General features: G+C 72.9%; 49 protein-coding genes and 1 tRNA gene (1 of these 50 only partly in view). 25 read left to right on the top strand and 25 right to left on the bottom strand.

Annotation, left to right across the window (positions count from 1 at the left end; translation table 11 throughout):
• Together ACFWEE_RS27420 and ACFWEE_RS27415 are read left to right on the top strand one after the other, a co-directional pair.
• Positions 1-252, top strand: partial view of a YbaK/EbsC family protein gene (locus ACFWEE_RS27420; RefSeq protein WP_386893041.1) — the 3' end only. Its footprint begins 303 nt before the window's first position; the window shows 252 of its 555 coding nt (coding positions 304-555); its start codon lies off the left edge, out of view; it ends in the stop codon at positions 250-252.
• The gene (locus ACFWEE_RS27415; protein WP_386893040.1) at positions 249-1,100 is read left to right on the top strand and encodes an EamA family transporter; all 852 of its coding nucleotides are present in this window, start codon (positions 249-251) and stop codon (positions 1,098-1,100) included. Before ACFWEE_RS27420 ends, ACFWEE_RS27415 begins: the two co-directional genes overlap by 4 nt.
• 102 nt (positions 1,101-1,202) lie before the next feature.
• On the opposite strand, the gene ACFWEE_RS27410 is transcribed toward ACFWEE_RS27415, so the two are convergent.
• The 5 genes from ACFWEE_RS27410 to ACFWEE_RS27390 form a co-directional block, all read right to left on the bottom strand.
• Entirely contained in the window at positions 1,203-1,997 is a 795-nt protein-coding gene (locus ACFWEE_RS27410; RefSeq protein WP_386893038.1) for an SDR family NAD(P)-dependent oxidoreductase, read from the bottom strand.
• A gap of 138 nt (positions 1,998-2,135) precedes the next feature.
• On the bottom strand, positions 2,136-3,296 hold the full coding sequence (locus ACFWEE_RS27405; protein ID WP_386893046.1) for a serine hydrolase domain-containing protein: 1,161 nt from the start codon (positions 3,294-3,296) through the stop codon (positions 2,136-2,138).
• Positions 3,297-3,362: 66 nt separating this feature from the next.
• Positions 3,363-4,154: an energy-coupling factor ABC transporter ATP-binding protein gene (locus tag ACFWEE_RS27400; RefSeq protein ID WP_386893037.1), complete on the bottom strand. Its 792-nt coding sequence runs from the start codon at positions 4,152-4,154 to the stop codon at positions 3,363-3,365.
• A gap of 76 nt (positions 4,155-4,230) precedes the next feature.
• Entirely contained in the window at positions 4,231-4,992 is a 762-nt protein-coding gene (gene cbiQ, locus ACFWEE_RS27395) for a cobalt ECF transporter T component CbiQ (RefSeq protein WP_386893035.1), read from the bottom strand.
• An 8-nt stretch (positions 4,993-5,000) separates the two neighbouring features.
• Positions 5,001-6,098 (bottom strand): energy-coupling factor ABC transporter permease, encoded by a 1,098-nt coding sequence (locus ACFWEE_RS27390; RefSeq protein WP_386893033.1) that lies wholly within the window; start codon positions 6,096-6,098, stop codon positions 5,001-5,003.
• 202 nt (positions 6,099-6,300) lie between these two features.
• Between ACFWEE_RS27390 and ACFWEE_RS27385 the strand changes: the two genes are divergently transcribed.
• A complete protein-coding gene (locus tag ACFWEE_RS27385; protein ID WP_386893032.1) occupies positions 6,301-6,654 on the top strand; it encodes an SsgA family sporulation/cell division regulator in 354 nt (117 codons plus the stop codon).
• 197 nt (positions 6,655-6,851) lie between these two features.
• Here the strand turns inward: ACFWEE_RS27385 and ACFWEE_RS27380 are convergent, their stop codons facing one another.
• Complete coding sequence (locus ACFWEE_RS27380; protein ID WP_386893030.1) at positions 6,852-9,077, bottom strand: MMPL family transporter; 2,226 nt, start codon at positions 9,075-9,077, stop codon at positions 6,852-6,854.
• Between the two features lie 122 nt (positions 9,078-9,199).
• Positions 9,200-9,772: a TetR/AcrR family transcriptional regulator gene (locus tag ACFWEE_RS27375; RefSeq protein WP_386893028.1), complete on the bottom strand. Its 573-nt coding sequence runs from the start codon at positions 9,770-9,772 to the stop codon at positions 9,200-9,202.
• A gap of 178 nt (positions 9,773-9,950) precedes the next feature.
• Here ACFWEE_RS27375 and ACFWEE_RS27370 point away from each other — a divergent pair, with 178 nt between their 5' ends.
• Entirely contained in the window at positions 9,951-13,538 is a 3,588-nt protein-coding gene (locus ACFWEE_RS27370; protein WP_386893026.1) for a S41 family peptidase, read from the top strand.
• 148 nt (positions 13,539-13,686) lie between these two features.
• On the opposite strand, the gene ACFWEE_RS27365 is transcribed toward ACFWEE_RS27370, so the two are convergent.
• From ACFWEE_RS27365 to ACFWEE_RS27350, 4 genes are all read right to left on the bottom strand, one after another.
• Positions 13,687-13,875 (bottom strand): hypothetical protein, encoded by a 189-nt coding sequence (locus ACFWEE_RS27365; protein WP_386893025.1) that lies wholly within the window; start codon positions 13,873-13,875, stop codon positions 13,687-13,689.
• Between the two features lie 134 nt (positions 13,876-14,009).
• Positions 14,010-14,894 carry an SDR family oxidoreductase gene (locus ACFWEE_RS27360; protein ID WP_386893023.1) on the bottom strand — a complete coding sequence of 295 codons (885 nt, stop codon included), beginning with the start codon at positions 14,892-14,894 and terminating at the stop codon, positions 14,010-14,012.
• Positions 14,891-15,829 (bottom strand): alpha/beta fold hydrolase, encoded by a 939-nt coding sequence (locus ACFWEE_RS27355; protein WP_386893021.1) that lies wholly within the window; start codon positions 15,827-15,829, stop codon positions 14,891-14,893. Before ACFWEE_RS27355 ends, ACFWEE_RS27360 begins: the two co-directional genes overlap by 4 nt.
• On the bottom strand, positions 15,826-17,454 hold the full coding sequence (locus ACFWEE_RS27350; protein ID WP_386893020.1) for a flavin-containing monooxygenase: 1,629 nt from the start codon (positions 17,452-17,454) through the stop codon (positions 15,826-15,828). Before ACFWEE_RS27350 ends, ACFWEE_RS27355 begins: the two co-directional genes overlap by 4 nt.
• 247 nt (positions 17,455-17,701) lie before the next feature.
• On the opposite strand from ACFWEE_RS27350, the gene ACFWEE_RS27345 reads away from it, so the two are divergent.
• The gene (locus ACFWEE_RS27345; RefSeq protein WP_386893044.1) at positions 17,702-18,367 is read left to right on the top strand and encodes a MerR family transcriptional regulator; all 666 of its coding nucleotides are present in this window, start codon (positions 17,702-17,704) and stop codon (positions 18,365-18,367) included.
• Positions 18,368-18,468: 101 nt separating this feature from the next.
• On the opposite strand, the gene ACFWEE_RS27340 is transcribed toward ACFWEE_RS27345, so the two are convergent.
• Positions 18,469-19,284 carry an exodeoxyribonuclease III gene (locus ACFWEE_RS27340; protein ID WP_386893018.1) on the bottom strand — a complete coding sequence of 272 codons (816 nt, stop codon included), beginning with the start codon at positions 19,282-19,284 and terminating at the stop codon, positions 18,469-18,471.
• 49 nt (positions 19,285-19,333) lie between these two features.
• Between ACFWEE_RS27340 and ACFWEE_RS27335 the strand changes: the two genes are divergently transcribed.
• Positions 19,334-19,819: a GNAT family N-acetyltransferase gene (locus ACFWEE_RS27335; protein ID WP_386893017.1), complete on the top strand. Its 486-nt coding sequence runs from the start codon at positions 19,334-19,336 to the stop codon at positions 19,817-19,819.
• 199 nt (positions 19,820-20,018) lie between these two features.
• Here the strand turns inward: ACFWEE_RS27335 and ACFWEE_RS27330 are convergent, their stop codons facing one another.
• The gene (locus ACFWEE_RS27330) at positions 20,019-20,963 is read right to left on the bottom strand and encodes a ScbA/BarX family gamma-butyrolactone biosynthesis protein (RefSeq protein WP_386893015.1); all 945 of its coding nucleotides are present in this window, start codon (positions 20,961-20,963) and stop codon (positions 20,019-20,021) included.
• A gap of 300 nt (positions 20,964-21,263) precedes the next feature.
• On the opposite strand from ACFWEE_RS27330, the gene ACFWEE_RS27325 reads away from it, so the two are divergent.
• The 4 genes from ACFWEE_RS27325 (at position 21,264) to ACFWEE_RS27310 (ending at position 25,169) form a co-directional block, all read left to right on the top strand.
• On the top strand, positions 21,264-21,866 hold the full coding sequence (locus ACFWEE_RS27325; protein ID WP_386893013.1) for a ScbR family autoregulator-binding transcription factor: 603 nt from the start codon (positions 21,264-21,266) through the stop codon (positions 21,864-21,866).
• Positions 21,867-21,937: 71 nt separating this feature from the next.
• On the top strand, positions 21,938-22,675 hold the full coding sequence (locus ACFWEE_RS27320; RefSeq protein WP_386893012.1) for an HAD family phosphatase: 738 nt from the start codon (positions 21,938-21,940) through the stop codon (positions 22,673-22,675).
• Between the two features lie 158 nt (positions 22,676-22,833).
• Positions 22,834-23,604, top strand: coding sequence for an SDR family NAD(P)-dependent oxidoreductase (locus ACFWEE_RS27315; protein WP_386893011.1), 771 nt, complete (start codon positions 22,834-22,836; stop codon positions 23,602-23,604).
• Positions 23,605-23,873: 269 nt separating this feature from the next.
• On the top strand, positions 23,874-25,169 hold the full coding sequence (locus ACFWEE_RS27310; RefSeq protein ID WP_386893009.1) for an MFS transporter: 1,296 nt from the start codon (positions 23,874-23,876) through the stop codon (positions 25,167-25,169).
• 121 nt (positions 25,170-25,290) lie between these two features.
• On the opposite strand, the gene ACFWEE_RS27305 is transcribed toward ACFWEE_RS27310, so the two are convergent.
• Genes ACFWEE_RS27305 through ACFWEE_RS27295 form a run of 3 tightly spaced genes read right to left on the bottom strand, consistent with a single transcriptional unit; the run spans position 25,291 to position 28,014 of the window.
• Positions 25,291-26,973, bottom strand: a complete 1,683-nt coding sequence (locus ACFWEE_RS27305; RefSeq protein WP_386893008.1) for an AMP-binding protein — start codon at positions 26,971-26,973, stop codon at positions 25,291-25,293.
• 55 nt (positions 26,974-27,028) lie between these two features.
• On the bottom strand, positions 27,029-27,481 hold the full coding sequence (locus ACFWEE_RS27300; RefSeq protein WP_386893006.1) for a nitroreductase/quinone reductase family protein: 453 nt from the start codon (positions 27,479-27,481) through the stop codon (positions 27,029-27,031).
• Positions 27,481-28,014, bottom strand: coding sequence for a VOC family protein (locus ACFWEE_RS27295; protein ID WP_386893005.1), 534 nt, complete (start codon positions 28,012-28,014; stop codon positions 27,481-27,483). The genes ACFWEE_RS27300 and ACFWEE_RS27295 overlap by 1 nt, the downstream gene beginning before the upstream one ends.
• A 310-nt stretch (positions 28,015-28,324) precedes the next feature.
• On the opposite strand from ACFWEE_RS27295, the gene ACFWEE_RS27290 reads away from it, so the two are divergent.
• The 12 genes from ACFWEE_RS27290 (at position 28,325) to ACFWEE_RS27235 (ending at position 43,178) form a co-directional block, all read left to right on the top strand.
• Positions 28,325-29,974, top strand: coding sequence for an FAD-binding oxidoreductase (locus ACFWEE_RS27290; RefSeq protein WP_386893004.1), 1,650 nt, complete (start codon positions 28,325-28,327; stop codon positions 29,972-29,974).
• Positions 29,975-30,104: 130 nt separating this feature from the next.
• Positions 30,105-31,055 (top strand): aldo/keto reductase, encoded by a 951-nt coding sequence (locus ACFWEE_RS27285; protein WP_386893002.1) that lies wholly within the window; start codon positions 30,105-30,107, stop codon positions 31,053-31,055.
• A gap of 133 nt (positions 31,056-31,188) precedes the next feature.
• On the top strand, positions 31,189-32,391 hold the full coding sequence (locus tag ACFWEE_RS27280) for a sedoheptulose 7-phosphate cyclase (protein ID WP_386893000.1): 1,203 nt from the start codon (positions 31,189-31,191) through the stop codon (positions 32,389-32,391).
• Positions 32,388-34,601, top strand: coding sequence for an ROK family protein (locus ACFWEE_RS27275; RefSeq protein ID WP_386892998.1), 2,214 nt, complete (start codon positions 32,388-32,390; stop codon positions 34,599-34,601). Before ACFWEE_RS27280 ends, ACFWEE_RS27275 begins: the two co-directional genes overlap by 4 nt.
• Positions 34,598-35,449 (top strand): sugar phosphate isomerase/epimerase family protein, encoded by an 852-nt coding sequence (locus ACFWEE_RS27270; protein ID WP_386892996.1) that lies wholly within the window; start codon positions 34,598-34,600, stop codon positions 35,447-35,449. Before ACFWEE_RS27275 ends, ACFWEE_RS27270 begins: the two co-directional genes overlap by 4 nt.
• On the top strand, positions 35,434-36,120 hold the full coding sequence (locus tag ACFWEE_RS27265; RefSeq protein WP_386892994.1) for an HAD-IA family hydrolase: 687 nt from the start codon (positions 35,434-35,436) through the stop codon (positions 36,118-36,120). The genes ACFWEE_RS27270 and ACFWEE_RS27265 overlap by 16 nt, the downstream gene beginning before the upstream one ends.
• A gap of 28 nt (positions 36,121-36,148) precedes the next feature.
• Positions 36,149-37,351, top strand: coding sequence for a serine hydrolase domain-containing protein (locus tag ACFWEE_RS27260; RefSeq protein WP_386892992.1), 1,203 nt, complete (start codon positions 36,149-36,151; stop codon positions 37,349-37,351).
• On the top strand, positions 37,348-38,415 hold the full coding sequence (gene pdhA / locus ACFWEE_RS27255) for a pyruvate dehydrogenase (acetyl-transferring) E1 component subunit alpha (RefSeq protein WP_386892990.1): 1,068 nt from the start codon (positions 37,348-37,350) through the stop codon (positions 38,413-38,415). Before ACFWEE_RS27260 ends, pdhA begins: the two co-directional genes overlap by 4 nt.
• Before the next feature lies 1 nt (position 38,416).
• Entirely contained in the window at positions 38,417-39,412 is a 996-nt protein-coding gene (locus tag ACFWEE_RS27250; protein ID WP_386892988.1) for an alpha-ketoacid dehydrogenase subunit beta, read from the top strand.
• A gap of 10 nt (positions 39,413-39,422) precedes the next feature.
• A complete protein-coding gene (locus ACFWEE_RS27245) occupies positions 39,423-40,808 on the top strand; it encodes a dihydrolipoamide acetyltransferase family protein (protein WP_386892986.1) in 1,386 nt (461 codons plus the stop codon).
• A 61-nt stretch (positions 40,809-40,869) separates the two neighbouring features.
• Entirely contained in the window at positions 40,870-41,865 is a 996-nt protein-coding gene (locus ACFWEE_RS27240; RefSeq protein ID WP_386892984.1) for a transaldolase family protein, read from the top strand.
• Positions 41,862-43,178, top strand: coding sequence for an MFS transporter (locus ACFWEE_RS27235; protein ID WP_386892982.1), 1,317 nt, complete (start codon positions 41,862-41,864; stop codon positions 43,176-43,178). The genes ACFWEE_RS27240 and ACFWEE_RS27235 overlap by 4 nt, the downstream gene beginning before the upstream one ends.
• 145 nt (positions 43,179-43,323) lie before the next feature.
• Here ACFWEE_RS27235 and ACFWEE_RS27230 read toward each other — a convergent pair whose 3' ends face one another.
• Positions 43,324-43,959 (bottom strand): TetR family transcriptional regulator, encoded by a 636-nt coding sequence (locus ACFWEE_RS27230; RefSeq protein ID WP_386892980.1) that lies wholly within the window; start codon positions 43,957-43,959, stop codon positions 43,324-43,326.
• A gap of 172 nt (positions 43,960-44,131) precedes the next feature.
• Between ACFWEE_RS27230 and ACFWEE_RS27225 the strand changes: the two genes are divergently transcribed.
• The gene (locus tag ACFWEE_RS27225; protein WP_386892979.1) at positions 44,132-45,418 is read left to right on the top strand and encodes an IS701 family transposase; all 1,287 of its coding nucleotides are present in this window, start codon (positions 44,132-44,134) and stop codon (positions 45,416-45,418) included.
• A 271-nt stretch (positions 45,419-45,689) separates the two neighbouring features.
• On the opposite strand, the gene ACFWEE_RS27220 is transcribed toward ACFWEE_RS27225, so the two are convergent.
• The 7 genes from ACFWEE_RS27220 to galU form a co-directional block, all read right to left on the bottom strand.
• Positions 45,690-45,763, bottom strand: a tRNA-Ala gene (locus ACFWEE_RS27220).
• A gap of 130 nt (positions 45,764-45,893) precedes the next feature.
• Positions 45,894-47,144 (bottom strand): gephyrin-like molybdotransferase receptor GlpR, encoded by a 1,251-nt coding sequence (glpR, locus tag ACFWEE_RS27215; RefSeq protein WP_386892977.1) that lies wholly within the window; start codon positions 47,142-47,144, stop codon positions 45,894-45,896.
• A 132-nt stretch (positions 47,145-47,276) separates the two neighbouring features.
• Entirely contained in the window at positions 47,277-47,888 is a 612-nt protein-coding gene (locus ACFWEE_RS27210) for a GNAT family N-acetyltransferase (RefSeq protein ID WP_386892975.1), read from the bottom strand.
• 17 nt (positions 47,889-47,905) lie between these two features.
• The gene (locus tag ACFWEE_RS27205) at positions 47,906-48,487 is read right to left on the bottom strand and encodes a molybdenum cofactor biosynthesis protein B (RefSeq protein ID WP_386892974.1); all 582 of its coding nucleotides are present in this window, start codon (positions 48,485-48,487) and stop codon (positions 47,906-47,908) included.
• On the bottom strand, positions 48,484-48,984 hold the full coding sequence (gene moaC, locus ACFWEE_RS27200; protein ID WP_386892972.1) for a cyclic pyranopterin monophosphate synthase MoaC: 501 nt from the start codon (positions 48,982-48,984) through the stop codon (positions 48,484-48,486). The genes ACFWEE_RS27205 and moaC overlap by 4 nt, the downstream gene beginning before the upstream one ends.
• A 123-nt stretch (positions 48,985-49,107) precedes the next feature.
• A complete protein-coding gene (gene glp / locus ACFWEE_RS27195) occupies positions 49,108-50,418 on the bottom strand; it encodes a gephyrin-like molybdotransferase Glp (protein WP_386892970.1) in 1,311 nt (436 codons plus the stop codon).
• Positions 50,419-50,422: 4 nt separating this feature from the next.
• A complete protein-coding gene (gene galU / locus ACFWEE_RS27190) occupies positions 50,423-51,325 on the bottom strand; it encodes a UTP--glucose-1-phosphate uridylyltransferase GalU (RefSeq protein WP_386892968.1) in 903 nt (300 codons plus the stop codon).
• Between the two features lie 118 nt (positions 51,326-51,443).
• Here galU and ACFWEE_RS27185 point away from each other — a divergent pair, with 118 nt between their 5' ends.
• Positions 51,444-52,085: a 5-formyltetrahydrofolate cyclo-ligase gene (locus ACFWEE_RS27185; RefSeq protein WP_386892967.1), complete on the top strand. Its 642-nt coding sequence runs from the start codon at positions 51,444-51,446 to the stop codon at positions 52,083-52,085.
• Positions 52,086-52,112: 27 nt separating this feature from the next.
• Here the strand turns inward: ACFWEE_RS27185 and ACFWEE_RS27180 are convergent, their stop codons facing one another.
• Complete coding sequence (locus tag ACFWEE_RS27180) at positions 52,113-54,869, bottom strand: penicillin acylase family protein (RefSeq protein ID WP_386892965.1); 2,757 nt, start codon at positions 54,867-54,869, stop codon at positions 52,113-52,115.
• 278 nt (positions 54,870-55,147) lie between these two features.
• On the opposite strand from ACFWEE_RS27180, the gene ACFWEE_RS27175 reads away from it, so the two are divergent.
• Positions 55,148-56,718, top strand: a 1,571-nt coding sequence (locus ACFWEE_RS27175; RefSeq protein WP_386892963.1) for a potassium/proton antiporter, incomplete at its 3' end; no start/stop codon positions are given.

Below are 56,718 nucleotides of genomic sequence, written 5' to 3'. Positions count from 1 at the left end.
GTGCTGGGCGCGGCGAAGGTGAAGCGCGCGGGGGCCGACGTGGTCCGCGAGGCGACCGGGTACGCGATCGGGGGCGTACCGCCCTTCGGGCACGTGACGAGGACCCGGGTGCTGGCCGATCGGGGGTTGCTGGACCATCCGGTCGTGTGGGCGGCGGCCGGGACCCCGCACACGGTGTTCCCGCTCGACCCGAAGAGCCTGATCGCCCACGCGGGCGGCACGGTGGTGGACGTGCGCGAGCGGACCGCGTGACCCCGCTGGTCGCCTGCGCGGTGCTGCTGGCGGCCTTCACCCACGCCGGGTGGAACGCCCTGGCCCACTCCCTCAAGGACCAGTTGCTCTCCTTCACCCTGATCTCCGGCGGCGGTCTGCTGATCGGTGCGCTCGCCGCGCCCTTCGTGCCGTTCCCGGACGCGGGGGCGTGGCCGTACCTGGGCGTCTCGGCGGTGCTGCACCTCGTGTACATGCTGCTGCTGATGCGGTCGTTCACGCTGGGCGACTTCGGTCAGATGTATCCGATCGCCCGGGGTACGGCCCCGCTCGTGGTGACGCTCCTCGCGGCGGTGTTCGTCGGCGAGCGGCCCGGTGCCTGGGCCACGACGGGTGTGGCGGTGGCCTCGGCCGGGCTGGTCGGCCTCGCCCTGTGGGGCATCCGGGGCTCCGGCCGCCGCCCGGACTGGCCGGCCCTGCTGGCGGCGCTCGGGACGGGCCTCGCCATCGCCGGGTACACCACGGTGGACGGCGTCGGGGTGCGCGCCTCGGGCAGCTCACTGGGGTACGTCGCCTGGCTGATGATCGCGGAGGGGCTGGCCGTACCGGCATACGCCCTGTACGTCCGGCGCGGCGAACTGGGCGCCCAGCTCGCCCCGTTGGCGGTGCGCGGGCTGCTCGGGGCGGCCCTCTCGGTGGTGGCCTACGGGCTGGTGCTGTGGGCCCAGACCCGCGCGGCGCTCGCCCCGGTCGCGGCGCTGCGCGAGTCCTCGATCATCGTGGGCGCGGCGCTGGGCGCGCTGCTCTTCAAGGAGCGGTTCGGCGCACCGAGGATCGCGGCGGCGGGGCTGATGGTGGTCGGCATCGGGCTGATGCTGCACGCGGGTTGAGCGCCGCGCCGCGGCCCGCGCACTCGACCGCCGGCCGCCCGCTCGAAGGCCGTGCGCCCGCTCACATCCCCGCCACCGCCCGCTCGAAGGCCGTGCGCCCGGTCACTCCCCCGCCACCGCCCGCTTGAAGCCGGTGTGGACGGCGAGGAGTCCGCCGTCGACCCTCAGGGTGGTGCCGGTGATCCACGACGCGTCGCGGGAGGCGAGGAAGGCGACGGCGGCGGCGATGTCGTCGGGTTCGCCGATGCGGCCGAGCGGGTAGAGCGCGGCGGCCCGGTCGAGGTCGGCCTCGCGGCCCGCCCAGGCGTCGGTGCGCAGGGTGCCGGGGGCGATGAGGTTGACGCGCACCCCGCGGGGTCCGGCGTGGCCGGCGAGGGTACGGGTCAGGCTGGCCAGGCCCGCTTTCGCGGCGCTGTAGGCGTGGCCGCCGAAGTCCTGTTCGCCGTTGACCGAGCCGATGTTGACGATCGCGCCCCGGCCGGAGGCGGCGAGATGCGGGAGGGCGGCGCGGGAGCAGCGGAAGGCACCGCCGAGGCAGATGTCGAGATCGCGCTGCCAGGTCTCGTCGCTCTCGTCCTCGAAGAGTTCGGCGTCCGGACCGGCCGCGTAGGCGTTGTTCACCAGGACGTCGAGCCGGCCGAAGGCGGTGACCGCGTACGCCACCGCCGCCTCCACGGCCGCCCGGTCGCCGACGTCGCAGGCGAGGGAGTCGGCGGCCCCTCCCTCGTCCCGTATCCGGGCGGCGGTGGCGGCGGCCCGGTCGGGGTCCCGGTCGGTGACGAGGACCGACGCGCCCTCGGTGGCGAGCCGGCGGGCGGTGGCCGCGCCGACCCCCTGTCCCGCTCCGGTGATGAGGACGCCGTGGCCGTCGAAACGCGCGAGCGCGTGGGGTGTCATGGGGGCGACCGTACTGCGGGGGGCGGGGTGCGGTCACGGGGGATGCGCGCCGAAGTGCGCGCCCCGGACCGGCGGATGGCGGCGATCAACGCCCCGGTCGTCCTGCCGTGAAGTGCCGTGCGGGCCGGTCGGCCCGTCTCAGAGCGCCGAGCGCACCGCCCGGACCAGGGCCTGGGCGCGCGGGTCGGCGGTGACGCCCTTCTGGAGGCCGTTGGTGACGTAGCCGAGGGCGATGCCGGACTCCGGATCGGCGAAGCCGAGGGAGCCGCCGCGTCCGGGGTGGCCGAAGGAGCCGGGGCCGAGCAGCGGGGCGGCGGGGCCGTGGAGCATGTACCCCAGTCCGAAACGGGTGTTGACGACGAGGACCCGGTCCGGTCCGGCGGACTCCTCGGTGCGGGCCAGGGTGAGGGTGGCGGGGGCGAAGAGACGGTGGCCGTCGACGTCGCCGATCATCGCGGCGTAGCAGCGGGCGAGGGCGCGGGCGGTGGCGATGCCGTTGGAGGCGGGGAGTTCGGCGGTGCGGTAGGCGGGGTCGTTCTCGTCCGGGTTCGGGTCGATCGCGCCGAAGGCGCGGCGGGTGAGCGAGTGCGGGTCGGCGTACGCCTCGGTGACGGCGCGCTTGGGCCGCATCCGCAGGGCGCCGGGGTCGCCGGTGGCGGGCGGTTCGACGGGGCCGACGCGGCCGATGCGGTGGGCCTCGTCGGCGGGGAGCCCGAACCAGAAGTCGAGGCCGAGGGGGCGGCCGATCTCCTCGGCGATCCAGCGGCCGATGGTGCGGCCGGTGGCCCGGCGGACGAGTTCGCCGATGAGCCAGCTGTAGGTCTGGGCGTGGTAGCCGTGGTCGGTGCCGGGTTCCCACTGGGGCCGCTGGGCGGCGACGGCGGCCGGTCCGGTGTGGCCGTCGGCGGCCTCGGCGGGGGTGAGCGGGCGGTCCAGGGCGGGGACTGCGGCGCGGTGGGCGAGGAGGTCGCGCACGAGGACGCGTTCCTTGCCGTTCGCCTTGAACTCGGGCCAGTACGTGCCGACGGGGGCGTCGAGGTCGACCTGGCCGCGCTGGTGGAGCATGAGGGGGACGGCGGCGGCGATGCCCTTGCCCGCCGAGCGGACGATCTGGACGGTGTCGACCGCCCAGGGTTCGGTGCCGTCCACGTCTCTGGTCCCGGCCCAGAGGTCCACGACCTTGCGCCCGTCGCGGTAGACGGCGACGGCCGCGCCGCGCTCACCGCGCTGTTCGAAGTTCCTCACGAAGGCGTCCCGGACCGCTTCGAATCCGGGTGCCACCGTGCCCCGTACGTCCACGCCTGCTTCCGCGCTCCCGCTCATCCCCCCATCCTGCACGGCGGCGCAGGTCCGGTGGGGGGCGGGTCACCTGCTGTTTACCGTCACGGAACCGGGATCGAAGCCGAAGGGCAGCTCCAGCCGGTGGGCGCGCATGAGTTCCTCGTCGAGGAGGAGGTCCTGCGTACGGTCGTCGGCGGCGATGACGCCGTCGCTGAGGATGACCGAACGGGGGCAGAGCTCCAGGGCGTACGGGAGGTCGTGGGTGACCATCAGGACGGTGACGTCCAGGGAGCGGAGGATGTCGGCGAGTTCGCGGCGGGAGGCCGGGTCCAGGTTGGAGGACGGCTCGTCGAGGACGAGGATCTCCGGCTCCATGGCGAGGACGGTGGCGACGGCGACGCGGCGGCGCTGCCCGAAGGAGAGGTGGTGCGGCGGGCGGTCCGCGTACTCGGCCATGCCGACCCGGCCGAGGGCGGTGGCGACGCGGGCCTCCAGTTCGGCTCCGCGCAGCCCGGAGGCGGCGGGGCCGAAGGCGACGTCCTCGCGGACGGTCGGCATGAAGAGCTGGTCGTCGGGGTCCTGGAAGACGATGCCGACGCGGCGGCGGATCTCCGCGAGGTTCCGCTTGCCGACCGGGAGCCCGGCGACGCGGACGGTTCCGGCGCCCGCGTCGAGGATGCCGTTGAGGTGGAGGACGAGGGTGGTCTTCCCGGCGCCGTTGGGGCCGAGCAGCGCGACGCGCTCGCCCCGGGCGACGGTCAGGTCCACGCCGAAGAGCGCCTGGTGCCCGTCCGGGTAGGCGTAGGCGAGGCCGCTGACTTCGAGGGACGGCGGCACGGGGGCGGGGGCCGGGCCTGTGGCGATCGGGCTGTTCATGGGTTCATCCCAGCAGAGGTACGAGAAGGGGAGGTGCGGGGGCCCTCGGGGCGGCGGGGGCGCTTTCGTCCCGGGGTCACAGGGCCCAGCCGAGGAGGCACACCGCGAGGGCGGGCAGCGGGAGCGCCGCCGCGTACGCCCACTGGGCGCGGGAGGCCGTCACCTGGTCGATGACCGGCATGGTGCCCGCGTACCCCCGGCTGACCATCGCCAGGTGGACCCTCTCGCCGCGTTCGTAGGAGCGGATGAAGAGGGCGCCCGCCGACTTGGCGAGGACGCCCCACTGGCGTACGCCGCGCGCCTCGAAGCCCCGGGAGCGGCGGGCGACCGACATCCGGCGCATCTCGTCGGTGATGACGTCCCCGTACCGGATCATGAACGAGGCGATCTGGACGAGGAGCGGCGGCAGCCTGAGCTGCTGGAGACCCAGCAGCAGGGCGCGGAGTTCGGTGGTGGAGGCGAGGATCACCGAGGCGGCGACGCCGAGGGTGCCCTTGGCGAGAACGTTCCAGGCGCCCCAGAGACCGGCCACGCTGAGGTGGACACCGAGGAGTTCGGTCCGCTCCCCCGGTACGACGAACGGCATGAGCAGCGCGAACGCCACGAACGGGACCTCGACGACCAGCCGCTTCAGCAGGTACCCGGCGGGGATCCGGGCCACCGCCGCGACGGCGGCGAGCAGCACCGCGTAGAGCGCGAAGGCCCACACCGCCTCGCGCGGGGTGGAGACCACGACGAGGACGAAGCAGAAGACGGCGGCGAGCTTGCAGTGCGGGGGCAGCCGGTGGACGGGCGAGTGCCCGTGCCGGAAGAGCCGGTGCGCGTGGCCGGAGCCCATCGGGCGCCTCAGACCTTCTCGGTGAGCGGTGCGGCGGCGGGTCCGGCCGTCAGGTCCCGGCCGTCGTCGCGGCGGCGGCGGATCGCCCAGAACACCGTGCCGCCCACGACGACGGTGACGCCGACGCCGATGACCCCGGCGAGGCCGCCGGAGAGGCGGGCGTCGTCCACGTCCTTCACGCCGTAGTCGGCGAGCGGGGAGTCCGCGGAGGCGTGCTCCTTGGCGTTCCGGTCGATGCCCTTGTCGGCCGCGACCTTCTCCAGTCCGTCGGGGCTGGAGGAGGCGTAGTACGAGACGAAACCGGCCAGCACGAGGGCGGTGAGCAGCCCGGCGGCCAGCAGACCGCGGGCGGAGCGGGACGCGACGGCGACGGCGGGCTTCGGGGCCTTGGCGGGCTTCGCGGGTGCGGCCGGGGCGGCGTCGATCAGCCGGCCGTCCACCCGGAGCTTGAGCGGGTTGGTGAAGCCCTTGGCGCCGTGCACCAGGTCGGGGCGGACCGCGAGGACGGCGCCGACCGTGGCGGCGGTGATGACGGCCTCGCCGATGCCGATGAGGACGTGGACGCCGACCATCGCGGTGAAGACCTTGCCGATGGAGATGTCGGTGGTGCCGCCGATCCAGTAGATCAGCGTGAAGACGACGGCGGCGGCGGGTACGGAGACCAGCGCGGCGACGAAGGAGGCGACGGTGACGGTGGACCGGCGGCGCGGCAGGGCCCGCATCAGCAGGCGGAAGACCACGTACGCGACGACGGTGGTGGTCACGCCCATGTCCAGGACGTTGACGCCGAGGGCGGTGAGGCCGCCGTCCGCGAAGAGGATGCCCTGCATCAGCAGCACCACGGTGACGCAGAGGACCCCGGTGTAGGGCCCGACGAGTATCGCGGCCAGCGCCCCGCCGAGGAGATGCCCGCTGGTGCCGGCGGCGACCGGGAAGTTCAGCATCTGCACGGCGAAGATGAAGGCCGCCATCAGCCCGGCGAGCGGGGCGGTGCGCTCGTCCAGTTCACGGCGGGCGCCGCGCAGGCTGACCGCGACGGCTCCTGCGGCGGCGACTCCGGCGGCCACGGAGACGGGTGCGTTGATGAAACCGTCGGGTACATGCATGGGAAGGCTCCGCTTCTGCGGGGTCGGCGGGAACAGGGTGCGGGCAGGGGTCTGCGACCCGGCACGAACCGGAACCCGCCAATCATAGGGCGTTCTTGCGAACCATGCGCAAGAGCGCATGTCCTACATTTACGCACCGCGCACGCGCCGTGAAATATGGGACATTGGACTGCAAAGCGGTAATAACAGGAGGAGTCGGCCGATGTCCCCCGTGATCGAAGAACACACCCGGGCCCGTCTCATCACCGACGGTCCGCTCACGCGCCCGGTCCCGGTCGACCTGCGCTACGACGCCGAGGGCGACCCCGGCACCGTCCACCTCGTCTTCGACGGCGGCGCCGACTGGGCGCTCCGCCGCGACCTGCTGGAGGACGGCATGAACACGCCGGTCGAGAGCGGCGAGGTGCGCCTCTGGCCCGCCGGGCGGGCGCAGTTGATGCTGGAGCTGCACTCGACCGGCGGAGTCGAGGTCTTCCAGATCGAGAACGCCGCGCTCCAGCGCTTCCTGGGCCGCACGCACACCGAGACCGCCCCGCCCGCCGCCGCCGGGCGCTGAGCCCTTCGCGGGAAACCCGCCGCCCGCGCCCGCGTACGTACGACGAAAGCCCCCGTGCCGCTCGCACGGGGGCTTCCTGTCGCACCGGCACCCGTCCCCACAGATGTCGGCGCACCCGGCGCCGCGCCCCGCTCAGGCGCGGCACCGGAGTCCGGTGGAACCGGTCGGACCGGGCGGCCCGGCCGGCTCCCTGGGCGTCAGACCCGGCTCAGCTCGCGTTCGCCGCCGGCCGGACCCTCGCCGCCGCCCGCCTCGGCGGGGAGGTGCTCGGCCAGCCCCTCACCCTCGACGTCGACGTTCGGCAGGGCGCGGTCGAGCCAGCGCGGGAGCCACCAGGCGCGCTTGCCCAGCAGGGCGAGCACGGCGGGGACGATCGCCATACGGACCACGAAGGCGTCGAAGAAGACGGCGATGGCGAGACCGAAGCCGATCATCTTGATCATCGCCTCGGTGGAGCCGATGAAGCCGCCGAAGACCGCGATCATGATGACGGCCGCCGCCGTGACCACCCGGGCCCCGTGCTTGAAGCCGGTCTCGATCGCCTGGTGCGGGGTCTCGCCGTGGACGTACGCCTCCCGCATGCGGGTGACGAGGAAGACCTCGTAGTCCATGGCCAGGCCGAAGACCACACCGACCATGAAGATCGGCATCATCGACATGATCGGGCCGGTCTGCTCCACGCCCAGCAGGGAGGCGAGCCAGCCCCACTGGAAGACCGCGACGACCGCGCCGAGCGCCGCGACGACCGACAGCAGGAAGCCGAGGGCCGCCTTCAGCGGGACGAGGATCGAGCGGAAGACCACCATCAGCAGCAGGAACGCCAGGCCGACGACCAGCCCCAGGTAGGGCAGGAGCGCGTCGTTCATCTTCTGCGAGAAGTCGACGTTCATCGCGGTGGCGCCGGTGACCAGCACCTCGGCTCCGGTGTCGCTCTTGATGTGCGAGCCGGCGTCGCGGATCTGGTGCACCAGCTCCTCGGTACCGGCCGAGCTGGGCCGGTCCTTCGGGACGACCGTGATCGTCGCGGTGTCACCGGCCTTGTTGAAGACGGCCGGGGTCACCGCCTTGACGTGCCCGAGCGACTCGATCTCGTCGGAGACCTGGTTGACGGCGGTCTTGCCGTCCGCGCTGTGCTGGGTGTCGACGACGATCATCAGCGGCCCATTGAAGCCGGGGCCGAAACCGTCCGACAGCATGTCGTACGCCTGGCGCTGCGTGGTGCTCTTGGGCTGGGAGCCGTCGTCCGGCAGGCCCATCTCCAGCGAGGCGGCCGGCAGCGCGACGGCGCCGAGGCCGAGCACGCCGACGACCAGCACCCAGACCGGGCGGCGCAGCACGAACCTGGCCCAGCGGGTGCCCGCGTTCGGCTTCGCGTCGGGGCGTTCCGCCGCGGCGGCGGCCTTGCGCGCCTTGCGGCCCATGATCCGCCGGCCCGCGAAGCCCATCATGGCCGGGACCAGGGTGAGGGCGATGAGGACGGCGATGACGACCGTACCGGCGGCGGCGAAGCCCATCTTGGAGAGCATCGGGATGTTGACGACGGCGAGGCCCACCAGGGCGATGACGACGGTCAGTCCGGCGAACACGACGGCGGAGCCGGCCGTGCCGACCGCCCGCCCGGCGGCTTCCTCGGGTTTCCGGCCCTCGGCGAGTTCGGCGCGGTAGCGGGAGACGATGAAGAGCGCGTAGTCGATGCCGACCGCGAGGCCGATCATCATCGCCAGGGTGGAGGTGGTGGTGCCGAGGTCCAGCACGTTCGCGAGTGCGGTGATCGACGTGACGCCGATGCCGACGCCGATGAGCGCGGTCAGCAGCGGGAGTCCGGCGGCGACCAGCGAACCGAAGGTGATGACGAGCACCACGCCCGCGATGACGATGCCGATGACCTCGGTGGCACCGGTCTCCGGCATCGCTTCGAGCGCGTCACCGCCGATGGCCACGGTCATCCCGCTCGCCTCGGCGTGCTTGCCCGCCTTCTCCAGCGCGTTCTTCGTGCCGTCGGTCAGGTTGGCCGACGCCTCGTCGTAGGAGACCGAGATGTACGCGGTCGAGCCGTCCTTGCTGACGGCGTTCGCCGTGAACGGGTCGGTCACCGAGGCGACCTGGCCGGAGCCGGACTTCAGCTCAGTGGCGATCTTCTCGACGTCGGCCTTGTGGGCCGGGTCGGTCACCTTCTCCCCGTCCGGGGCCTGGAAGACGACCCGGGCTGTGGCGCCCTCGGCGTTGGAAGCGGGGAAGCGCTGCTCCAGCAGGTCGAAGGCCTTCTGCGCCTCGGTGCCGGGGATCGAGAAGGAACTGGAGGCGGCGGGCGTCGCGGTGGCGGCGCCGAATATGCCGAGCCCCAGCAGGACAACCCAGATCAGGGCGACGTAGCCCCGCTTGCGGAACGCGAAGCGTCCGACTTTGTAAAGGAATGTGGCCACGGAGGGAGACTCCCGGTCAGGTCGTGTGCGGGAAATTGGGCATGAGGAACCAGCCCGACGACGAGAGCGGCGTGTCAGGTGGAGCGGTGGGGAGCGGACCGCTTGGGGAGCGGCCGGGGACGTCAGACGCCGAGGGCTTGGAGGACCACGGAGTCGACATATTCGAGGAGGAAGGCCTGGTCGACGGGGCGGCCGTCGACCAGTTGCCGGGCGGCGAACGCGCCGATCAGCATGTGGGGTACGTATTTGAGCGCCGGGTTGTCCGGATTCAGCTCGCCCCGCTCCACACCCCTGCGCAACAGCAGGGCGAGACCGGAGAGCTCCGGTTCGACCAGCAGTTCCCGCAGGGCCTGGTGCAGATCGGGGTTGTCGTGGACGGCACGGCTCAGGCCCCGCATCAGCGCGGAGTCCTGTTCCATGCGACAGTCGTCGGTACGGGTCACGACGGCGAGGAAGTCTCCCCGCACCGAGCCCGTGTCGATGTCGGCCAGCCGCACCGGCTTGTTGTGGCGCATCGCTGTCACCACCAGCTCGGGCTTGCTCCCCCACTGGCGGTAGAGGGTCGCTTTGCTGGAGTGGGTGCGGGCGGCGACGGCGTCCATCGTCAGGGCGTCGTAGCCGACCTCGCGGAGCAGGTCGAGGACGGCCGCGAACAGCTCGCTCTCGCGCTCAGGCGTGAGCCTGGTGCGTGCCATGGCGCCGACCTCCCTCCGTACTCAGGTCCACGGCTCGCTCACAGGAACGAAACCGTTTCGTACAGCTGAGCCTACGCCCGGCTCCAAGCGAAACGAGACCGTTTCGCTTGTGGGTTGTGCCACATGTTCTCCGCGTCACAAGTTGCCCCCGGACCCGCCCACCGAAAGCATGGGTGGGGTGAGTGACGACGTCGCGTATCTCCGTTTCCCCCACCTCCACCAGGACTTGCTCTGCTTCGCGGCCGAGGACGACCTCTGGGTCGCCCCTCTCGCCGCGGCCGGGCACCGGCCGGGCCGCGCGTGGCGGCTGACCGCCGACCGCACCCGGGTCGGTCACCCGCGCTTCTCCCCCGACGGGAGCCGCATCGCCTACACGACCTGGCGGACCCTCGACCCCGAGATCCACCTCGCCCCGGTCGACGGCGGACCGGCCCGGCGCCTCACCTACTGGGGTTCGACCGACGCCCGGGTCTGCGGCTGGACCCCCGACACCGGCGAGGGCGCGCAGATCCTGGCCGTCTCCTCCCACCGGCAGCCGTTCTCGTACTTCTCCTGGGCCTACAGCGTGCCCACCGACGGCTCCCCCGGCGGTCGCCTGCCCTGGGGCCCGGTCTCCGACATCGCCGTCGCCGACATCGACGGCGAGCGCCGCACCCTGCTGCTCACCGGGACTCCGCCGCACGAACCGGCCGCCTGGAAGCGGTACCGGGGCGGCGCCACGGGGCGGCTCTGGCTGCACGGGCAGCGGCTGCTGCCGGACATCGGGGGCCATCTCGACGCACCCATGTTCGTCGGCCGCCGGATCGCGTTCCTCTCCGACCACGAGGGCGTCGGCAACCTCTACTCCTGCCTGATGGACGGCACCGACCTGCGCCGCCACACCGACCACGACGCCTTCTACGCCCGCCACGCCACCAGCGACGGCACCCGGGTCGTGTACCAGTGCGCCGGGGAGCTCTGGCTGGCCGAGGACCTGGAGGACCCGGCCGCCACCCCCCGGAAGCTGGAGGTGCGGCTCGGCGGCCCGCGCACCGGCCGCCGCACCTACCAGGTCCCGGCCGCCAGCCACGTCCGGTCGCTCTCGGTGGACGAGACGGGCCGGGCGAGCGCGGTCAACGTGCGCGGCTCGCTGTACTGGCTCACCCACCGCGACGGCCCCGCCCGCACCATCACCGACACCCCGGGGGTACGGGTCCGGCTGCCGGAGATGCTGGGCAGCGGCGGGCAGGTCGCGTACGTCACCGACGCGGACGGCGACGACGCGGTGGAGATCGCCGCCCTGCCCCGCGCCACCGGCGACCGCCCCACCCGGCGGCTCGCCTCCGGGCAGCTGGGCCGGGTGCTGGAGATGGTCTCCGACCCGGAGGGCGAGCGCCTCGCCATCGCCTCGGACGACGGACGGCTGCTGCTCCTGGACACCGAGGACCCGGCCGAGGCGGACGCCACGGCGGCGGCGGGCGCCTCGGGACCGGACGCCCCGGCGGCCGGTACCCCCGCCGGTACGGAGCCGCCGGGGTCGGGGCCGGGCGGGTCCACCCGGGCGGACGTGTTCCGGGCGCGGGCGGCCGGGGTGGTCGCGGGCGCCGAGCGGGCCGAGGCGGTCGAGGCGACGGCGGTGGCCGCACTCGCCGAGACCTCGGGGGCCGACGGGGCCGACGGGGCCGACGGGGCCGACGGGCCGGTCAAGACGCCGGAGGCCGCCGGCGAGGCACCCCCGCCCCCGCCGCCACCGCCCCCCGCCCAGGTCACCGAGCTCATCCGCTCGGTCAACGGCCCCGTCCGCGACCTGGCCTTCTCGCCGGACGGCGCCTGGCTCACCTGGTCCCACCCGGGCATCGGCCGTTCGCTGCGCCAGATCAAGCTGGCCCGGATCTCCGGACCGGGCGCGCCGGTGATCGTCGACGTCACCAACGGCCGTTTCGAGGACGAGAATCCGGTGTTCACTGAGGACGGCCGGTACCTCGCGTTCCTCTCCTGGCGGGGCTTCGACCCGGTGTACGACGTGCACACCGGCGACCTCTCGTTCCCGCTGGGCTGCCGCCCGTACCTGGTGCCGCTCTCCTCCGCCACCCCGTCGCCGTTCGCGCTCTCGCCGGACGGCCGCCCCGCGGCGGGCGGGCTCGACCCGCTGGACCTCCCCGAGACCGGTACGGGCGAGGGCACCGCGCCGGTCACCGTCGAGTTCGAGGGCCTGGAGAACCGGGTGGCGCCGTTCCCGGTCTCCGCGTCGAAGTACTCCGCGCTGCGCCCGGTCAGCGGAGGCGGGCTGGTCTGGCTGCGGTGGCCGATCTCCGGGGCGCTCGGCGAGACCTTCGCCAACCCGTCGGACATGTCGGGCCGACCGACGCTGGAACACTTCAACATCGCGAAGGCCCGCAAGACCGAACTCGTGGACCACCTCGACTGGTTCGCGGTGAGCGGCGACGCGACCCGGCTGGTCGTCATGGACGACGGGGAGCTGCGGGCCGTCCCGTCCAACGAGTCCGGCGACAGCGACTCCACCACCTATCTCGACCTGCGCCGCATCCTGCACGAGGTGGACCCGGCGGCCGAGTGGCGGCAGGCGTACGACGAGGCGGGGCGCATCATCCGCTCGTACTTCTGGGAGCCGGACATGTGCGGGATCGACTGGTCGGGGGTGCTCGACCAGTACCGCCCGCTCCTCGAACGCGTCTCCTCCCCCGACGAGTTCGCCGATCTGCTCCGCGAGGTCCTGGGCGAGCTGGGCACCTCGCACGCGTACGTCTCCCCCGCCCGGCGCAACGAGGGACCCCCGCACTACCAGCGGGCGATCGGGCTGCTCGGCGCCAACCTCGTCCGCCGGGACGGGGCTTGGACCATCCGGCGGGTCCTGCCCGGCGACTCCTCCGACTCCAAGGCCCGTTCCCCGCTCGCCGGTACGGGCATCCGGGAGGGCGCGGTCCTCACCCACGTGGACGGCCGCCCGGTCGACCCGGTCACCGGCCCGTACCCGCTGCTGACGGCGGCGGGCGGCACGACGGTCGAGCTGACCTTCCTCCCGCCGGGCGGACAGGGCCGGCCACGCCGCGTGGCGATCATGCCGCTGGTGGACGAACGCCCGCTGCGCTACCAGGACTGGGTGGCCAAACGCCGCGAGGTGGTACGGGAGCTGAGCGGCGGGAAGTGCGGCTACCTGCACATCCCGGACCTCGGCGGCTCCGGCTGGGCGCAGTTCAACCGCGATCTGCGCATGGAGGTGTCCCGGCCCGCGCTCATCGTGGACGTACGCGGCAACGCGGGCGGCCACATCAGCGAGCTGGTGGTGGAGAAGCTGACCCGCAAGATCCTCGGCTGGGACCTGACCCGCAACGCGCAGGCCGTCTCGTACGCCTCGAACGCGCCGCGCGGTCCCGTGGTGGCGCTCGCGGACGAGGCCACCTCCTCCGACGGCGACATGATCACCGCCGCGTTCCGGCTGCTGAAGCTGGGCCCGGTGGTCGGTCAGCGCACCTGGGGCGGGGTGGTCGGCATGACCGGGCGCCACCGGCTGGGCGACGGCACGGTGATCACGGTGCCGATGAACGCCGCCTGGTTCGACACGTACGGCTGGTCGGTCGAGAACCACGGGGTCGAGCCGGACGTCGAGGCGCTGCGCACCCCGCTCGACTGGGCGGAGGGCCGGCACGCGGTACTGGACGACGCGGTGCGGCTCGCGCTGGAGTTGCTGGAGGAGCGGCCCGCGGCGACCCCTCCGACGTACGACGCGGTACCGGACCTGCGCAGGCCGCCGCTGCCGCCGCGGTGACGGGGCCCGCGCGGTGACGGGGCCCCCGTCACCGCGCGCCCGTCACCGCGCGCACGGCAGGTGGGTGCGCACGCGGAAGAGGCGCATCCGGTCGTCCGGATGCGCCTCTTCGTACGCGTCGGCCGGGGCCGGCCGACACCTCAGGCCGTCAACGGTCAAAGCGCTCGCGGGCCTTGTCGGCCGCGTCGTCGGCGCGGTCCTTCAGGCCCTGCGTCCTGTCGCGGTCGCCGGCGTCCTCGGCCCGGTCGCGCGCGGCGTCCTTGCCCTGGTCGGCCTTCTGCTTGCCCTGGTCGGCGAGCTTCCGCGCCTTGTCCTTGAACTGGTCTGCGATATCCATGCCGTTCACTCCTGTGGGGTGCGTGGGGTCCGGGGATTCCGCCCCGTGAGGGGCGGCCTCGCTCAGCCTCGCACGCCTGGGCATACCACGCATTTCGATCAATGACGCAGCGTGCCGACTTCTGTTTCCGCCGGTCAGGGCCGGGGCGCGCGTACCTCCGTGTCCGCCGCCCCACCCGCTCCCAGCAGCCCCGTGGGGATGGCGTCGAGCCGCGAGGCGAACCGTTTCATCTCGCGCGCCCCGACCGTGCCGATGAGCGTGGGCAGGTAACCGCGCACCGACTGCATACCGCGCAGCCACCACTGGGCGTAGACGTGCGAGGAACGCCGCTCGATACCGGCCACGAGCCGGTCGACCGCCGGACCCAGCGGGTAGGTCCGGTTGGCGGGCCAGGGCAGCCGGCCCCGCAGCTCCCGCATGACCTCGTCCTGGTCGGCGCCGCGCACCATGTCGGTGTCGGTCCAGGAGAGGTAGCCGACGCCCACCCGCACGCCCCGGTAGCCGACCTCGGCCCGCAGGCTGTGCGCGAACGCCTCGACGCCCGACTTCGAGGCGCAGTACGCGCTCATCATCGGCGCCGGGGTCATCGCGGCGAGCGACGCTATCTGCAGGAAGTAGCCGCGGCTCTCCATCAGTACGGGCAGGAACGCCCGGCCGGTCACCGCGCCGCCGATCAGGTTGACCTCGATGACCCGGCGCCAGGCCACCGGGTCGGAGCCGACGAACGGCCCCCCGGTGGCGACCCCGGCGTTGGCGACGACCACGTCCACCTTGCCGAAGCGCGCCTTCACCTCCTGGGCCACCTGCTCCATCGCCTCGTGGTCGGTGACGTCCGCGTACCAGTGGGCGCTCTCGCCGTACAGCCGCTCCGAGACCCGCTTCAGCTCCTCCGGCTCCAGGCCGACCAGGGCGAGCGTGGCGCCGCGCGCCGACAGCTTGCGGGCGAGCAGTTCGCCCACGCCGCGGGCCGCGCCGGTGACGACGACGACCTGTCCTTCGAGGCTCCGTCCGGCGCTCATGCGACGTCCTCCTTCTCGTTCGTGGCGGTACCGGTGAGGTGTCCGGCGACAAGTTCGCGAATCTTCGCGGTGACGGCTTCCGGTGCTTCGAGCGGCGTCATGTGCCCCATGCCGGGCAGCTCGGTGAGGCCGAGGCACTCCGGCAGGGCCGCCGCGAGCGCGCGGGCGTGCACGGGCGGGGTCATCCGGTCCTCCAGGCCCACCAGCACCGCGGCCGGTACCCGCAACTCGGGCACGTTCGGGCCGAGATCGAGTTCCGAGAGCACGCGCCCCCAGGCGGCACGGGCCCGCCGGGGGCAGGCCTGCACGATGCGCGCACAGGTGTCCACCCGCTCGGGCGGCGAACCGGGGCCCATCGTGGCGTACTTGAGGAGGCTCCGGGTGACGGGCGTGACCGGCCCGAGCGGCAGGGCCGCCAGCAGGAGGGCCCGGGTCCCGCCGGTGCGCGCGACCCCTGGCAGCGGGAACACCCGGGCCTCCTCCGCCAGCCGCCCGCTGCCGGTGCTGCACAGCAGGACGGCGGCGGCGTGCTCCCGGAACCGGGGACGGCGGGCGGCGGCCATCAGGGTCATTCCGCCCATGGAGTGGCCCGCGAGCACCGCCTTGCGGCCGGGCGCCAGGGTGGCGGCGAGCACCGCTTCCAGGTCGTCGGCGAGGGCGTCCGTGCTGTGGCCGCCGGGGCCGACGTCGGGGCTGCCGCCGTGCCCGCGCTGGTCGTAGGCGATGACCCGGTGGTCGGCGGCGAGGCCGGCGATCTGGGCGGCCCAGAACCGGGTGCTGCACGTCCAGCCGTGCGCGAGGACGACGGCGGGCGCCTCCTCGGGGCCGTACAGCTCGACGTGGACGCGGGAGCCGTCGGCGGAGACGGCGAAGAGCGTCCGCTCGGGTACGGGGACGAGGTCCCCGGAACGCTGTCGTGAGCGTCGTGCGCTCATCGGGCCGCCTCCTTGGTCACGGGCCGGTCCGGACCGGCGGGCTTCGTGTTCTGCGCTGCCTGCTGTGCTGTCTTCGGTGCGTTCGGCCCCCGGGAGGGCTTCTGGGACCCGCCGGACCTCTGGGCGACCACCGTAGGCGGCCGTACGGTCGCGGGGGCGCGGATCACGTCGTACTCCGCCAGATCGACTGACCTGGTGGCGCGGCGGAAGTCCGCCGTGGTACCGGGCCAGACGGTGGTGTTGCGGCCGTTCTCGTCCAGGTACCAGCTGGTGCAGCCGCCCGTGTTCCACACGGTGCGCTCCATCCGCCGCTGCACGCGGTCGTTCCACCCGTCGACCGCGGCGGGGCGCGCGGCGAGCGCGGTTCCGGCGCCGAGCACCTTCAGCTGCCGCAGGTAGTCGGCCATGTAGTTCAGCTGCGACTCGATCATCAGGATCATCGAGGAGTTACCGAGCCCGGTGTTCGGGCCGATGATGGTCATCCAGTTGGGGAACCCGGCGACGGTGGCGCCGCGCAGCGAACGCATGCCGGTCTTCCAGCTCTCGGCGAGGGTGATGCCCTCCTCCCCGACGACCCGTTCGGCGATCGGCATGTCGGTGACGTGGAAGCCGGTGCCGAAGATGATCGCGTCGGCCTCGGTCTCCGTACCGTCCGAGGCGACGAGCGTCGACCCGCGCACCTCGGCGAGGCCGGAGGCCACCACGTCGACGTTGGGGCGGGCGAGCGCCGGGTAGTAGGTGCTGGAGAGCAGGATGCGCTTGCAGCCGATGCGGTACGACGGGGTGAGCTTGGCGCGCAGCGCCGGGTCCTTGATGGCCCGCGCCATGCCCGCCTTCGCCAGGGACTCGATCAGGCCGAGTCCGTCCGGGTGTTTCGTGAAGGCGCTGACCTGCAACTCCCTTATCCCCCACAGCAGTCCGCGCCGCGCGGTGCCGGTGGCGGGGATGGTGCGGTGCAGCCACCGCTCGGCTTTTCCGATGGCCCGGTCGACACGCGGCATCACCCAGGGAGGTGTCCGCTGGAAGAGCGTCAGGCGTCCCACTTTCGGCTGGATGGCGGGGACTATCTGGATGGCGGAGGCGCCGGTGCCGATCATCGCGACGCGCTTGCCGCTCAGGTCGTAGTCGTGGTTCCAGCGGGCGGAGTGGAAGACCTCGCCCGGGAAGGTGCCGAGCCCGGGGACGTCCGGCACCTTCGGGTCGGAGAGCGGCCCGGTCGCGGAGACGACGACGTCCGCGACGATCGTCCTCCCGTTGGCCGACTCGATCACCCAGTTGAGCGCCTCGGTGTCCCAACGCATCACCGTGACCTCGTGGTTGAGCCTGAGGTGCGGCCTGATGCCGAAGGTGTCGGCCACCCGCTCCAGGTAGGCGCGTATGTGCTCCTGGCCGGAGAAGGTGCGCGGCCACTCGGAGTTGGGGGCGAAGGAGAAGGAGTACAGGTGCGAGGGCACGTCGCAGGCGCACCCGGGGTAGGTGTTGTCGCGCCAGGTGCCCCCCACGGAGCCGGCCCGCTCCAGGACGACGAAATCGGTGATGCCTTCGCGGCGCAGCCGGACCGCGGCCCCGAGGCCCCCGAATCCGGATCCGATCACCGCCACCCGTACGTGCTCGTGCTGGGCCATGCTGCCGCCTCCCGCGGTACGTCACACGACGCTGCCAGCAATCACTGGCACCTTTCGGAGAGTAGAGCAGGCCCGTACTGATGGGTAGAGGGCAGAGCAAGGAAGTTACCGGCGGTACAACAAGGCGCCGGGGCGCGCGCCCGCGCCCGGGGCGCCACCGGAGGGCACCGGGAGCCCCGTTCACCATCCGGTGCGAAGTCGTAAGGTTCGCTCTGTGGCCGAAGGACATGAGCAACGCGAATACCGCATGGAGGAACTGGCCGAGGAGGCCGGCATCACCGTGCGGACCCTGCGCTTCTACCGCGAGCGCGGTCTCATCCCGCCGCCCCGTCGCGAGGGGCGCATCACCTGGTACGACAGCCACCACCTGGCACGACTGCGCACCATCACCGGCCTGTTGGAGCGCGGCCACACCCTCAACGGCATCGCCGACCTCGCCGCCACCTTCGAGAGCGGTCGCGACGTCGCCGAGGTGCTGGGCCTGGGCGAGCCCACCGAGGAGACCCCGGTCCGGCTGACACCGGAGCAGCTCGCCGACTACTTCGAGGGCGAGGTCACCCCGGAGAACCTGGCCACCGCCCTCGATCTCGGCTATCTCGCCACCGACGGGGACGAGATCGTCCACATCAGCCGTCGCCTGTTGGAGGTATCGGCCGAACTGGTGCGCGAGGGAGTTCCGTTGGCCACCGTGCTCTCCACCGGCCGCCGCATCCGCGAGCACGCCGAAGCGCTCGCCGAGATCTTCGTCCGCGTCATCCAGGTGCACGCGGCGGACAGCCCCATCGACAAACTCCGCCCGCTGGCCCGCGCGGTCGTGGACGCGGAGCTCTCGATGGCCCTGGACCGGCGGCTGCGCGAGACCGAGGAGACCGAGGAGGACGAGCGGGCCGGCGGCCACCGGCAGGGCCGCTGAACCAGCCCGCTGCACGCCGGAGTTGACCGGCGACCGCTCGACCCGGCGCGGGCGGGGACGTCACCCCGCACGGTCGGCCCCGCGCGCAGCGGCTCAGCGGCTCAGTGCTCGTACACCACCGTCACCGGCGCGTGGTCGCTCCACCGCTCCGGGTGGCTCGCCGCGCGCTCGACCCAGGCCTTGACCGCACGGGCCGCGAGGCCGGGCGTCGCCACCTGGTAGTCGATCCGCCAGCCCGCGTCGTTGTCGAAGGCGCGGCCCCGGTAGGACCACCAGGAGTACGGACCCTCCTGGCCCGGGTGGAGGGCGCGCACCACGTCCACGTACGCGGCCTCGTCGAAGACCCGGGTCAGCCACTCCCGCTCCTCCGGGAGGAAGCCGGAGTTCTTCCGGTTCGACTTCCAGTTCTTGAGGTCGGCCTCCTGGTGGGCGATGTTCCAGTCGCCGCAGACGACGACCTCGCGCCCCTCGGCGGCGGCCCGCTCCTTGAGCCCGGCCAGGTAGGGGAGGAAGGCCGCCATGAAGCGCTCCTTCTCCGCCTGCCGCTCGGTGCCGACCTCGCCGGAGGGCAGGTAGAGGCTCGCGACGGTGACGCCCGGGAGGTCGATCTCGGCGTACCGGCCGCTCAGGTCGAACTCCTCCGCGCCCTCGATCCCGAACCCGCCGAAGCCGATCTGTACACGCTCCGGCGCACGCCGTGAGTAGAGGGAGACGCCCGCACGCCCCTTGGCGGCGGCCGGCGCGTGCACCACGTGCCAGCCCTCGGGCTCCCGCACCTCCTCGGGAAGCTGGGCCGCCTCGGCACGCACTTCCTGGAGGCACACGACATCGGCCCCGGTCTCCGCGAGCCAGGGGACGAAGCCCTTCTTCGCGGCGGCGCGGAGCCCGTTCACATTGGCAGTGGTGACGGTAAGCACCCCAAAACAGTACCCAAACCCAAGCTCGTACATATGTACGCTTACGTGCGTGAATATTCAGCGCCGGTCGTACGACCACCCCGACGCCGTCAAGCTCAACGACGAGGTCCAGCTCGAGTACATCGAGCGCTACCAGGACGGCGGCGACCAGACCCACCTCGACCCCACCATGTTCGAGCCCCCCAACGGCCTGTACCTGCTCGCCTACGACGAGCGGGAGCGCCCGGTGGCGACCGGCGGCTGGCGCGCCATGGAGCGGAACGAGGAGGGCTACTCCGACGGCGACGCCGAGCTCAAGCGGATGTTCGTCATACGCGAGGGACGTGGCCAAGGTCTCGCCCGCCGCATCCTCGGCCTGCTGGAGGAGGACGCCCGCGCCGCCGGCCGCACGCGGATGGTCCTGGAGACCGGCGACAAGCAGCCCGAGGCCATCGCGCTGTACACGTCGAGCGGCTACACGGTCTGCGAGAAGTTCGGCCACTACCGGACGTACGAGAACAGCATCTGCATGGCCAAGCCGCTCCAGGAGTCCTGAACCACCGCGCCCGCCCCGCGCTTCGGCCGCGGGGCGGGGCGGCGGGACACCGTCAGGGCGGGCTACCGTCCGGGCGGGTCACCGTCCGGGCGGGCGACCGTCAGGGCGGGCGACCGTCAGGGCGGGCGACCGGGTCCGGCGCTGCGGGCCCCCGTCGAAGGGGCCGTGGACACCGCGACCCGGTCCGGCGCCGCGGACCTCAGCCCAGGGGGGCCGTGGACACCTCGGCGGCGAATATCCTCGCGCCGTTCTGCTCGACCGTGACCAGCGTCACGCGGGAGCCCTCCGGCCCGGCCGGGGCGCCCGCGCGCCCGGCGACGACGACGCAGGGGGTGTCGAACTCCGCGTACCGCTTGAAGACCGTCCTCATCCCGAGCACCGCGGACCGCGGCGGCGAGGCCGCGAGCGCCGCCTGCCGTGCGGCCTCCAGCAGCAGCATGCCGGGCACGTGGTCCACGGGGTGGTCGAAGAGGATCGGGTGGTTCAGGTCGGAGCGAAGGTACCAGCGGTCGGGTGCCGGGGACGGGGACAGCACCACGTCGGCGGCGCGCTCGCGGCCGACGAGCGCGGGCGGCACCGGGCGCCCCGGCGCCAGCGCGCGGGCGTGGGCCTCCTCGACGGTGTAGGCCCCCCGCAGCCGCTCGTAGATCACCGGCGACTGGTTGGAGAAGCGGGTCCGCACCCGCGCCGCCGGGACTCCCCCGAGCGACGCCTGCACGGACATCGTCATCCCCGCGATGCGCGTGCCCCGCCGCACGATGTCGGTGCACAGGACGTCGAGTTCGACGTCCTCGGACACACCTCCGGAGGCGAGCACCGCGGGCTCGAAGACGAACAGGAGGTCCGACCACGCCTGACGGAAGCCCGGGGGCACGCCGTACGCGGCGTGGCAGAGCATCGGTATCGCCTGCCGCACGCACTCGATCAGCAGGAGAGGGTCCCGGGTGCCCCGGGGGCCGGTGTAGAACCGGTGCCCGGCCGGCCACCGGGCGTCGATCGCGAACCGGTCCGCCCCGTTCGGCCGCCAGCCGACGAGAAGTTGCTCCCCCGGGTCGGCCTTGTGCACTTCGGCTGCGGAGACCGATCGGGTCCACTCGTCCTGCCGGTGCTCGTCGGGCGTTCTGCTCAGGGTGGTGCCGAGCATGGTGTGTCCCCCTGTGATGTCGTGATGTCAGATGTGCGTCTGATCCAACGAAGCGAGAAACGTGCGGGCCCCTCGGCTACAAACATAAGGAGTATTCGCTTTTCGCGGAGTCAAGATCGCGTAAAACATAGCGAGCGTTCTGCTCGTGCGCCAGAGGACATCCGTGTCAGGACTGCTCCGTAGCCTCTATGATCGGGCCGGGAGGGGGGAGTGAGCACAGTCGGCGAACCAACTACATAAGATTCGTTCCGTTTTTCTGGAAGGTGATGGTCTGTGTCTGGCCCCAAACAAGAGCGAGCGGTGCACACACGGGAGGAGCTTCTCCGTGCTGCCGCCGAGGCTTTCGACGAGTTCGGCTACGCCGGGGCGAGCATCAACCTCATCCTGAAGCGGGCGGGTCTGACGACGGGCGCCCTCTACTTCCACTTCGACTCCAAGGAGCACCTGGCGCGTGCGGTGATGAACGCACAGCCCCAGACCATCGTCCCGAAGCTCAACTCGGCGGGCATGCAGCGCCTGGTGGACATCACGCTGTCCTGGTCCCACCAGCTGCAGGTCGACCCGTTGCTGCGCGCGGGCGTCCGCCTGACGGGCGAGCAGTCCACCTTCGGTACGGCCGACGCGACCCCGTACCAGGCGTGGGCGGGGATCATGGCCGAGTGTCTGCGCCAGGCGGAGGCCAACGGCGAACTCCAGGCCGGGGTTTCCCCGGAAGAACTGGGCGAGTTCGTCACCGCGGCGTGTACGGGCATGCAGATGTTCTCCGCGGTGGTCAGCGGCCGGAAGGACCTGAGCGACCGCACCATGAAGATGTGGCGCCTCCTGCTGCCCGGAGTCGCGGTCCCCTCGATCGTCTCCCGAACCGATGTGAGCCACGAGCGCCTGCGCGCCCTCGTCGCCTGAATCCGAGCAGCGTGCCGCACACCGGCGTCCGGCACGCCCTCGGCCCGGAAATCCAGTATCCAGGAGCAGCGATGTCCCACGACCTGGGCCGACTTCGGCTGGCCGCCCTCAACATCGACGGTGTGCTGCTGAACGACACGTTCAGCCCGGTGATCCATGGTTTCGTCGTCGGTCGCGGCGGCGTCTACTCCGCCGCGACCGAACGGGAGATCTTCTCCCAGCCCCAGCACGTGGCAGGGGAGAGAATGGCCGCCGCGGTGGCGCAGGAGCTGACCGGCGAAGAGGCGCTGGCGGCCTACTTCGAGGAACGCGACGCCTACCTCGTCGACCATCCCGTCGTCGTCGACGAGGGAGCGATCGCCCTGGTGCGGCGGCTGCGCGCACAAGGGCTGCGGACGGTCTGCTACGGGGGCCTGTCCGCCGCGCACTTCGACCGGTTCCTCGGCACCTGGGCCGGCCTGTTCGACGGCCCGGGGTACGTGTGCACCAACAGCGTGCGGCCCGGCATCCGGGAGATCACCGAGGCCTTCGGACTGGACCACGGCGAGGTGCTGTTCGTCGACGACGTCGCCCGGGTGGCCGAGGCCGCCCGGGAGCTGGACGTCCCCTTCATCGGCCGCCCCTCCGCGTACGAGCACAGCTACCAGCGGCAGTTGATGCACGAGGCCGGGGTGCGCCACCTCGTGTCGTCCCTGGACGAGATCGACGAGCACCTGGTGCGGACCCTGGACTCCGAGGCCGCTCGGGGCACCGTGTGGACGGGCGCCCGGGACGCGTCCTCCGGACCGGTCCCGGCCCGGACGGCCTGAGCAGCACGCACCACAGGCTCGCCGCCCTGCCCGACGGGCGCTCCCGCCGCGTCGGGCAGGGCGCCTCGGCGACTCCCGGGCGGCGCAGCCCTGCCCGTGCCCTCCGGCCGCACGGCAACTCCCATCCGGCCGGTACAGACTCACAGCGGAGAGAGAACATGAGCGACCAGCACCTGCTGTCCGGCCGGGTGGCCATGATCACCGGCGCGTCCAGCGGCATCGGCGAAGCCGCGGCCCTCGCCTTCGCCGACGCGGGGGCCGCGGTGGTCCTGCTCGCGCGGCGCGGCGACCGGCTGCGCGCGCTCGCCGACCGGATAACCGGCGCCGGCGGGCGGGCCCTGGCGGTCGAGGGCGACGTCACGGACCCGGCGAGCGTTCGGAAGGCGGTGGAACGGACCGTCGAGACCTACGGCCGCCTCGACTGCGCGTTCAACAACGCCGGGTACGCCACTGCCGGAACCCGGCTGCACGAGATCGAGGACGACGTCTTCGACCGCACCATGGACGTCAACGTGCGCGGCGTGTGGAACTGCCTGCGGCACCAGATCCCGGTCATGCTGGCGCAGGAATCGGGCGGTGCGATCGTCAACACCGCGAGCGTCGCCGCCACCCGGGCCACGGGCGCCAGCGCCGCCTACGTGACGGCCAAGCACGCCGTGCTGGGTATGACCCGCGCCGCCGCGGCCGACTACGGGACCGCGGGCATCCGGGTCAACGCCTTGGTCGTCGGGGCCACCCGGACCGAGATGATGGACGAAGTCATCGCGCAGGACGCCGGGTTGGAGGAGCGGTTCGCCTCTCACGCGCTGCAGAAGCGGATGGCCTCGCCCGCGGAGGTGGCCGCGGCGGCTCTCTGGCTCTGCTCCGACGGCGCGTCCTTCGTGACCGGCGCCGCGATGCCGGTCGACGGAGGCGCCACGGCCGCCTGACGACCCGCCCGCTCCCCGGCGCCTCCCCGCGGTGCCGTCTCCCCGCGTTCCCGCCTTCCCGCCTTCCCGCCGCCCCGTCTCCCCGCCTCCCCGCCTCCCCGACTTCCGCCGCTGTGCGACGACTTGGGTCAGTCGGCGGGGACAGCGGGGCGCGTCGCTGGTGAGCTGGCCGGTACCGACGCCGGAGCGGCGCGGTGCGGGGCTACGGGAGGAGTGGAGTGGAGATGCGGGAAACGGGAGACGGGACACGGGGTGGCGGCGGAGGAGGCTTGGCCCGGGCGGCCGGGGACCGGGGCACCCGGGCCCTCGCCGTCCTGGGGCTCAGCGCCTTCGTGGTCGGCACCGCGGAGTTCGCCGTGGTCGGCGTGCTCGACAAGATGGCCAAGAGCCTCCAGGTGGGCTCCGCCACGGCGGGACTGCTGGTCACCGCGTACGCGCTCGGCGTCTGCCTGGGCGGCCCCCTGCTGACCGCGGCGACGCTCCGCCTGCCGCGTCGGCTGCTGCTCTGCGCGGCGCTCGGCGCCTACGCGGCGGCCAACGCCCTGACCTCCGTGCTGACCGGCTTCACCGCCGTGTTCCTCGTCCGGGCGTTCGGCGGAGCCGTCCACGGCCTGTTCGTCGGAGTCGCCTGCGCGACGGCCGCGAGCCTCGTCCCCGCGGAGCGCAAGGGCCGTGCGGTGGCCGTGGTGTTCGGCGGGATCGCGGTCGCCAACCTGCTCGGGGTCCCCCTGACGACGTACGTCGGTCACGTCCTGCCGTGGCAGCACGCGTTCCTCGCCATCGCCGTACTCGCCTGCGCGGCGCTGCTGCTGGTCCGTGCCGTGGTGCCGCCGGCCGGGGCGGACGACGGCCCCCGGTCGTCGCCGGCCAAGCAGTTCCGGCACATCGCCAGGGCCCCGGTCCTGGCCCTGCTGGCGACGGCCGTGCTGGTCTTCTGCGGCATGTTCACGGCCTTCACGCAGCTGAGCGGATACCTGCAGGAAGTGGTGGGCGTCCAGGGCGGTGCCGTCAGCGTGTACCTGCTCGTCTTCGGGGCCGCCGGGTCCGTGGGGACGGCCGTCGGGGGGTACTTCGCCGACCGCGCGGCCGGTCCCACCGTCGTCGTGGCGACGGCGGTGCTGGCCGCCGCGCTCACCGTGCTGCACCAGCTCGGCCCCCGGCCGGTCGGCGCCGGGATCTGCGTGGCGCTGTGGGGTCTCGCCGGGTTCGGGCTCGCACCCGCCCTCCAGCTCCGGACGATCCGCCGGGCCGGTCCGGGAGGCGACCTCGCGGCGACGCTGGGGGCGTCGGCGGGCAACGCCGGGATCGCGGCGGGGGCCGCGGTCGCGGGCGGGGTCACCGCCACCCACGGGTTCTCGGCCCTGCCGCTCGCGGCGGCGGCCATCTGCGTGCTCACGCTGCCGCTGACCTGGCTCTCCCGCCACGACGCCAAACCCCTGGCGCCCGAACGGCCGGAGGCCGTGGACCTCGCGGCCGGGCACCCGGCGACCGGACGCCCGGTGCCGCGGCACCCCGCGCCGGAGAGCCCGTCCTCCGGGTTCCCGGCGCCGACGGCTCCCCGGTAACGCGCCGCGGGCCGACGCCCCGTGCGCCGACGCGCCGATGCCCTGCCCACCGTCGTACCGGACGGTGGGCAGGGCATCGGCGCACGCGGGGTCCCCCACGGCTGGACACCGGGGGGCTCCGTCAGCGGAAGTCCTCCTCCCGGTACTCCAGCCCGTCGCCGCGCTCCGCCGCGTCGCGCAGTTCCGTCCGCCGGATCTTCCCCGAGAGGGTCTTGGGCAGTGCGGCGAACTCGATGCGCCGTACCCGCTTGTACGGGGGAAGGGTCTCGCGCGAGTGGGCGAAGAGGTGCTTGGCCGTGTCGGCGGTGGGCTCCCAGCCCTCGGCCAGGACGACGTACGCCTTCGGCACGCTCAGCCGTAGCGCGTCCGGCGCGGGCACGACGCCGGCCTCCGCCACGGCCTCGTGCGACAGCAGCGCGTTCTCCAGCTCGAACGGGGAGATCTTGTAATCGGAGGACTTGAACACGTCGTCGGAGCGTCCGATGTAGGTGAGGCGCCCGTCGGGGCTCCGCTCGGCGAGGTCGCCGGTGCGGTAGTGGCCGTCGGCCATGATCTCGGCGGTGCGCCCGGCATCGCCCGCGTACCCGGCCATCAGGCCCACGGGCGCGCCGTCGAGCCGCACGGCTATCTCGCCCGAGTCGGCGGGCAGGCCCGTCTCCGGGTCCAGCAGGGAGACGGCGAACCCGGGGCTGGGCCGGCCCATCGAGCCGGGAACGAGAGGAACGCCGGGGGTGTTGGCCACCAGCACCGTCGTCTCCGTCTGGCCGAAACCGTCGCGCACCGTCACGCCCCACGAACGCCGTACGGCGTCGACGACCTCGGGGTTGAGCGGTTCACCGGCCGCCACGGCCTCGCGCGGCGGTGTGCGCAGCTGCCCCAGGTCGGCCTGGATGAGCATCCGCCACACGGTGGGCGGTGCGCAGAAGGTGGTGACGCCCGCGCGGTCCATCTCGGTCATCAGACGGCCCGCGTCGAAGCGCGTGTAGTTCTGCACGAAGACCGTGGCCTCGGCGTTCCAGGGCGCGAAGAGGCTCGACCAGGCGTGTTTGGCCCAGCCGGGCGAGGAGATGTTGAGGTGGACGTCGCCGGGGCGCAGCCCGATCCAGTACATCGTGGTCAGGTGGCCGACGGGGTAGGAGACGTGGGTGTGCCGGACGAGCTTCGGCTTGGAGGTCGTGCCGGAGGTGAAGTAGTGGAGCAGCGGGTCGTCGGCCCGCGTCGGTCCGTCCGGCAGGTAGTCGGCCGGTGCCTCGGACGACTCCCGGTAGTCCAGCCAGCCGTCCGGGACCGCCTCGCCGTCGCCGGCCACCGCGAACAGGTTGCGGTCCCCCGCCGGCCCGGCGAACGTGGCGTGGTCCTCCGCCCGCGCGAGGACGTGGCGGACCTCGGCACGCTCCAGCCGGTCGGCGAGCTCCACCCCGTTGAGCAGGGTGGTGGTGGGGACGAGTACCGCGCGCAGCTTCATCAGGGCCAGCGCAGACTCCCAGAGCTCCTTCTGGTTGCCGAGCATGACCAGCACCCGGTCGCCCGCCCGTACGCCGTGCATGCGCAGCCAGTTGGCGACCTGGTCCGAGCGCCGGGACAGCTCCGCGAAGGAGTGGCTGTGGTGGGTGCCGTCCTCCTCCGCGATGCGCAGCGCCGGGCGGTCGTTGTCCCGGGCGATGACGTCGAACCAGTCGAGGGCCCAGTTGAAGTGCTCCGGACGGGGCCAGCGGAAGCCCGCGTACGCGGTGTCGTAGTCCTCTCGGTGCGCGAGCAGAAAGTCCCGGGCGGCCCGGAACTCGGCAGAGTGGTGCGTGATCATGCGGGGTTCCTCCTGGAGTGCGGGCGGGCCGTGGCCGGGTCCGCCCGGGACGGGATCAGCCGGCGTCCGTGACCGGGACGAGGGCGACGACCGGGATGGTCCGGTCCGTCTTGTCGCGGAAGGTGGCGAAGTTCGGGTCCTGCGCGGTCTGCAGCTCCCACAGCTCCTCGTGATCCGCCTCCGGCACGGCGACGGGCTTCACCGGGAACCGCTGGGTCCCCACCTCCACCACGCCGTGGCCGGCCGCGACGAGATTCAGGTACCAGCCGGGCGGCACGGGGGAGCCCCCGTTGGCGGCGAACACGATGTGCAGGCCGTCGCGCTCCAGGTGGACGAGCGGTGTGGTGCGCACCAGGCCGCTGCGCCGGCCGGACGTGGTGAGCAGCAGCAACGGAATGTCGCCGAACCCCCCGACCTTTCCGGAGTTCTCGCGGAATTCCTGGATGACGCTTCGGTTGAAGGAATTGCTGTTGACCGTCTCGTCGACGGTGCCCGTGTTCTCCGCCATCAGTGCCACGCCCCTTCGGGGTGAAAGAGGCGGGTTTCCGTGGTGCTTTCGAACGGCATTCCCGTCGGCATGTTGATGAGTTCCATGTTGAGGCCCCACGGGGTCGTGAAGTAGACCCAGCGGTCGCCGGCGATCGGCCCGTCCACGATGGTCTCCGGCTCTCCCAGGATGGTGACGCCGGGCTGCTCGCGCAGGTACGCGGTGGCCACGTCGACGTCGTCGACGTACAGGGCGAAGTGGTGCCCGCCCCAGTCGCTGTTGCGCGGCTGGGTGCGGTCCTGGTCGGGCGAGGTGTAGGCGAAGAGTTCGAGGTTGGTCGTCGGGCCCAGGCGCAACATGGCGATCTGCGCGGAGGCATCGCGGTGCACGCCCAGCTTCTCGGTCATCCAGGTGCCTTCGGTGTCCTCCACCGGGCCGAGCCGGTAGGCCAGTTCGGCCCCGATCACCTCGGTGAAGAAGTCCACCGCCTGGTCGAGGTCGGGCACGGTGTAGGCGAGATGGTGCACGGCGCGTGCTCCGGGGATCTTGTTCAACGGGACTCCGTCCTCATGGGCCGGGCCGTCGGCCGGCCCGGCCTGGTGTCGCCCGTGCGTGAGCCCGGGCCAGCACGAGAGTGCGTCCCCGAATCCCCCCGGACAAGGCCGAGTTCCGGAAGTCTCCGGACCTGCCGAAGTGGATTCGGGGAGGTGGCGCCGGCGCGCGGACCCCTGCTGGGATGTCGTTCGGCGCGGAGCAATCGATCGGACAGAGCCGCCCCTCCATCAGCCCTTCGCTTGTGTTTCACGGGCTGGAATTCCATTCATCGAAACCGGACACCAGGAAACGACGAAGATGTTGAATGAAATGAAGCGTCGACAGTTCGTCGGCGCGGGGTCGGGAGTCGCTCTCGCCGCCGCCGTCGCCACGGTGGCGGCGGCTCCGGCGGCGCGGGCCGCCCAGGCGGACGCGGCGGCTGCGGCCGGCACGACCGGTGTCACCGTCGCACCGTCCGATTCCCGCTACCCCGACCTCTCCTCCGGCATGAACCAGCGCTGGCAGGCCCGCCCGGACAAGATCGTGCTCCCGAGGACGACGGCGGACGTGGTGACCGCGGTCCGCGACTCCGTCGCCGCGGGCAAGCAGCTGTCGGTCTGCAGCGGCGGGCACTGCTTCGAGGACTTCGTCTTCAACGCCGACGTGAAGATCAACATCAACTTGGCGCTGATGAACGACGTCACCTTCGACAAGGCCATGAACGCCTTCGCCGTCGGCGGCGGGGCCACACTGCTCGACGTCTACGAAGCGCTGTACGACGGCTGGGGCGTGACCATACCCGGCGGCATCTGCCACAGCGTGGGCGTCGGCGGGCACATCACCGGCGGCGGCTTCGGCAACCTGTCGCGGCAGTACGGCCTGACCGTCGACCACCTGCACGCCGTCGAGGTCGTCGTGGTGGCCGCGGACGGCTCGGTCCGCAGCGTGGTCGCCGCGCGGGACTCCTCGGACTCCGCGCTGCGCGACCTGTTCTGGGCCCACACGGGTGGCGGCGGCGGCAGCTTCGGCATCGTGACCAGGTTCTGGTTCCGTACGCCCGGTGCCACCGGCACCCCGGAAAACCTGCTGCCGAAGGCGCCGTCGCAGGTGTACGCGACGCTGACCAACTGGCCCTGGGAGAAGGTCACCGAGGACGGCTTCAGCCGGCTCGTCACCTACTGGGGCCGGTGGCTGGAGACCCACAACACCCCGGGCACCACTGCGGGTTCGCTGTACTCGTGGCTGATGCTCAACCACCGCGACAGCGGCTCGATGGGAGCCGTCGTCCAGATCGACGCCTCGCTGCCCGACGCGGCGGCCGTGGTCTCCGACTTCCTCGCGGGCATGGACCAGGCCCTCGGCCTGAGCTCCGCGACCTCCCGTCCGTCCGGCGTGGTGGACTCCGCGTACACCACGACGCGGCTGCTGCCCTGGCTGCGGGCCACCCGCTACATCGGCTCGATCTCCCCCACCCAGCTCGACCCGACCACCCGCGGTATCCACAAGTCGTCGCACCTGCGCACCGTCACGCCCCAGCGGCAGATCGACGCCATGTACCAGCACCTCACGAGCACCGACGGCCCCAGCCCCCTCAGCGGCGTCGTGCTCTCCGCGTCCGGCGGCCGGATCTCGTCCATCTCGCCGACGGCCACCGCGGTCGCCCAGCGTGACGCGATCATGAAGGCCAACTTCGAGAGCCTCTGGTACGACACCAAGGACGACGCCAAGAACATCGCCTGGGTCCGCGACGCCTTCCGGGACGTCTACGGCGACACCGGCGGCGTCCCGGTGCCGAACGCCGTGACGGACGGCTGCTACATCAACTACCCCGACGGCGACCTGTCGGACGCGGCGTTCAACACCTCGGCCGTGCCGTGGCACGACCTGTACTGGAAGGGCAACTACGCCCGGCTCCAGCAGGTGAAGCGCGCCTGGGACCCGCGGAACGTCTTCCACCACCGGCAGTCGATCCAGCCCTGACCCCGCGCGGCCGGCCGGCATCGCGCCCGGCCGCCCCCACCCGCGCGCCACCCCCCACACCCCCACGCACCCGCACGGCCGGCCGCTTTCCGGCCGGCCACCGAAGAATCACCACAAGGAGTGAACTCCCATGCGCACCACCACCCTCGGCACCTCGGGCCCCTCGGTAGGCCGCATCGGTCTCGGCACGATGGGCATGTCCTTCGGCTACGACCCGCACGGCTGGGACGACGACGCCTCGGCCGCGGTGATCCACCGCGCCCTGGACCTCGGCGTGAACCTGATCGACACCGCCGACGTGTACGGCCCCTTCACCAACGAAGAGCTCGTCGGCCGTGCGCTCAAGGGCCGCCGCGACGAGGCGGTGCTCTCCACCAAGGGCGGCCTCGTCGTGGGCGAGGAGGGGCTCGGCCTGAACGGCCGCCCCGAGCACCTCACCGCCGCCGTCGAGGCCAGCCTCGGCCGCCTGGGCACCGACTACATCGACCTGTACTTCCTCCACCGGGTGGACCCGCAGGTACCGCTGGAGGAGAGCTGGGGCGCGCTCGGCGAGCTCGTCCGCCAGGGCAAGATCCGCTCGCTCGGACTCTCCGCCGTGACGCTCGACCAGGTGCGCGCCGCCCAGGCCGTCCACGAGGTCGCCGCCGTCGAGTCCGAGGCGTCCCTCTTCACCCGGGACGCCTTCGAGGACGTACTCCCGTACACGGTGGAGCACGGCATCGCGTTCCTGCCCTTCTCCCCGCTGGGCCGCGGCCTGCTCACCGGCGCCTTCACCAACCCCGCCGACCTCCCGAAGGACGACTGGCGCAGCACGCAGCCGCGCTTCACCGAGGAGGCGTTCGCCCACAACAAGGCGATCGTCGACGTGGTGCGCGCCGTGGCCGGCCGGCACGGCGCGGAGCCCGCGCAGGTGGCCCTGGCGTGGCTGCTGGCCAAGGGCGAGCACATCGTTCCGATCCCCGGCACCAAGACCGAGCGCTACCTCGTCCAGAACGCCGGTGCCGCGGCGCTGGACCTCACGCCCCAGGACGTCGCCGAACTCGACGCCCTGCCCGCCCCGATGGGGGCTCCGGAGGCCTGATCCCGCCTCCTCTCCGGCCGGGTGATCCCCGCCGGAACCCGCTTCGCCCGCGCCGCCCGGGAACATCCCCGGCCGGCGCGGGCGGAGCAGCCTTCCGCATCCTCGACCGCACTGCAGACGGAGTCAGCCAGCGATGTCCGAGATCACCACGATCCGCCCCCACAACCCCGCGTCCGCCTTCGACATCCCGCGCCCGCCGGGCCTCACCTGGTACGTCCAGTCCCAGCAGCCGGTGGGCTACGAGGTGTCCCTCACCCGCGGCCTGCTCAACCCCGTGAACCCCGTGCTCGCCCGCGCCGTGGGCGCCGACGGCCGCATCGGGGTACGGGCCCTGATCGTCGTCGACCAGGCCGTGGAGGAGCTGTACGGCCCCGGCCTGCACAGCTACTTCGACGCCTGGAAGGTCGACGCGGTCTGGAAGGTCATGCCCGGCGACGAGGAGACGAAGAACCTCGAACAGGTCGTCGAGGTGACCCGTGCCATGACCGAGATGGGCATCCTGCGCCGGACCGAGCGGGTCGTCGTGGTCGGCGGCGGTGTGCTGATGGACGTCGTCGGCATGGCCGCGAGCCTCTACCGCCGGGGTGCGCCCTACGTGCGCGTCCCCACCACGCTCGTCGGCCAGGTGGACGCCGGTGTCGGGGTGAAGACCGGTGTCAACCACGGCACCCACAAGAACCGCCTGGGCACCTACTTCGCCCCCGAGTCCACTTTGATCGACCCGGAGTTCCTGCGGACCGTCGACGACCGGCACATCGCCAACGGCCTCGCCGAGATCATCAAGATGGCCCTCATCAAGGACGCGGCGCTCTTCCGCATCCTGGAGGAGAACGTCGAGCTGATCACCAGCCAGACGCTCGCGGACTGCGGTTCCGCCGCGGGCGAGATCGTCTCCCGGGCCATCGCGGGCATGCTCGACGAGCTGGAGCCCAACCTCTGGGAGGGCGTGCTCGAACGCTCCGTCGACTACGGGCACACCTTCAGCCCCTCGCTGGAGCTGCTCGCCGATCCCCCGCTGCTGCACGGCGAGGCCGTCGCCGTCGACATGGCCGTCTGCCTCGCGCTCGCCGTCGGGCGCGGTCACCTCGCCGAGGCCGAGGCCCACCGGGCGCTGAACCTGATAGCCGGCTGCGGGCTGCCGCTGACCCACCCGGTGTTCACGCCCCGGCTCCTGGAGGTCGGCCTGGCCGACGCCGTGAAGCACCGCGACGGTCAGCAGCGCCTCCCGCTGACCGACGGCATCGGCTCCTGCGTCTTCGTCAACGACGTCACCCCGTCCGAGCTGGCCCGTGCCCTCGCGTTCGTACAGGCCCACGCGGACGGCCCGGCCCGATGACCTCGCCCGTCACCCTGACCGTCGTCGACGTGGGCGGCACGCACGTGCGCAGCGCGTCCTGGTCGCCCTCCGAAGGGCTCGGCGACACGCTGGTCCAGCCGTCGCCGAGCCGGCTCCGCAATCCGGGCACCGCCGTGGCGGAGCTCAAGGAACGGCTCATCAGCACGTTGTGCGACGTGGTGCCGCGCTCGCCCGGCGCCGTCGCCGGGATCTCCTTCGGCGCGGCGCTCGACCACCGCACGGGCACCGTCTACGGTTCCGCGCCGCTCTTCGGCGACGACACCACTCCGCTGGACCTGCGGGGCGCCCTGCGCGCCCGGCGCCCCGACGTGCGCTGGCACGTCGTCAACGACGTCACGGCGGCCCTGCTGCACTTCGCGGCGGCGCCGCACCGGAGCACGTACCGCAAGGTCCTGCTGATGACCATCAGCTCCGGCATCGCCTGCCGGACGGTGGACCTGCGGACCGGCGCCATCGCCACCGACGGCAGCGGCCTCCAGGGCGAGGTCGGCCACCTTCCCGCCACGGCACGGCTGGCGGGCGCCCCGGTGGAGCTGAGGTGTGACTGCGGGCGCCCGGGGCACGTCTCCTCGTACGCGTCGGGCCCCGGTCTGCGGCGGATGGCCGACGTCCTGATGCGCCGGGTGCCCGAACGCTGGGAGCCGTCCCGGCTCGGCGCGGAGATGGCCGCGGGCGGGTCCTTCGAGTCCGCGCTGGCCACCGCCCTCGACGCGGCGGACCCGCTGGCGCGCGAGCTGCTCGACGCGTCCACCGAACCCGTCGCCGACCTGCTGCGCACCGCGCTCTGTCTCGACCCCGAACTGGACGAACTGACCCTCAGCGGGGGCGTGGCGACCGGGCTCGGCGACCACTACCGGACCTCGGTCCTCGGCCACCTCCGGCGCCAGGGGCTGTACCTGACCGGAGAGCTCGCCCCGGCCTGGCTCCCCGACCGCATCACCGTCTGCGCCCCCGGCGAGGCCAACGGCCTCATCGGCGCGGGCATCGCGGCCCTGGGCCTGCCCACCGCCGGCGCCGCCCCCGGGGGGACGCCTGCCCCGGCCGGTCCCGCCGGGTCCGGCGGGTCCGGCGGGACCCATCCCGCACTCGTGCGCGAGGGGGACGCCGTCCACGTGCGCCGGCGGCCCACCCCGCTCCCCGGTCCCGGCGAGATCGTCGTCGCGCCCGAGGTGGCGGGGGTCTGCGGGACCGATCTGCAGATCCTGCGCGGTCTGCGGGACGACGGCGCACCGGTGCTCGGCCACGAGGGCGTGGCCCGGATCGTCGCGGTGGGGCCGGGCGTGGACGACCCCCGGCTGACCCCCGGTGCCCTCGTCGTCGTCAACCCCACGCATCCCACCGACCCGTCGTTCCTGCTCGGGCACAACGTGGACGGCATGCTCCAGGCCCGGATGCTCGTCCCGGCGAGCGCGGTGCGCGGCGGCCTCGTCGTCGCTCTGGACGCCGTCCCGCCGGGGGCCCTGCCCGCGCTCGTCGAGCCGCTGGCGGTCGTGCGGTACGCCTCGCTCGCCCTGGGCCCGCACGTCCCCGACACCCTGCTCGTCGTCGGGGACGGCACGGTCGGCCACCTGGCCGTCCGGACGGCCCGACGCTGGCTCGGCGACACCGTGCGCACCGTCCACGTGCACCACACCGGTGAGGGCCTGGAGTGGAGCCGGCAGGCACCGTACGGGGCGGACCACCGGGTGGGCCGGGCGGGGCTGGAGACGGGGGAGCTCGACGACGTGCTCCGCCGCCGCAGGGTCGCGGTGCTGATCGCCACGCCCGCCCCCGCGACGCTTCCGAGCCTCGAACTCGCCCTGCGCGCCACGGAAGGCTCCGAGGTCGCCGTCGATCTGGTGGGCGGCCTGCGCCGGCCCGCGCACAGCGACCGGTTCCCCGGTGTCGACCTGTCCGAGGTGCGTGCCGCCAACTGCGGGGGTATGCCGGTCCCGCCCGTCGTCGCCCGGCTGACCGCGTCCGACGGCCGGCCGGTCACCGTCCTCGGCCACCGGGGCGTGGCCAACGAGCACCTGGAGTACGCGGCGGCCGAGCTCTGCCACGACCCCGAGCGCTACGCCGACCTCGTGACCCACGAGATGGACTTCGCCGGGGCGGCGCGGACGCTGACCGCTCTCGCCCGCGGCGAAACCCGTGTCGTCGACGGGCGCCGCCTGGTGAAGCTCGCCGTACGGACGGCGGGGACATGAGCCGGCCGGTGCTGACGGGTGTCGTGGACTGGCGGCTGCCGGTGCGCGGCGTGGAGGCGGTGGACCTGGCGTTCCGCCACCGCGTCGACGGAATCCAGTTCGACCTGGGCGGGCCCGGACGCGGCCCCCGGCTGGACGCGCCGGGGCGCCTCGCCCGGGTGCGTACCGCCGCGCGGTCCGCGGGCGTGGTCCCGCTCGGGGTCACCGCCAACCTCCTCAACGACATCGGGGTCACCGCCGCGCCGGGGACCCTGGAGGCGGCGCGGGTGCGGACCGTGCTGGCCCGGCTCGTCGACGCGGGAGGGGAGCTCGGCGCCCCGCTGGTCTTCGTGCCCAGTTTCCGGCGCAGCGCCATCCGCGACGAGGCGGATCTGCTGCGTACCGCCGAAGTACTGGGCCCGGCGGCCGAACGCGCGCGGGCGGCGGGTCTGCTCCTGGCCAGCGAGAACGTCCTGCCCGCGCACCTGGCGCTCCGGCTGGCCGACGCGGTCGGCCAGGAGGGGTTCCGGCTGCTGCTGGACACGTACAACCCGGTCGCCGAGGGGCTCGACGTCCCGGAGCTGGTGGCGAGGACCGCGCCCCTGCTCGACGGCCGGATCCATCTCAAGGACGGCCTCGCCGGCAGCACCACCGCCACCCCGCTCCTCGGCGACGGCGACGGGAACCTCGTCGCGACGGTGGACGCGGTGGCCCGCCACCTGCCCCGGGTGACCGCGCTCGTGCTGGAGAACGACCACCGCGACGGGGACTCCGCCCGGCTCCGCGCGGACCTCGACCGGGCCCGGGCGTTCGCCCTCGGGCTGGACCGACAACGAATGGAGGCGGCGCCGCCGTGCCCGTCGTACTGACTGCCCAGACTCTCCTCTTCGACATGGACGGCACCCTCGTCGACTCCACCGCGGCCGTGGCCCGCACCTGGGGCCGGTTCGCCGCGCGGCACGGGCTCGACGCCGCCGAGGTCCTGGCCTCCGCGCACGGACAGCGCACGGCGGAGACCGTGGCCGCCCACGCGCCCGCCGGCACCGACGTGGCGGCCGAGACGGCCTGGCTGGTCGCGCAGGACGTCGCGGACACCGACGGCACCGTCGCCGTACCGGGCGCCGCCGCGTTCCTCGCCTCACTGCCCGCCGACCGCTGGGCCCTCGTCACCTCCGCCGGCCGGGACCTGGCCGTGCGGCGCATGGCCGCGGCGGGGCTTCCCCTGCCCGGCGTGCTCGTCAGCGCCGACGACGTCGCGGCGGGCAAGCCGTCCCCGGAGGGCTTCCTGAAGGCGGCGGCCCTGCTCGGCGCCGACCCGGCGTCCGCCGTGGTGTTCGAGGACGCCGAACTCGGTCTGCTCGCCGCCCGCGCGGCGGGCTGCTACCCGGTGGTCGTCGGCGACCACGACGGCCCCGCCGCCCAGGGCCGCCCCCGCATAGCCGACTTCACCGCCGTCAGCTGCGCCTCTTCTGCGGCGGACGGCCTGCGCCTGGTGCTCCCCGAGCCCGTCGCCACCCGCACGCCCGTCCTCCCCGTCTGACATCCCTCATCGAATGGAGTGCCCCGACATGCCGATCGACCAGGCAACAACCGTCCACGGCCACGTCGCCCCAGGCTTCGAGCGGGTCCGCGAGGAGTTCGCCCGCAACTTCGCCGAGCGCGACGAGCAGGGCGCCGCCGTGGCCGTCACCCTCGACGGCGAACTCGTCGTCGACCTCTGGGGCGGCCCGGCCGACCCCGTCCGGGGTGTCCCGTGGCACGGCGACACCCGTCAGCTGATCTTCTCCGGCAGCAAGGGAATCCTCGCCACGGCCCTGCTGGTGCTCGTCGACCGCGGCCGGATCGACCTGGACACGCCGGTCGCCCACTACTGGCCGGAGTTCGCGGCCAAGGGCAAGGAGCGGGTGACGCTGCGCGAGGTGGTGACCTTCACCGCCCGGATGCCGGCCGTCGCCGCTCCGCTCTCCCAGGGCGACCTGGGCGACCCGGAGCTGATGGCCAAGCTCCTCGCCGACCAGGAGCAGGACCTCGACCCGCGCGCCGAGGGCATCCTGTACGGGCCGTACGCGACCGGCTGGATCGTCGCCGAGGTCGTCCGGCGCGTCGACGGCAGGACCCTCGACCGGTTCTTCGCCGAGGAGATAGCGGATCCGCTGGGCCTCGGCATCTCCTTCGGGATAGCCCCCGAGCTGGAGCACCTGGTCGCCCGTACCGAGTACGGAGTCGGCTTCCGCGACCAGTTCACCGGCTACTTCACCAGCGAGGACCCGCTCACCCAGCGGATCTGGCAGAACCCGGTGCCCTTCCCGGAGGACGAGGAGATCTGGAACCGGCCGGACCGCCGCTTCACGCTGATCCCGGCCGCCAACGCCTACGGTTCGGCCCGCGCCTTCGCCACCCTGTACGGCATCCTGGCCGCCGACGCGGCCCGCCCCGCCGACGACCGGCCGGTGCTCCTGTCCCGCCGTCTGCTCGACGAGGCGCGGGCCCCCTGGGTGAGCAAGGTGGACCAGCTCATCGACGTCCCCATGGTGTACGGCGGCGGCGGGTACCGCCTGCGGACCAACCCGCGCCCGAGCGTGGACGGCGACTCCTTCGGCCACGACGGCGCCGGCGGCTCGGCCAACCAGGCCTGGCCGCGCGCCAAGGCCGGTGTCTCGTACATCATGAACCGGCTGATCGCCCTCGGCCCCGACGACAAGCGCGCGTCCTCGATCGTCAAGGCCGTGGCCGCGTCGATGGCCGACCTCGGTCTGGGTGAACGGGCATGAGCGACGGCACCGTACGCCTGCTCACCCCGGAAGGCGTCCGGGTCGAGCACCCCGAGTACACGCTGGACGCCACCCCGGAGGAACTGCGCTCCCTGTACCGGGACATGGCGCTGGCGCGGCGGTTCGACGCCGAGGGCGTCACCCTTCAGCGACAGGGCGAACTCGGCCTGTGGCCCTCCCTGCTGGGACAGGAGGCCGCGCAGGTCGGTTCGGTACGGGCGCTGCGCGACGACGACCACGCCTTCCCCAGCTACCGGGAGCACGCCGTCGCGATGGGCCGGGGCCTGGACCCCCTCGCCCTCATGAGGCTCTTCCGCGGTGTCGACAACGGCGACTGGGACCCGCAGGAGCACCACTTCCACCTCTACACCCTCGTCATCGGCTCCCAGACCCTGCACGCCACCGGATACGCCATGGGCCTCGCGAAGAAGGGCGCGGAGTCCGCCGTCGTCGCCTACTTCGGCGACGGGGCCACCGCGCAGGGCGACGTGTCGGAGGCCTTCAACTTCGCGGCCGTGTACGGCGCTCCCGTGGTGTTCTTCTGCCAGAACAACCAGTGGGCGATCTCCGAGTCCAACGAGCGCCAGTCGCGCGTACCGCTGTACCGGCGGGCACAGGGCTTCGGCTTTCCCGGCGTACGCGTCGACGGCAACGACGTGCTCGCCACGCTGGCCGTGACCCGCCGGGCCCTGGAGCGGGCCCGCCAGGGCGAGGGTCCCACCCTGATCGAGGCGTTCACCTACCGGATGGGTGCGCACACCACCTCCGACGACCCGTCCCGCTACCGGGACGCCGCCGAGGTGGAGAGCTGGCGTGCGAAGGACCCGCTGCTGAGGCTCGAACGCCTGCTGCGGGCCGAAGGGGCGGCCGACGACGCCTTCTTCGCCGAGACGGAAGCGGCCGGCGATGTGCTCGCGACCCGGGTGCGCACGGCCGTACGGGCCCTGCCCGTACCCGGCACGGACCACCTGTTCGACCACGTCTACGCCGAATCGCACGCGCTGGTCGACGAGGAACGCGCCGCGTTCGACGTCTACCAGGCGTCCTTCGTCCAGGAGGTTTGAGATGACGACCGCACCGACCGCGGGCACCGAGCGGATGACCCTGCTGGCCGCGCTCAACGCCTCCCTGCGCACCGCCCTCGCCGAGGACCCCCGGACCCTTCTGATGGGTGAGGACATCGGCCGGCTCGGCGGAGTCTTCCGGGTCACCGACGGGCTGCAGAAGGACTTCGGCGACGAACGCGTCATGGACACGCCGCTGGCGGAGTCGGGGATCGTCGGAACGGCGATCGGGCTGGCCCTGAACGGGTTCCGGCCCGTCGTGGAGATCCAGTTCGACGGGTTCGTCTTCCCCGCGTACGACCAGATCGTCACGCAGCTGGCCAAGATGCACGCCCGCTCCCGTGGCCGGGTCCGGCTGCCCGTCGTCATCCGCATCCCGTACGGCGGGGCGATCGGCGCCGTGGAGCATCACTCGGAGTCGCCCGAGACGCTGTTCGCGCACGTCGCCGGGTTGCGGGTGATGTCCCCGTCGAACCCTTCGGACGCCTACTGGATGCTCCAGGAGGCCGTACGCAGTGACGACCCGGTGATCTTCCTCGAACCCAAGCGCCGGTACTACGACACCGGCGAGGTCGACGTCGCCGCCCGGCCGCACCCGCAGGGCGCCCGGGTGGTGCGGGCGGGCAGCGATCTGACGCTCGCCGCGTACGGGCCGATGGTCGCCACCTGCCTGGACGCGGCGGCTGCCGCGTCCGAGGAAGGGCACGACCTGGAGGTCGTCGACCTCCGGTCGATCTCCCCGATCGACTTCGACACCCTCGTCCGCTCGGTCGGCCGCACCGGCAGGCTGGTGATCGCGCACGAGGCACCGGTGTTCTTCGGAGCCGGGGCCGAGATCGCCGCCCGGGTGACCGAACGCTGCTTCTACCAGCTGGAGGCACCGGTGCTGCGCGTCGGCGGCTTCCACAGCCCCTATCCGCCCTCACGACTCGAAGACGCGTACCTGCCCGGTCTGGACCGGGTCCTGGACGCGGTCGACCGCGCGCTCGCGGCATGAAGGAGCTCCGATGACCACGACGGACACGACGGTGCGGCCCCACGAGTTCCGGCTGCCCGACGTCGGCGAAGGACTGAGGGACGCAGAGATCGTCCGCTGGCTCGTCGCCCCCGGCGACGAGGTGACGGACGGCCAGGTCGTCTGCGAGATAGAGACGGCCAAGGCCTTGGTCGAACTGCCGGTCCCGTTCGCCGGGCCGGTCCACGAGATCCGGTTCCCCGAGGGCACGAAGGTCGACGTGGGCGAGGTCATCCTCACGGTGGTCCCGGCCGCCTCGGAGGCCGCCCCCGGACCGGCCGCGCCTCCCGCCCGCCGGGCGGTCCTCGTCGGCTACGGCGCGGCCGAGTCCTCGACGAAGCGCCGCCCCCGGCGCCCGACCGGGCCGGTGTGCCCGCCGGCTCCCCCGGCTCCCCCGGGCGTCGCGGCTCCCCCCGTCGTCGCGGCTCCGGCCGCTCCCGCGCCGGCCGCCCCGGCCTCCCGCCAGGACGTCCCGCGCCCCCTGGCCAAGCCGCCGGTACGCAAGTTCGCCCGGGACCTGGGGGTCGACATCGGGCAGGTCAGGCCCACCGGCCCGCACGGCGACATCACCCGGGACGACGTGCGCGCGGCTGCCGCCGTCCCGGTGCCTCGGCCGGCCGAGGCGCCCCCGGCCGAGGCGCCCGAGGTCGAGGCACCCGAGGTCGAGGCGGCCACGCCGGACGAGACCCGGGTACCCGCCACCGCCGTCCGCAGGGCCACCGCGCGGGCCATGACCGCCAGCGCCTTCACCGCCCCGCACGTGACGGAGTTCGTCACCGTCGACGTCACCCGCACCATGCGACTCGTCGAACGGCTCAAGCAGGACCCGGAGTACGCCGGAGTGCGGGTGAGCCCCCTGCTGATCGCCGTACGGGCGCTGCTGTTCGCGGTGCGGCGCCACCCGTCGGTCAACGCCTCGTGGGACGAGGAGCGCCAGGAGACGGTGCTCAAGCACCGGGTCAACGTCGGCATCGCGGCGGCGACGCCGCGCGGGCTCCTCGTCCCGAACATCAAGGACGCGCAGTCGCTCACCCTCCCCGCGCTGGCGGCGGCGCTCGGCTCGCTGGTGGCCACCGCGCGCGAGGGCCGCACCACGCCCGCCGACCTGAGCGGCGGCACGCTCACCGTCACCAACATCGGGGTCTTCGGCATCGACACCGGGACCCCCATCCTCAACCCGGGCGAGGCGGCGATCCTCGCCCTCGGCACGATCGCCCCCCGCCCGTGGGTCCACCGGGGCAAGGTCGTGCCCCGCCAGGTCACCACGCTCGCGCTCTCCTTCGACCACCGGCTGGTCGACGGCGAGCTGGGCTCACGGTTCCTCGCGGACGTCGCCTCCGTGCTGCACGACCCACGGCGTCTCCTCACCCATGGATGAGGACGGGGCCACGCCGACGGCTGCCATCCGGGCGACCGGAGAACACGGGAGGGAAAGAGAGATGGAGAGTACGCGGGCCCAACAGGCGGGGACCGTACCGCTCTGGCTCGACCTGCGGGAATCGGACGAGCCCGTACGGTCCGGCCGGCTGCCGGAGCACGCGGCCGGGGCACCGGTCCACGGGGTCCTTCTGGGGCCGGCCACCACGGTGGACACCGTGCGGCGGGCCTGCGCGCTGCTCACCCCGCCGCACGACGGCGGCCGGGACGGGCACCACGGGACGGTCGTCGCCGCTCCGCCTCCGCCGGGCACCGACGGCCGCGGTCCGGCCGAGCGGGCGGCGGAGTTCGCCGCCCGGGTGGACCGGCCCCGGGTGGCCGTCGCCCTCCCCGCGACCGACCGCGGCATCGCCGACATGTCCGCCCTGCTCGACCGGGGCGTACCGGTCCAGTTGGCCACCTGCTACTCGGTCCGCAGGTGCGAACAGGCGGCAGCCGCCTACCTCGCGGCGCTGCGGCGCGCCGAGGCCCGGGGCGAGGATCTGGCGCGTCTCGCCTCCACCGTGGCGTTCGGGCTGCGCCCGCTCGACGTACGGGTCGACGCCCTCCTCGACCTGGCCGGCGGTGAGGAGGCGAAGGCGCTGCGGGGCACCGCCGCCCTGCTCACCGCCCGGCTTGCCCGGTTCGCGCTCGACCGCGTCTTCGACCCCGTCGGATCACCGGTCTGGCGGGACCTCGCGGCGGCCGGCGCGGTACCGCTGCGCCTCGTCTGGACCGATCTCGGCGACGGTGTGTCCGGCGGTGACCCGGTGACCGGATACGCGGCCGAACTCGGGGCCCCCGACGCCCCGGTCGCCGTCACCACCGCGGCACTCGGCCGCGTGGCCGGCCTGCGCCCCCGCCCGCGGAGCGCCCACCGGATCGGCGAACGGGCCGGCCATCTCGACGCGTGCCTGCGGTGGTTCGGCATATGTCCGGACGACGTGGCCCTCCGGCTGGAGGGCGAGCCCCTCTCCCCCGTACTCACCCGGACCCCGACCCCGGAAGGTGTGGCATGACGCTCCAGGACTCACCGCCCTCGCCCGGCTCCGGCGCACCGGTGGCGCGCTCGCGTCCGCCGCGCCGGCTGATGACGGCCACGGCGGTCGTCGCACTCGGCGGCCTGTTGTTCGGCTTCGACACCGGGGTGATCTCCGGCGCGCTGCTGTTCCTGAAGGAGGACTTCGCGCTCTCCTCCTTCCAGGAGGGCACCGTCATCTCGGCGCTGCTCGTCGGCGCGGCGGCCGGCGCCCTCGGCAGCGGGCGGCCCGCCGACCGGTTCGGGCGCAAGCGGGTACTGATCGCGGTGGCCCTCGTCTTCACCCTCGGCCTCGCCTGCGCGGTGGCGTCCCGCGACTTCGCGAGCCTGGTCGCCGCCCGCGTGATCCTCGGCCTCGCCGTGGGCAGCGCCTCGACCATCGTCCCGCTCTACCTCGCGGAGATCGCCCCGCCGCGGCTGCGCGGCCAGCTGGTGACGGCCAACCAGGTCCTGCTCACCGTGGGCATCCTGGTGTCCTACCTGGTCAACCTGGCGTTCTCCGGCAACGCCGACTGGCGGGCCATGTTCGCGATCGGGCTGATCCCCTCGGTGGCCATGCTGGTGGGCACGCTGTTCATCCCGGAGAGCCCGGAGTGGCTGCGCCGACGGGCGGACGAGCGGCCGGCCGCGCGGCGGGCTCCGGCGACCCGGCTCCCGCTCGCCGACCCGGCGGTTCGGCGGGCCCTCGTCATCGGTGTCACGCTCGCGGCGGTCCAGCAGTTCGGCGGCATCAACAGCATCATCTACTACGCACCGAGCATCATGGCCAGGGCCGGGCTGCCGGCCGGGAACTCCATCCAGTACTCCGTGGTCATCGGTGTGATCAACGTCGTGATGACGGTCGCGGCCATTCCGCTCATCGACCGTCTCGGCCGCCGCCCCCTGCTGCTGTTCTCGCTGGCCGGCATGGCCGCCTCGCTCGTCGTCCTGGGTGTGGCCATGGCGCTGCCGTCCGGCCCGTTGCCCCATCTGCTCGCGCTGGTCTGCATGGTCGCGTACGTCGGCAGCTTCGCGGTCGGCCTCGGGCCGGTCTTCTGGATCCTGGCCGCCGAACTCTTCCCGCCGGACGCCCGGGCCCGTGGCGGAGCGCTCTGCGCTCTGGTCAACTGGGCCGCCAACTTCGTGGTCGGCCAGCTCTTCCTGCCGGTCGCCGACGAGGTCGGCGTCTCCTGGGTGTTCTGGTTCTTCGCGGCCGTCTCCGCGGGCGCGTACTCCTTCGTGGCGGTGAAGGTGCCGGAGACGAAGAACCGTTCGCTCGCCGACATCCAGCTGGACCTGGCCGCCCGCGGCTGAAGCCCGCCACCCTGTCCGGTCTTCCCTCCCGCCCGAAACCCGTCTCCCCGCCCGGCGCCCGAGCCCGGCGGGGAGACGGGTTTAGGGCGGGAGGGGCCGGGTCCGGTTCTTCGGGCGCCCTGTCCTCGGGCGTCGGGACCCGCCCTCAGGCGTCGGGGGTCTTCCCCCGGCCGTCGGGGATCTTCTCCCGGCCGTCGGGGATCTTCGCGATGCTGTGCTCCAGCAGTTCCCAGAGCTGCTCCGCCGTCGCCCCGAGCCCGGCCGACCCGCTCCGCGCCAGGCCGCGTACGTGCACGCCGGTGCCCTCGATGAACCGGTGGACCAGGGTCTCCGCCACCTCCGGCGCCACTCCCTCCCTCAGACTGCCGGCCCGCCGGGCCCGCTTGACCAGCAGGGTCAGCGCCACCGGCCAGTCGAGCGCCGGGGACGCGGACACGGGGACGCCGGGGAGTTCGTGGCGCAGACGGGCCGCGGCGCGGGCGACCACGCTGGTCTCCACCAGCCGGGTCAGTCCGGTCACCAGGTGTCTCAGAGCGACCAGCGGCGGTTCCGGACTGGTCAGCGCCTGGCTGACGAGGAGGGCCGTGCCCGCCTGCGAGGCGGCGCAGACGGCGTCGGCCAGCGCGGCCTTGGTCCGGAAATGGAACGTCAGCGCCCCGACGGAGGCCCTCGCGGCCGAGCTGATCCGAGCCAGTGACGCCCCGTCGTAACCCGCGCGCTCGAACTCCGCGGCTGCGGACTCGATCAGCGCGCCGCGGGTGTGAGCGGCTCGTTCTTGCATGTCATCGACTCTTTCTCGCTGCTCGGTCGAGGGCGCTCCCCCCGTGCATCGTGACGGCCCGGGAGATGCGCACCCCACCCGACTCCAGGAAGTAGGAGCGAAGTCCGAGAAAAAAAGAAAACGTTCGCTATGGTTGCGATGCACGGTACGACGAAGCGGAGGAGGCAGTCTCATGACGACGGTGGGGCAGACCGCCCGGGGGCGGACGAGGGACGCGGTGTCGCTCGCGGAGTTCAGCGAAACCCTGTTCGCGCAGTTGCCGCGCACGGACCAGCTGAGGTGGGCCAGGGTCTACCTGCAGGGCCTGCTGGCGACGCCGGGACGGAAGTCGGTCCGGCGCATGGCGGAGGCGGTGACCCTGTCGCCGACCGCGTCGCAGTCGCTCCAGCAGTTCGTCAACATGAGCCCGTGGCACTGGGATGCCACCCGGCAGGAGCTCGCCCGCTGGATCGACTCCCACTTCACCGCCCAGGCGTGGACCGTGGTGCCGGCGGTACTGCCCAAGCGCGGCAACCACTCGGTCGGCGTGCACCAGCGGTTCGTGCCGGAGCTCGAACGCACCGTCAACTGCCAGCTGAGCGTGGGCATCTTCCTCTCCAACAGCTCCGACCACCTGCCGGTCGGATGGCGGCTGCACCTGCCCGAACGCTGGACCCAGGAGGAGGAGCGCCGCCGCGTACGCGTGCCGGGGTCGGTGCCCTTCCGGCCGTACTGGGCCCATGTCGTCGGACTCGTGGAGGCGTTGTCGACGCACTCCTCCATAGTTCCCGCACCGGTGGTGGCCGACGTGGGGCCGACGGCGGAGGCCCGCCGGGTCATGGAACGGCTCAACGCCGGCGGCCACGGCTTCGCGCTCGCGGTGGCCCCGGACCTCCGACTGCTGCCCGACACCTCGGCGCCACTCACCCCCTCGGCGCCGGGCGGCCCCCATGCCGGGGAGAACGCCTTCCAGCGGCTCCTGCGCAGCGGCCTGAGGCACCCGCACATCGCCACCACGGCCGGCCCCGACGGCAGCCTGCGGCGCGTCCAGGTGGCGTCGGTCCCCACCAGGACCCCGGTCCTGCGCGCGGACGGCACGCGGACCGTCGCCGACGGAAGGCTCTTCGCCGAATGGGACCCGGCACGCCGACGGCTCGGCCGGATCTGGATCACCAACCTCACCCACTACCGGATCGAGGAACTCCTGAAGCTCACCGCCCTGCTCCAGGGAGCCACCGACACGGTCACCACGCTCGGCGAGCACCACGGCATCCGCGACTTCGAGGGCCGCTCGTATCCCGGCTGGCACCGCCACATGACCCTGGTCTCCGCCGCGTACGCGTACCACCGCCTCACCGGCGCCCCCGCGGCGGCCGTCAAAGTCCGCGCGGCGGACACGGGCGGGCCCGGCCGGACCGCCCGGGGGACCGGCAGGGCGGGAAGGGCTTCCGGGCACCTCGTCGGCCTCCGGCAGCCGTGAGCCGGCTCGCCCAGCGGCAACGCGGCGCACCCGGCGCACGGCGGGTCGCCCGCGCCCCGGCGGAACCCCTCGGTGGTGCGCCCCCTCCCCGCCGGATCGGCGGAGTGAGTCGGATCACTCCGGGGCGACGGACACCTAAGCCCCCGGCGGGTCACCGCCCACCACCCCGCACAGGCTTCGGCCGCACCCCGAAACGCCGAGATCCCGCCCGGTCTTCCGACCGGACGGGATCTCGTGACGTTCACGAGAGCTACTCGCGAACTGTCGTCTGTGGACCTGTGGGGATTTGAACCCCAGACCCCCTCGATGCGAACGAGGTGCGCTACCAGACTGCGCCACAGGCCCTTGCGACGAGTGAAACTCTAGCACCCTCCAGGGGGTGCTTGGAAATCCGTTCCCCGCTGGTCAGGGGTGCCGGGGTTCCCGGACCCCCCGGCCCGGGTGTTCCCCGGGCCCAACTCCCTTGCCACGGTGGTCATTCGTTGGCGGCACGGGGTCGGTCCTCCTCGTCGTCGTACTGGTCGAAGAGAGGGGTACGGCCCCGGTCGCGGGTGCGACGGGCGTCGGGCCGGCGGTGCGGGGTCTGGTCCACGTCGGGGACGGCCGGGTCCGGCAGGGCGGGCTCGGCGGTGCTGGAGCGGGCGGCGCTCCAGGTCTCCGGGTCGTTGACCTCGACGCCGCCGGAGGCGCGCGGGGCGACCGGCGCGGTGACGTAGGTCGGCAGCGGGACGGGGACGGGCTCCCAGCTGTCGCCCTGCCCCCTGCCGCGCTCGCGCTGCTGGTCCACCCACTCCGCGTGGTCCGTCTGCTCGACGAGCGCCCGTCGGCCGGCCTCCTGCGGGGAGACGGCCGGGACGGGGGCCGGTTCGGCCGGGTGGTGCGCTTCGGGCTCCTCGTCGGGCTCGACCGCGGGCGCCGCCGGCTGCTGGTGGCGGCGCGGGCGGTTCTCGCGCAGCCGCTGCGCCGCGTCCTCGGCCCGGCGGCGGTCCATGGTGAAGGCGAACCGCCTCCGCTCCTGGGCGCGCAGGTGCACGATGTAGGCGCTGAGCATCACGGCCGGTGCGGCGGGCGCCCAGAGGAAGGCGAGGCCGCCGACCGCCGCGACGATCGCGCCCGCGGTGAAGACGAGGAAGAGGACGCTGGTGGTGCGCCTGCGCCGGGCCAGCACCTGGGAGCGCTGGGCGCGGCGGACGCGCTCGGCGTCCTCGGCGCCGCCCCGGGCACGCTGCGCGGAGGGCGCGGCGCGCTGCTCGGGGGGCCGCCCGGCGGACGGGCGTTGCGCCGCGGGACGGTTCCGGGGGTCGCTCCGCTCGTGGGCCGGGTGGGCCAGGTGCGCCGGGTGCTCCACCGCCGGGCGTCCGGACGCGCGCTCGGAGGCGTGCGCCGGATCGAGGATCCTGGCTTCGGTGTGCGCTCCGGGCGCGGCGAAGGCCCGGACGTCGACGGAGTCCATTCGGTCCGTCTCGGCGTCCGGGTCGACGACCGGTTCCGCCTCCTCGGCGCCGCGTTCCCGCAACTCCTTGGCGTAACGACGCTCCATCGCCGCCCGTCCGGACAGCAGCCGGATGGCGGTGCTGAAGCGTTCCGTCGGACGGGCTTCGTTGAGTTCGTCCTGCCTTCGGAGCCACATCGGCACCAAGTAGGCGGCCCAGGCCCCGACGATGACTGCGTAGATGAGGCCGCTGCTGCTCACGCTCACACCGTAGAGGGGTTTGCACGGCGGCATCCGCCAATTGCCACGGTGTGTCGCACGATCAGGCTGATATCGCGGGCCTTTTTTGTGATTGTTCAGACCAACGAGTGACGCCGCGGGTGCTTAATGCGACGACGAACCGTTTAATTCGAACACCCATATGATTTATGAGGGTGGTGGGTTCGTCGTCGACCGCGACCGGTGCCAGCGCCGGAGCAGGCCGTCCATGGCCTCCTCCGACGTGAGGGCGTAGATGAGGTGGTCCCGCCAGGCTCCGTCGATGTGCAGATAGCGCGGCCTCAGCCCTTCCTCGCGGAATCCGAGTTTCTCCACGACCCGGCGGCTCGGCCGGTTCTCGGGCCGAATGCAGATCTCGATGCGGTGCAGACCGACCCGGTGGAAGCAATGGTCGGCGGCGAGTGCCACGGCGGTGGGCATGACGCCCCGGCCGGCCACCTCCCGGTCGACCCAGTAACCGATGTGCGCCGAACACATCGAACCCCAGGTGATGCCCGCGACGGTCAACTGGCCGACGAGGCGGCCCTCGTACTCGATCGCGAAGGGCAGCATCCGGCCTGCTCTCGCCTCGGAGCGCAGGTGGCGGACCATCTGCCGGTAGGTGGGCCGGCGGATCACCGGACCTCCGGGGACGGGCGGCGGGACGGTGGCCTCCCAGGGGCGGAGCCAGTCCCGGTTGCGGCGGTTGACCTCGCGCCAGATGTTCTGGTCCCGCAGGCGTATCGGCCGCAGCGTCACCTCGCCGTCCTTCAGGACCACCGGCCACAGGGGCGCGTTCAGGACGGGCTCCCGGTGCCGGGGTGGTCGCCGCCGCGCAACTGGTCGACGGCGTGCACCAGGATCCGGCCGAGGACGGCGAGCCCGTCGCGCGCCCCGCCGGTCGACCCGGGCAGGTTGACGACGAGGGTGCGCCCCGCGACCCCGGCGAGCCCCCGCGAGAGGGCGGCGGTCGGGACCGCGGCGCGGTTCTCGGCGCGGATCGCCTCGGAGATGCCGGGCACCTCGTGGTCGAGCACCCGGCGGGTCATCTCCGGGGTGAGGTCGGTGGGCGAGATGCCGGTCCCCCCGGTGGTCAGGACGACGTCGTAGCCGCGGGCGATCCCGTCCCGCAGCGCCTGCTCCACCGGCTCGCCGTCCGGCACGACCCGCGGGCCGTCCGTGCTGAAGCCGAGGGCGGTGAGCCCGTCCACGAGGATCGGGCCGCCCTTGTCGGCGTAGACGCCCGCGGCGGCGCGGTTGGAGGCGGTGACGACGAGCGCGGTGTACGGGGCCGGGCGCCCCTCAGGGGCCGGGCGCCCCTCGGAGACCGGGCGCCCCTCCGGGACCGGGTACCCCTCACCGCCGGTGGCGGCGCTCACGCGTCCGCCCCGGGCCGGACCGGGCGCGCCCAGTCGCCCGACTTGCCGCCGGACTTGGTCTCGACCCGTACGTCGGTGATGACGGCGGCCTTGTCGACCGCCTTCACCATGTCGATCACCGTGAGCGCGGCGACGGAGACCGCCGTCAGCGCCTCCATCTCGACGCCGGTGCGGTCCGTGGTCTTCACCGTGGCGCTGATCTCGACGGCGTCGTCGGCGACACCGAGGTCGACCTCCACACCGGACACGGCGAGCGGGTGGCAGAGCGGGATGAGGTCGGGGGTGCGCTTGGCCCCCATGATCCCGGCGATACGGGCGGTGGCGAGGGCGTCGCCCTTGGGGACTCCCTCGCCCCGCAGCAGCTCGATCACCCGCGGCGAGACGAGGACCCGGCCGCTGGCCCGGGCGACGCGCGCCGTGACGTCCTTCGCCGACACGTCGACCATGCGGGCGGCGCCCGCCTCGTCGATGTGCGTCAGCCTGTTCTGCGTACTCAACTCACTCCGCCTAGCGGTAGGGCGCCGGTCGCCCGCGCGGTCCGCACCAGGGTGCGGGCCGGGGGCCCGGGGTACGTCCCCCGGTGAGGCAGCGGCAGACACCGTACCGCCACCGTGCGCGTCTCAGCGGAGCAGGACCACTTCGGTCTCCGTGCCGGGCTCCATGGAGGTGACGTCCTCGGGGACCACGATCAGCGCGTCGGCCCGCGCCAGGGCGGCGATCAGGTGCGAGCCGGAGCCGCCCACCGGGACGACGGTGCCCGACACCTCGTCGTAGGTGCCGCGCAGGAACTGGCGTTTGCCCGCCGGGGAGGTCAGTGCCTCGGTGGTGGTGAGGGCGGCGCGGACGGTGGGCCGGTGCACCTCGTCGACGCCCATCAGCGCGCGGATCGCCGGGCGGACGAAGAGTTCGAAGGAGACGTACGCGGAGACCGGGTTGCCCGGGAGGGCCAGCAGCGGGGTGTGCTCGGGGCCGATGGAACCGAAGCCCTGGGGTTTGCCGGGCTGCATGGCGAGGGTGCGGAAGTCGATGCCGCCGCCGGGTTCGTCCTCGTCGCCGACCGAGGAGAGCGCCTCCTTGACGACGTCGTACGCGCCGACGCTGACACCTCCCGTGGTGACCACCAGGTCGGCCCGGATGAGCTGGTCCTCGATCGTGGCGCGGAGGGTCTCGGCGTCGTCGGTGACCGCGCCGACGCGGTAGGAGAGGGCACCCGCGTCGCGGGCGGCGGCGGTGAGCGCGAAGCTGTTGGAGTCGTAGATCTGCCCGCCGGTCAGCTCCTCGCCGGGCTGGACGAGTTCGCTGCCGGTGGAGACGACGACCACGCGGGGGCGCGGGCGGACCTTGACGGTGGCGCGGCCGATCGCGGCGAGCAGACCGATCTGCGGCGGGCCGAGGACCGATCCGGCCGCGAGGGCCAGGTCGCCGGGCTTCACGTCGCTGCCCGCGGCCCGGACGTGGGCACGGGCCGCCGGGGCTCGGTAGATCCTGACCTCGCCGCTCGCGCCCTCCGGGGCGTCCCGGTGGGCGCGCATGGTGGCGGCGGGGCCCTCGCCCGTACCGCCGTCCGTCCACTCGACGGGGACGACGGCCTCCGCGCCCTCGGGCAGCGGGGCGCCGGTCATGATGCGGGCGGCCTGGCCGGGGCCGACCTTGCCGCCGTCGGGGAGTCCGTCGCTGCCCGCGGCGACGTCGCCGACGACGGTGAGCACCGAGGGGAACTCCTCGCTCGCCCCGGTGACGTCGGCGACCCGGACCGCGTAGCCGTCCATGGAGCTGTTGTCGAAGGGAGGCAGCGCGATCCCCACCACGACGTCCTCGACCAGGACGCACCCCTGGGCGTCGGGCAGTTGCAGCTCGATGGGTTCGAGGGGCTTCACCGCGTCCAGGATGTCGGCGAGGTGTTCGTCGACCGACCAGATCTCGCTGCTCAAGGTGCTACATCTCCTCGGTGACGTAACGGCGGAGCCAGGTGCGGAAGTCCGGGCCCAGGTCCTCGCGTTCGCAGGCGAGGCGGACGATGGCCCGGAGGTAGTCGCCCCGGTCACCGGTGTCGTAGCGGCGGCCCTTGAAGACGACGCCGTGCACGGGGCCGCCGATCTTCTCGTCGGCGGCGAGCAGTTGGAGGGCGTCGGTGAGCTGGATCTCGCCGCCCCGGCCGGGCTCGGTCCGGCGCAGTATGGCGAAGACGGCGGGGTCGAGGACGTACCGGCCGATGACGGCGAGGTTGCTGGGGGCGTCGGCCGGTTCGGGCTTCTCCACCAGCCCGGTGACGCGGACGACGCCGTCCTCGGCGGTGTCCTCCACCGCGGCGCAGCCGTAGAGGTGGATCTGCGACCGGTCGACCTCCATCAGCGCGATGACGCTGCCGCCCTCGCGCTCCTGGACCTCCACCATCCGCGAGAGCAGCGCGTCGCGCGGGTCGATCAGGTCGTCGCCGAGGAGGACCGCGAAGGGCTGGTCGCCGACGTGCGGGGCGGCGCAGAGCACGGCGTGGCCGAGGCCGCGGGGGTCGCCCTGCCGCACGTAGTGCATGGTGGCGAGGTCGCTGGACTCCTGTACCTTCTGGAGGCGTTCGGCGTCGCCCTTGCGGGTGAGCGCGGATTCCAGCTCGTAGTTCCGGTCGAAGTGGTCCTCCAGCGGGCGCTTGTTGCGCCCGGTGATCATCAGGACGTCGGAGAGGCCCGCCGCGACGGCCTCTTCGACGACGTACTGGATGGCCGGCTTGTCGACGACGGGCAGCATCTCCTTGGGAGTGGCCTTCGTAGCCGGCAGGAAGCGGGTGCCGAGACCTGCGGCCGGAATGACGGCCTTGCTGATCCTGGGCGTCGACTCAGTCATGCGCAGAACCATAACGGCTGCACATGGACGACTGATGATCCACTGCTTAACTTTGTACGCATATGCGCCCGTATGAGAAGAGTGTGAGCTTCCTGTGACCCACGAGCCGGCCGGCGGCATGAGCGAAACCCCTGCTGACCAGCCGTCCGACGCCCCGAGCGGCCCCCCGGCCGGTGCCGCGTCGCGCAAGGCGTCCCTGCGGCGCGAACTCCTCGCCGCGCGCGCCGCGCTGACGCCCCGGGAGCTCGCGGACTCCGCCGCCGCGCTGGCGCGTACCGCGCTCACCCTGCCCGAGCTCTCCGGCGCCCGGACCGTCGCCGCCTACGTGTCGGTGGGGCGCGAACCGGGCACCCGCGCGCTGCTCGACGCCCTGCGCGCCCGGGGTGTCCGGGTCCTGCTGCCGGTGCTGCTGCCCGACGACGACCTGGACTGGGCGGTGTACGAAGGCCCGGACCTCCTGCTCGGGGCGGGGCGCGGGCTGCTCGAACCCGGCGGGCCCCGCCTCGGCGCCGCCGCCGTCCTCGACGCCGACGCGGTGCTGCTGCCCGGCCTCGCGGCCGACGACCGCGGCATGCGGCTCGGCCGGGGCGGCGGGAGTTACGACCGGGTGCTGGCCCGGCTCACCGCGGCGCGGGCGCACCCGGCGCTCGTGGTGCTGCTCTATGGACACGAGGTGGTCGCGCGGATCCCTTCGGAACCGCACGACCACCCCGTGGACGCCGTCGTCACTCCGGCCGGAACGCACCGCTTCGGCCGCTGAGCGGACCGGGCGGTGTCCGGCCCCCGGTCAGCCGGTGGCCGCCGGCTCGAGCGTCAGCGTGTCGACCGTGGACGCGTCGACCGCGTCGGCGCCGAAGGACCAGTCGAGCAGTTCGCCGTCGACCCACTTGTCCGTCTGGTCGGTGTAGTGCGCGCTGAACGCGTGCCCCGAGGCGCCGGTGAGGTTGATCCAGCGGGACTTGTCCCAGTCGCCGACGTTCACCACCATCCGCATCGACGGCACCCAGATGACGTCGTATCCGCCGGCCGCGTTCCAGCCGGTGGCGTCGACCGCCGCCTCGCCGCCGCCGAGGTTCCACGGACCGCGGTTCAGCGCCCGCTGGAGCAGGCCCGGGCCCGAGGTGCCGAGGGTCTGGTTCTTCAGCGTCAGCTGGTGCAGCCGGCCCCAGCTCCAGGTGGAGATGTCCTTGCCGAGCTTGGCGGTCAGCTCCCAGCGGGCGTCGTCCATGGCGCGGGCGAAGAGCTGGTCGCGGTTGTCGATGGCCTTCTCGCGGCCCTGGGCGGGCACCTTCCACCAGGCGTTGTCCTCGTCGTCGAGGATCTTCTCGACGACCTCGTTCCAGCGGTCGCCGCCGTCCGGCTGCGCCGAGTCGGCGTCGCGCTGGCCGCATTCGCGGACGAGCTTGTTCTGCTCGTCGACGGGTGCGTTGGAGTCGGCGTGGGTGACGTTGATGCAGTCGCCCTCGACCCGCAGCTCCTTCGGCAGCTTGTTGCCGAAGGCCAGCATCAGGATGTTGCGCCAGACGCCGTTGAAGTACGCGGCGGCGGCCGAGTCGGAGTCCTGGGTGTAGTCCCAGCCCTCCAGCAGCTTCTGCGCCTCGCGGACGTCCTTGTCGGCGATGTTGATGCTCAGCAGCTTGGGCACCAGCAGCGCGGCGATCTCGCTGGTGTTGTCCATCTGCATCTTCTGCATGTCCTCGGTCGAGATCTTCTCGCCGCCCTTGATCTTCGACGCGATGAGGTCGTTGATCCGCTGGCTGCGGGTGCCGTAGCCCCAGTCCTTGGTCAGCAGCTCGGGGTACTTCTCGTCGACGACCGCCTGGTTCGCGGTGACGATGTAGCCGCGCTCCGGGTTGTACTCGTACGGCAGCTCGCTGAAGGGGATCGGGTCCTTCTCCCAGCCGTACTCCGAGGACCAGCCGGGGCTCGGCAGGGTGCCGTCGCCGGACTTGCGGACCGGGATCCAGCCGGGGGCCTGGTAGCCGATGTTGCCCTTGGTGTCCGCGTAGACGAGGTTCTGCGAGGGCACCTCGAAGTGCGCGGCGGCGTCGCGGAAGGACGCGAAGTCGTCGGCGCGGTCGAGCTCGAACACGGCGTCCATGGAGTGGCCGGGCTGGAGCGCGGTCCACTTCAGCGAGACGGCGTAGCCGGAGGCGCGGTCGGGTGCGGCGCCCGCGACCGGGGCCTTCTGACCGACCTTCTCCAGCTCGCCGCTGCGGTCGGAGACGAGCGGGCCGTTGTTGGTCTCGCGGACGGTGATCTTCCGGCTCTTCCCGCCGGCGACCTTGATGGTCTCCTCCCGCGTGGTGAAGGGGACCGTCTTGCCGTCGTAGAGGTAGCCGTCGGCGGAGACCTTCTCCAGGAAGAGGTCGGTCACGTCGGCGCCGAGGTTGGTGAGCCCCCAGGCGATGTCCTGGTTGTGGCCGATGATCACACCGGGCATGCCGGAGAAAGTGTACCCGGCGGTGTCGTACTGGCACTTCGCCGAGACCGTGCGGCAGTGCAGCCCCATCTGGTACCAGAGCGAGGGCAGCATCGGCGCCAGGTGCGGGTCGTTCGCCAGCAGCGGCTTGCCGGTGGTGGTGTGCGCGCCGGAGACGACCCAGGAGTTCGAGCCGATGCCGTTGCCGTTCGGGCCGAGCAGCGCCGGGATCTCGTCCAGCGTGTCGGAGAGCGCGCCGAGCTGGGTGTCGAGCCCCTCGGTGGCACCGGCGACGGTGTCCCCGTCGACGGTGGTGTCGCTCGCCTCGGCGTCCGGGTCGAACTCTCCGGTGACGGAGGAGACCGCGCCCTCGCCGACGATCGTCTCGTGCTTGTCGTACGGGTACTCCGGGTACAGGTCCGCGATCTGCTTCGCCGAGAGCCTGCTGGTCATCAGCGAGCGGTCGATCTCGTCCTGCATGTTGCCGCGCAGGTCCCAGGCCATCGCCTTCAGCCACGCGACCGAGTCGACCGGGGTCCACTTGGTCGGCTTGTAGTCGTTGGTCAGGTTGAGCGCCGCGTACTCGACGGAGATGTCCTTGCCGTCCTTGCCCTTCAGATAGGCGTTGACGCCGTCCGCGTAGGCCTGGAGGTTCTTCTTGGTGTCGGCGCTGAGGACCGTGTCGTACTCCTCCTGCGCGACCTTGCGCCAGCCGAGCGTGCGGAGGAAGGAGTCGGTCTCGACCTGGCTGGAGCCGAACATCTCGGAGAGCCGTCCGGCCGTCATGTGACGGCGGACGTCCATCTCGTAGAAGCGGTCCTGTGCCTGGACGTAGCCCTGGGCGCGGAAGAGGTCGGCGTCGGTGTCGGCGTAGACCTGGGGGATGCCGTAGTCGTCGCGTTTGACCTCGACGTCTCCGGTCAGGCCCGGGAGCGGGATCGATCCGGTGGTCTGCGGGTACGAGGCCCGGACCGTGGCGACGGACCAGTACGCGCCGTACCCGACACCCGCGACCAGCGCCAGGACCAGGACGATCACGATTCTGCGGGCGCGTCGCCCCTTCTTCCTGCCGGTTTTCTTCGCAGCGGAAGGACCGGCAGAGACGGTTGTGTTGGCGGGCATCGCTGTCCTTCGAGGGGCAGGGTGGTCCTGGGAGTGCAAGGGCAACCATAGGCGCAGCGCCGATCCGACTCGGACGCGGTGGGGGGCTGCGGGCATCCGCACACAGGTCGTACACATACTCGAAGGCGTCAAGAAAGCGTTAAAGATTAGGTAAGGTAACGAAGTACCTGGTCGCCGGGAACCTGCCCGGCGGTCCTGCGCGGGGAAGGAAACGAGCCCTGACTGTCCACACGCTCAACGAACTCCTGCTGGTCTCGTCGCTCGTCCTGCTCGTCGCGGTGGCGGCGGTACGGATCTCCTCGCGCAGCGGGCTTCCCAGCCTGCTCCTGTACCTCGGCATCGGCATCGCGCTGGGACAGGACGGCATCTTCGACGTCCAGTTCGACAACGCGGAACTCACCCAGGTGATCGGCTACGCCGCCCTGGTCGTGATCCTCGCCGAGGGCGGACTGGGCACGAAGTGGAAAGAGGTCAGGCCGGCGCTTCCGGCCGCGGCCGTGCTCTCGACCGTGGGCGTGGGCATCAGCGTGGGCGTCACGGCGGCGGGAGCGCACTACCTCGTCGGGCTGGAGTGGAAGCAGGCGCTCATCATCGGCGCGGTGGTCTCCTCCACGGACGCCGCCGCCGTCTTCTCCGTCCTCCGCAAGGTCCCGCTGCCCTCCCGGATCACCGGCGTGCTGGAGGCGGAGTCCGGCTTCAACGACGCCCCGGTGGTCATCCTCGTCCTCGCGTTCTCCACGATCGGACCGGTCGAGCACTGGTACGTCCTGGTCGGCGAGATAGCCCTCGAACTCGCCATCGGCGCGGCCATCGGCCTCGCCGCGGGCTGGCTCGGCGCCTACGCGCTGCGCCACGTCGCGCTGCCCGCCTCCGGCCTCTACCCGATCGCCGTGATGGCCATCGCGGTCACCGCGTACGCGGAGGGCGCCATCGCGCACGGCAGCGGGTTCCTCGCCGTCTACCTGGCCGCCATGGTGCTGGGCAACTCCAAGCTGCCGCACTGGCCGGCCACCCGGGGCTTCGCCGACGGGCTCGGCTGGCTCGCCCAGATCGGCATGTTCGTCCTGCTCGGCCTGCTCGTCACCCCGCACGACCTGCTCGACGACTTCTGGCCCGCGGTGGTCGTGGGCCTGGTGCTCACCGTGGTGGCCCGGCCGCTCTCGGTCTTCCTGAGCCTGGCGCCCTTCCGGCTGCCCAAGCGCGAGAAGACGCTGATGTCGTGGGCGGGGCTGCGCGGCGCCGTCCCCATCATCCTCGCCACCATCCCGATGGTGGCCGGCATCGACGGCTCCACCCGCGTCTTCAACATCGTCTTCGTGCTGGTCATCGTCTACACGCTGATCCAGGGGCCGACGCTGCCCTGGCTCGCCAAGGCGCTGAAGATCGCCGAGGACCCGTCCGAAGCCGCCGACCTGGGCATCGAGTCCGCGCCCCTGGAACGGCTGCGCGGGCATCTCCTCTCCGTCGCGATCCCGGCGAAGTCGCGGATGCACGGCGTGGAGGTGGGCGAGCTCCGCCTCCCGGCCGGATCCGCCGTCACCCTGGTGGTCCGCGACGGTACGAGCTTCGTTCCCGCCCCCGCGACCGTGCTGCGGCGCGGCGACGAGCTCCTGGTGGTCGCCACCGACCCGGTGCGCGACGCGACCGAGGCCCGGCTGCGGGCGGTCGGCGAGGGCGGCAAGCTGGCCGGCTGGCTGCACGCGGGGCAGCGCCCCGGCGGCCCGGCGGACGACGACGCGGTGGCCCGCCTCGCCCGCGCCACCCACCTGGACCGGCTCGCCCACACCATGCAGCGGCTCAGCGGCGCGACGGACGGGCCCGAACCCGCCCCGAAGGCCCGGCGCGGCAG

Source organism: Streptomyces sp. NPDC060184 (assembly GCF_042728795.1).
GTDB lineage: Bacteria > Actinomycetota > Actinomycetes > Streptomycetales > Streptomycetaceae > Streptomyces.
The sequence above is the reverse complement of the archived record's forward strand: the minus strand, read 5'-3'. Positions and strand labels throughout refer to the sequence as shown.

Bases quoted from the DNA above. Each gene is read 5' to 3' on its own strand.
- ACFWEE_RS27410 (WP_386893038.1), bottom strand. From the start codon at position 1,997: ATGACACCCCACGCGCTCGCGCGTTTCGACGGCCACGGCGTCCTCATC.
- ACFWEE_RS27400 (WP_386893037.1), bottom strand. From the start codon at position 4,154: ATGAACAGCCCGATCGCCACAGGCCCGGCCCCCGCCCCCGTGCCGCCG.
- cbiQ (WP_386893035.1), bottom strand. From the start codon at position 4,992: ATGGGCTCCGGCCACGCGCACCGGCTCTTCCGGCACGGGCACTCGCCC.
- ACFWEE_RS27390 (WP_386893033.1), bottom strand. From the start codon at position 6,098: ATGCATGTACCCGACGGTTTCATCAACGCACCCGTCTCCGTGGCCGCC.
- ACFWEE_RS27385 (WP_386893032.1), top strand. From the start codon at position 6,301: ATGTCCCCCGTGATCGAAGAACACACCCGGGCCCGTCTCATCACCGAC.
- ACFWEE_RS27375 (WP_386893028.1), bottom strand. From the start codon at position 9,772: ATGGCACGCACCAGGCTCACGCCTGAGCGCGAGAGCGAGCTGTTCGCG.
- ACFWEE_RS27365 (WP_386893025.1), bottom strand. From the start codon at position 13,875: ATGGATATCGCAGACCAGTTCAAGGACAAGGCGCGGAAGCTCGCCGAC.
- ACFWEE_RS27360 (WP_386893023.1), bottom strand. From the start codon at position 14,894: ATGAGCGCCGGACGGAGCCTCGAAGGACAGGTCGTCGTCGTCACCGGC.
- ACFWEE_RS27355 (WP_386893021.1), bottom strand. From the start codon at position 15,829: ATGAGCGCACGACGCTCACGACAGCGTTCCGGGGACCTCGTCCCCGTA.
- ACFWEE_RS27350 (WP_386893020.1), bottom strand. From the start codon at position 17,454: ATGGCCCAGCACGAGCACGTACGGGTGGCGGTGATCGGATCCGGATTC.
- ACFWEE_RS27345 (WP_386893044.1), top strand. From the start codon at position 17,702: ATGGAGGAACTGGCCGAGGAGGCCGGCATCACCGTGCGGACCCTGCGC.
- ACFWEE_RS27330 (WP_386893015.1), bottom strand. From the start codon at position 20,963: ATGCTCGGCACCACCCTGAGCAGAACGCCCGACGAGCACCGGCAGGAC.
- ACFWEE_RS27320 (WP_386893012.1), top strand. From the start codon at position 21,938: ATGTCCCACGACCTGGGCCGACTTCGGCTGGCCGCCCTCAACATCGAC.
- ACFWEE_RS27315 (WP_386893011.1), top strand. From the start codon at position 22,834: ATGAGCGACCAGCACCTGCTGTCCGGCCGGGTGGCCATGATCACCGGC.
- ACFWEE_RS27305 (WP_386893008.1), bottom strand. From the start codon at position 26,973: ATGATCACGCACCACTCTGCCGAGTTCCGGGCCGCCCGGGACTTTCTG.
- ACFWEE_RS27300 (WP_386893006.1), bottom strand. From the start codon at position 27,481: ATGGCGGAGAACACGGGCACCGTCGACGAGACGGTCAACAGCAATTCC.
- ACFWEE_RS27290 (WP_386893004.1), top strand. From the start codon at position 28,325: ATGAAGCGTCGACAGTTCGTCGGCGCGGGGTCGGGAGTCGCTCTCGCC.
- ACFWEE_RS27285 (WP_386893002.1), top strand. From the start codon at position 30,105: ATGCGCACCACCACCCTCGGCACCTCGGGCCCCTCGGTAGGCCGCATC.
- ACFWEE_RS27280 (WP_386893000.1), top strand. From the start codon at position 31,189: ATGTCCGAGATCACCACGATCCGCCCCCACAACCCCGCGTCCGCCTTC.
- ACFWEE_RS27275 (WP_386892998.1), top strand. From the start codon at position 32,388: ATGACCTCGCCCGTCACCCTGACCGTCGTCGACGTGGGCGGCACGCAC.
- ACFWEE_RS27270 (WP_386892996.1), top strand. From the start codon at position 34,598: ATGAGCCGGCCGGTGCTGACGGGTGTCGTGGACTGGCGGCTGCCGGTG.
- ACFWEE_RS27260 (WP_386892992.1), top strand. From the start codon at position 36,149: ATGCCGATCGACCAGGCAACAACCGTCCACGGCCACGTCGCCCCAGGC.
- pdhA (WP_386892990.1), top strand. From the start codon at position 37,348: ATGAGCGACGGCACCGTACGCCTGCTCACCCCGGAAGGCGTCCGGGTC.
- ACFWEE_RS27250 (WP_386892988.1), top strand. From the start codon at position 38,417: ATGACGACCGCACCGACCGCGGGCACCGAGCGGATGACCCTGCTGGCC.
- ACFWEE_RS27245 (WP_386892986.1), top strand. From the start codon at position 39,423: ATGACCACGACGGACACGACGGTGCGGCCCCACGAGTTCCGGCTGCCC.
- ACFWEE_RS27240 (WP_386892984.1), top strand. From the start codon at position 40,870: ATGGAGAGTACGCGGGCCCAACAGGCGGGGACCGTACCGCTCTGGCTC.
- ACFWEE_RS27235 (WP_386892982.1), top strand. From the start codon at position 41,862: ATGACGCTCCAGGACTCACCGCCCTCGCCCGGCTCCGGCGCACCGGTG.
- ACFWEE_RS27230 (WP_386892980.1), bottom strand. From the start codon at position 43,959: ATGCAAGAACGAGCCGCTCACACCCGCGGCGCGCTGATCGAGTCCGCA.
- ACFWEE_RS27225 (WP_386892979.1), top strand. From the start codon at position 44,132: ATGACGACGGTGGGGCAGACCGCCCGGGGGCGGACGAGGGACGCGGTG.
- glpR (WP_386892977.1), bottom strand. From the start codon at position 47,144: ATGCCGCCGTGCAAACCCCTCTACGGTGTGAGCGTGAGCAGCAGCGGC.
- galU (WP_386892968.1), bottom strand. From the start codon at position 51,325: ATGACTGAGTCGACGCCCAGGATCAGCAAGGCCGTCATTCCGGCCGCA.
- ACFWEE_RS27185 (WP_386892967.1), top strand. From the start codon at position 51,444: ATGAGCGAAACCCCTGCTGACCAGCCGTCCGACGCCCCGAGCGGCCCC.
- ACFWEE_RS27180 (WP_386892965.1), bottom strand. From the start codon at position 54,869: ATGCCCGCCAACACAACCGTCTCTGCCGGTCCTTCCGCTGCGAAGAAA.